The sequence below is a fragment of the Cellvibrio sp. genome (genome assembly GCF_039207905.1).
Lineage (GTDB): Bacteria > Pseudomonadota > Gammaproteobacteria > Pseudomonadales > Cellvibrionaceae > Cellvibrio.
In genome coordinates this window covers 29,112-73,590 of sequence record NZ_JBCECX010000022.1, presented here as the reverse complement: position 1 = coordinate 73,590, position 44,479 = coordinate 29,112, and the positions used below count along the sequence as shown (strand labels likewise).

Annotated in this window: 46 protein-coding genes; 12 read left to right on the top strand and 34 right to left on the bottom strand. The window is 53.2% G+C overall.

Annotation, left to right across the window (positions count from 1 at the left end; genetic code table 11):
• Positions 1–644: exodeoxyribonuclease III (locus AAGC78_RS14345; protein WP_435784780.1), on the top strand; the 644-nt coding region annotated here is incomplete at its 5' end.
• A 92-nt stretch (positions 645–736) separates the two neighbouring features.
• Here the strand turns inward: AAGC78_RS14345 and AAGC78_RS14340 are convergent.
• The 25 genes from AAGC78_RS14340 to AAGC78_RS14220 all read right to left on the bottom strand — a co-directional run bounded on the left by AAGC78_RS14340 (position 737) and on the right by AAGC78_RS14220 (position 23,029).
• Positions 737–1,153: a Dabb family protein gene (locus AAGC78_RS14340; protein WP_435784779.1), complete on the bottom strand. Its 417-nt coding sequence runs from the start codon at positions 1,151–1,153 to the stop codon at positions 737–739.
• 137 nt (positions 1,154–1,290) lie between these two features.
• Positions 1,291–2,505 carry a radical SAM family heme chaperone HemW gene (gene hemW, locus AAGC78_RS14335; RefSeq protein ID WP_435784778.1) on the bottom strand — a complete coding sequence of 405 codons (1,215 nt, stop codon included), beginning with the start codon at positions 2,503–2,505 and terminating at the stop codon, positions 1,291–1,293.
• Position 2,506: 1 nt separating this feature from the next.
• A complete protein-coding gene (locus AAGC78_RS14330; RefSeq protein WP_435784777.1) occupies positions 2,507–3,109 on the bottom strand; it encodes an XTP/dITP diphosphatase in 603 nt (200 codons plus the stop codon).
• 81 nt (positions 3,110–3,190) lie between these two features.
• Positions 3,191–3,649 carry a DUF4426 domain-containing protein gene (locus AAGC78_RS14325; protein ID WP_435784776.1) on the bottom strand — a complete coding sequence of 153 codons (459 nt, stop codon included), beginning with the start codon at positions 3,647–3,649 and terminating at the stop codon, positions 3,191–3,193.
• A gap of 58 nt (positions 3,650–3,707) precedes the next feature.
• A complete protein-coding gene (metW, locus tag AAGC78_RS14320) occupies positions 3,708–4,295 on the bottom strand; it encodes a methionine biosynthesis protein MetW (RefSeq protein WP_435784775.1) in 588 nt (195 codons plus the stop codon).
• On the bottom strand, positions 4,295–5,437 hold the full coding sequence (gene metX / locus AAGC78_RS14315) for a homoserine O-succinyltransferase MetX (RefSeq protein ID WP_435784774.1): 1,143 nt from the start codon (positions 5,435–5,437) through the stop codon (positions 4,295–4,297). The genes metW and metX overlap by 1 nt, the downstream gene beginning before the upstream one ends.
• Before the next feature lie 174 nt (positions 5,438–5,611).
• On the bottom strand, positions 5,612–6,355 hold the full coding sequence (locus tag AAGC78_RS14310) for a hypothetical protein (RefSeq protein ID WP_435784773.1): 744 nt from the start codon (positions 6,353–6,355) through the stop codon (positions 5,612–5,614).
• 69 nt (positions 6,356–6,424) lie between these two features.
• Positions 6,425–7,648 (bottom strand): beta-ketoacyl-ACP synthase, encoded by a 1,224-nt coding sequence (locus AAGC78_RS14305; protein ID WP_435784772.1) that lies wholly within the window; start codon positions 7,646–7,648, stop codon positions 6,425–6,427.
• Complete coding sequence (gene fabG, locus AAGC78_RS14300; protein WP_435784771.1) at positions 7,648–8,388, bottom strand: 3-oxoacyl-ACP reductase FabG; 741 nt, start codon at positions 8,386–8,388, stop codon at positions 7,648–7,650. The genes AAGC78_RS14305 and fabG overlap by 1 nt, the downstream gene beginning before the upstream one ends.
• An 11-nt stretch (positions 8,389–8,399) precedes the next feature.
• Positions 8,400–8,873, bottom strand: coding sequence for an ApeP family dehydratase (locus tag AAGC78_RS14295; protein ID WP_435784770.1), 474 nt, complete (start codon positions 8,871–8,873; stop codon positions 8,400–8,402).
• On the bottom strand, positions 8,866–10,032 hold the full coding sequence (locus tag AAGC78_RS14290) for a beta-ketoacyl-ACP synthase (protein ID WP_435784769.1): 1,167 nt from the start codon (positions 10,030–10,032) through the stop codon (positions 8,866–8,868). The genes AAGC78_RS14295 and AAGC78_RS14290 overlap by 8 nt, the downstream gene beginning before the upstream one ends.
• Positions 10,029–10,634 (bottom strand): DUF3261 domain-containing protein, encoded by a 606-nt coding sequence (locus AAGC78_RS14285; RefSeq protein ID WP_435784768.1) that lies wholly within the window; start codon positions 10,632–10,634, stop codon positions 10,029–10,031. The genes AAGC78_RS14290 and AAGC78_RS14285 overlap by 4 nt, the downstream gene beginning before the upstream one ends.
• The gene (locus AAGC78_RS14280) at positions 10,622–11,878 is read right to left on the bottom strand and encodes an NAD(P)/FAD-dependent oxidoreductase (RefSeq protein ID WP_435784767.1); all 1,257 of its coding nucleotides are present in this window, start codon (positions 11,876–11,878) and stop codon (positions 10,622–10,624) included. The genes AAGC78_RS14285 and AAGC78_RS14280 overlap by 13 nt, the downstream gene beginning before the upstream one ends.
• Positions 11,879–11,932: 54 nt before the next feature.
• Complete coding sequence (locus tag AAGC78_RS14275; RefSeq protein WP_435784766.1) at positions 11,933–14,263, bottom strand: MMPL family transporter; 2,331 nt, start codon at positions 14,261–14,263, stop codon at positions 11,933–11,935.
• Positions 14,263–14,889: a LolA family protein gene (locus AAGC78_RS14270; protein ID WP_435784765.1), complete on the bottom strand. Its 627-nt coding sequence runs from the start codon at positions 14,887–14,889 to the stop codon at positions 14,263–14,265. The genes AAGC78_RS14275 and AAGC78_RS14270 overlap by 1 nt, the downstream gene beginning before the upstream one ends.
• A complete protein-coding gene (locus tag AAGC78_RS14265) occupies positions 14,886–15,317 on the bottom strand; it encodes an acyl-CoA thioesterase (protein WP_435784764.1) in 432 nt (143 codons plus the stop codon). Before AAGC78_RS14265 ends, AAGC78_RS14270 begins: the two co-directional genes overlap by 4 nt.
• A 15-nt stretch (positions 15,318–15,332) precedes the next feature.
• Positions 15,333–16,874 (bottom strand): HAL/PAL/TAL family ammonia-lyase, encoded by a 1,542-nt coding sequence (locus AAGC78_RS14260; protein WP_435784763.1) that lies wholly within the window; start codon positions 16,872–16,874, stop codon positions 15,333–15,335.
• Positions 16,871–17,896 carry a hypothetical protein gene (locus tag AAGC78_RS14255; RefSeq protein ID WP_435784762.1) on the bottom strand — a complete coding sequence of 342 codons (1,026 nt, stop codon included), beginning with the start codon at positions 17,894–17,896 and terminating at the stop codon, positions 16,871–16,873. The genes AAGC78_RS14260 and AAGC78_RS14255 overlap by 4 nt, the downstream gene beginning before the upstream one ends.
• Positions 17,893–18,648, bottom strand: a complete 756-nt coding sequence (locus AAGC78_RS14250; protein WP_435784761.1) for a glycosyltransferase family 2 protein — start codon at positions 18,646–18,648, stop codon at positions 17,893–17,895. Before AAGC78_RS14250 ends, AAGC78_RS14255 begins: the two co-directional genes overlap by 4 nt.
• Positions 18,645–20,408, bottom strand: coding sequence for an AMP-binding protein (locus tag AAGC78_RS14245; protein ID WP_435784760.1), 1,764 nt, complete (start codon positions 20,406–20,408; stop codon positions 18,645–18,647). The genes AAGC78_RS14250 and AAGC78_RS14245 overlap by 4 nt, the downstream gene beginning before the upstream one ends.
• A 97-nt stretch (positions 20,409–20,505) precedes the next feature.
• On the bottom strand, positions 20,506–21,066 hold the full coding sequence (locus tag AAGC78_RS14240; protein ID WP_435784759.1) for a hypothetical protein: 561 nt from the start codon (positions 21,064–21,066) through the stop codon (positions 20,506–20,508).
• Positions 21,066–21,320, bottom strand: a complete 255-nt coding sequence (locus AAGC78_RS14235; RefSeq protein WP_435784758.1) for an acyl carrier protein — start codon at positions 21,318–21,320, stop codon at positions 21,066–21,068. The genes AAGC78_RS14240 and AAGC78_RS14235 overlap by 1 nt, the downstream gene beginning before the upstream one ends.
• 5 nt (positions 21,321–21,325) lie before the next feature.
• Positions 21,326–21,604, bottom strand: a complete 279-nt coding sequence (locus AAGC78_RS14230; RefSeq protein WP_435784757.1) for a phosphopantetheine-binding protein — start codon at positions 21,602–21,604, stop codon at positions 21,326–21,328.
• Positions 21,582–22,367 carry a lysophospholipid acyltransferase family protein gene (locus tag AAGC78_RS14225; RefSeq protein WP_435784756.1) on the bottom strand — a complete coding sequence of 262 codons (786 nt, stop codon included), beginning with the start codon at positions 22,365–22,367 and terminating at the stop codon, positions 21,582–21,584. Before AAGC78_RS14225 ends, AAGC78_RS14230 begins: the two co-directional genes overlap by 23 nt.
• Entirely contained in the window at positions 22,364–23,029 is a 666-nt protein-coding gene (locus tag AAGC78_RS14220; protein ID WP_435784755.1) for a beta-ketoacyl synthase chain length factor, read from the bottom strand. The genes AAGC78_RS14225 and AAGC78_RS14220 overlap by 4 nt, the downstream gene beginning before the upstream one ends.
• Before the next feature lie 238 nt (positions 23,030–23,267).
• Between AAGC78_RS14220 and AAGC78_RS14215 the strand changes: the two genes are divergently transcribed.
• Entirely contained in the window at positions 23,268–23,708 is a 441-nt protein-coding gene (locus AAGC78_RS14215) for an excinuclease ABC subunit A (RefSeq protein WP_435784754.1), read from the top strand.
• Between the two features lie 81 nt (positions 23,709–23,789).
• A complete protein-coding gene (locus AAGC78_RS14210) occupies positions 23,790–24,266 on the top strand; it encodes a hypothetical protein (protein ID WP_435784753.1) in 477 nt (158 codons plus the stop codon).
• 78 nt (positions 24,267–24,344) lie between these two features.
• Here AAGC78_RS14210 and AAGC78_RS14205 read toward each other — a convergent pair whose 3' ends face one another.
• Positions 24,345–26,372, bottom strand: coding sequence for a dynamin family protein (locus tag AAGC78_RS14205; RefSeq protein ID WP_435784752.1), 2,028 nt, complete (start codon positions 26,370–26,372; stop codon positions 24,345–24,347).
• 242 nt (positions 26,373–26,614) lie between these two features.
• On the bottom strand, positions 26,615–26,905 hold the full coding sequence (locus AAGC78_RS14200; RefSeq protein ID WP_435784751.1) for an antibiotic biosynthesis monooxygenase family protein: 291 nt from the start codon (positions 26,903–26,905) through the stop codon (positions 26,615–26,617).
• Positions 26,906–27,190: 285 nt separating this feature from the next.
• On the opposite strand from AAGC78_RS14200, the gene AAGC78_RS14195 reads away from it, so the two are divergent.
• Entirely contained in the window at positions 27,191–27,376 is a 186-nt protein-coding gene (locus AAGC78_RS14195) for a hypothetical protein (RefSeq protein ID WP_435784750.1), read from the top strand.
• Positions 27,377–27,501: 125 nt separating this feature from the next.
• Here the strand turns inward: AAGC78_RS14195 and AAGC78_RS14190 are convergent, their stop codons facing one another.
• The 3 genes from AAGC78_RS14190 to AAGC78_RS14180 form a co-directional block, all read right to left on the bottom strand.
• On the bottom strand, positions 27,502–28,095 hold the full coding sequence (locus tag AAGC78_RS14190; protein ID WP_435784749.1) for a YggT family protein: 594 nt from the start codon (positions 28,093–28,095) through the stop codon (positions 27,502–27,504).
• 73 nt (positions 28,096–28,168) lie between these two features.
• On the bottom strand, positions 28,169–28,990 hold the full coding sequence (proC, locus tag AAGC78_RS14185; protein WP_435784748.1) for a pyrroline-5-carboxylate reductase: 822 nt from the start codon (positions 28,988–28,990) through the stop codon (positions 28,169–28,171).
• Positions 28,991–29,013: 23 nt separating this feature from the next.
• Entirely contained in the window at positions 29,014–29,721 is a 708-nt protein-coding gene (locus AAGC78_RS14180) for a YggS family pyridoxal phosphate-dependent enzyme (protein WP_435784782.1), read from the bottom strand.
• A 76-nt stretch (positions 29,722–29,797) separates the two neighbouring features.
• Between AAGC78_RS14180 and AAGC78_RS14175 the strand changes: the two genes are divergently transcribed.
• Positions 29,798–30,832 (top strand): type IV pilus twitching motility protein PilT, encoded by a 1,035-nt coding sequence (locus AAGC78_RS14175; protein WP_435784747.1) that lies wholly within the window; start codon positions 29,798–29,800, stop codon positions 30,830–30,832.
• A 100-nt stretch (positions 30,833–30,932) separates the two neighbouring features.
• Complete coding sequence (locus tag AAGC78_RS14170) at positions 30,933–32,078, top strand: PilT/PilU family type 4a pilus ATPase (RefSeq protein ID WP_435784746.1); 1,146 nt, start codon at positions 30,933–30,935, stop codon at positions 32,076–32,078.
• Between the two features lie 64 nt (positions 32,079–32,142).
• Here AAGC78_RS14170 and ruvX read toward each other — a convergent pair whose 3' ends face one another.
• The 4 genes from ruvX to gshB form a co-directional block, all read right to left on the bottom strand.
• Positions 32,143–32,562, bottom strand: a complete 420-nt coding sequence (gene ruvX, locus AAGC78_RS14165) for a Holliday junction resolvase RuvX (RefSeq protein ID WP_435784745.1) — start codon at positions 32,560–32,562, stop codon at positions 32,143–32,145.
• A 40-nt stretch (positions 32,563–32,602) separates the two neighbouring features.
• A complete protein-coding gene (locus AAGC78_RS14160; RefSeq protein WP_435784744.1) occupies positions 32,603–33,199 on the bottom strand; it encodes a YqgE/AlgH family protein in 597 nt (198 codons plus the stop codon).
• 63 nt (positions 33,200–33,262) lie between these two features.
• Entirely contained in the window at positions 33,263–34,186 is a 924-nt protein-coding gene (locus AAGC78_RS14155; RefSeq protein WP_435784743.1) for a TonB family protein, read from the bottom strand.
• A 67-nt stretch (positions 34,187–34,253) separates the two neighbouring features.
• A complete protein-coding gene (gene gshB, locus AAGC78_RS14150; protein WP_435784742.1) occupies positions 34,254–35,207 on the bottom strand; it encodes a glutathione synthase in 954 nt (317 codons plus the stop codon).
• Positions 35,208–35,571: 364 nt separating this feature from the next.
• Here gshB and pilG point away from each other — a divergent pair, with 364 nt between their 5' ends.
• From pilG to AAGC78_RS14120, 6 genes are all read left to right on the top strand, one after another.
• Positions 35,572–35,967: a twitching motility response regulator PilG gene (gene pilG / locus AAGC78_RS14145; protein ID WP_007639219.1), complete on the top strand. Its 396-nt coding sequence runs from the start codon at positions 35,572–35,574 to the stop codon at positions 35,965–35,967.
• Between the two features lie 151 nt (positions 35,968–36,118).
• Positions 36,119–36,481, top strand: a complete 363-nt coding sequence (gene pilH / locus AAGC78_RS14140; protein ID WP_435784741.1) for a twitching motility response regulator PilH — start codon at positions 36,119–36,121, stop codon at positions 36,479–36,481.
• A gap of 129 nt (positions 36,482–36,610) precedes the next feature.
• Positions 36,611–37,153, top strand: a complete 543-nt coding sequence (locus tag AAGC78_RS14135) for a chemotaxis protein CheW (protein ID WP_435784740.1) — start codon at positions 36,611–36,613, stop codon at positions 37,151–37,153.
• A 125-nt stretch (positions 37,154–37,278) separates the two neighbouring features.
• A complete protein-coding gene (locus AAGC78_RS14130; RefSeq protein ID WP_435784739.1) occupies positions 37,279–39,435 on the top strand; it encodes a methyl-accepting chemotaxis protein in 2,157 nt (718 codons plus the stop codon).
• 42 nt (positions 39,436–39,477) lie between these two features.
• Complete coding sequence (locus AAGC78_RS14125; protein WP_435784738.1) at positions 39,478–40,335, top strand: CheR family methyltransferase; 858 nt, start codon at positions 39,478–39,480, stop codon at positions 40,333–40,335.
• Between the two features lie 29 nt (positions 40,336–40,364).
• The coding region (locus tag AAGC78_RS14120) for an Hpt domain-containing protein (protein WP_435784737.1) at positions 40,365–44,479 on the top strand (4,115 nt) is incomplete at its 3' end.

The following is a 44,479-nucleotide window of genomic DNA, read 5'->3' as shown; positions in this document are numbered from 1 at the left end:
TGGAAAAACCCGAGTTCGAACTCAAGGGCTATCACGCCTATTTTTTCGATTCAGGCACCAAACACTATAACGGGGTTGCCATTTACACCCGCCTGCAACCAAAAGCGCTTATCTACGGCTTGGGTTTTGCTTCGGGCGTAGATATGGAAGGCCGTTATCTGCAAGTGGATTTCGAGCAATTAAGCATTGGCTCGCTCCTCGCGCCCAGCGCAAGCTCCGAGATGGAATCGCAAGAAGTCAAAATCAAATTCTTTGATGATTTCCAGGCCCATCTGGACAAAATTACCCGCAAGCGCCGCGAGTATATTTTCTGTGGCAATTGGCAGATGGCCCACACACCTAAAGATGTGAGCAACAGCACCGCCAATCAGCATAATTCTGGTTTCTTGCCTCATGAGCGTCAATGGTTGAGCCAATTGTTTAACCAAATCGGCTACGTGGATGCATTCCGCAAAGTGAATAAAGACGGCGACGAATACAGCTGGTGGCCAAATGGCCTTAAAGATGACGGCGACGGCTGGCGGACTGATTTTCAGGTTGTCTCCAATAGCCTCGGCCCCAAAGTCGAATATGCAGCCATCTACAAAACCCAGCAGTTCTCCAGCCATATGCCGGTCATTATTGATTACGACATAGAGCTGTAAAACCTGGATCTTGTAGGTTTGGAATCATTAAAAAACCCGCTGCGGTAATCCGGAGCGGGTTTTTTTATTAGCGCGAATAAAGAACTCTGCGATTAATCCACTTTCAGCGCATCATAAACTACGACTTTGCTCCAAAGGTGTTGGTGCTCATCGACAAACTTTTTATGCAGCGGATGCACTTGATAGGCGTCCTGCCCCGCGACATCATCAAAACCCAGCAGCTCTGACACGTGGTAAGAGTTATCCACCACATCGCGTTTTTCCGTCGATGCAGGAACGCCCACATGGATGCTGCGCACAGTTTCAATCGCCGCGAGGGATCTAACACCCGCGATCAATTTAGCGCGGTCGGCTGCCGAATCCGGATTCTTGAGCCAGAAAAAAACATGGTGCAGTAATTTAGGCATGGCGTTGCTCGCTGTAGTAGGTGCCGCCAATGCGCCGGCGGATGCAAGCGCGGCGCCGGCAACGGCACTGGCGGTAAGGAATTCACGGCGTGTAGTAGTCATCTTCGCTCCTTTTTCACAGGTATTTTTTCGTCAGGAAGCAAACAATCGCCGCGATTCCTGACGCGCGCAATCATTTTTACGCAAGATTACCCAACCCTTACAAAACACTCGCGAATTATTTGCATTCCAGCAAATAACTATTCGGGATCTTGCATAAACTCCTGCAAGACGCGATTGAGGAAGCGACGCCCCAAGGCTGTGGGGCGGGCAAAGCTCTGTTCAATTTCCACCAGATTCTGCCGTGTTAATGACTGCCATATTTCATCTACCGCTTGCCAAGAAAGCCCCGTGCGCTCGGTGAAATAATTGACCGGCACACCGGCATGCAAACGCAGGGCATTCATCATAAATTCCAACGGCAGTGCATCGGGTAACAATAAATCGCTACCGCCGCCAAATACATTTTGATGCCCACCCAGATTGGTAGAAATTTTTTGCGAACTTGCCGCATCCAAATAATGTTTCGGCAAACGGGTTTTCCACAGGCGCAGAATTTTATTTTCTGCAGGCAAAGTAACCTTGCCATGCGCGCCTGCACCGGTTCCCAAATAATCGCCAAACTGCCAATAATTGAGATTGTGGCGCGCGCGTTTTTCATCGCGCGCGTAAGCCGATATTTCATATTGCTCGTAACCGGCGGACGCTAATAGTTCAATGCCATCGTCCTGAATATCCGCGAGGATTTCTTCCTCTGGCAACACTGGCGGTGCAGAATAAAATGCGGTGTTTTGTTCAATCGTCAATTGATACCAGGAGAGATGTTCCGGTGCCAGGTCAATCGCCTGCTGCAAATCGGCTTTGGCATCAGCGACCGATTGCTCGGGCAAGCCGTGCATTAAATCCAGATTGATATTATCGAAGCCCGCTGCGCGTGCAACGCCAACCGCGCGCAAAGCTTCAGCGCGTCCGTGCACACGACCAAGCAATTTTAATTGATGATCATTAAAACTTTGGATACCGATAGATAAACGGTTAACACCCGCTGCGCGGAAGCCGGAAAATTTTTCCTGCTCAAAGGTGCCCGGATTTGCTTCAAGAGTAATTTCGATATCCGACTCAAAACCAACAATGCGTTCTGCATCTTTTAATATCTGCCCAATCGCTTGCGCCGACAACATGCTCGGTGTACCACCGCCAAAAAAAATGCTGGTGAGCTTGCGTCCCTGTGCGAGAAGTTGGTCTTGTTGCAAATCAAAGCGCAATGCAGCGACGTAATCCGCCTCTGGAATATCATCATTTGCCTGATGGGAATTAAAATCGCAATAAGGGCATTTGCGAATGCACCAAGGCACGTGGACATAGAGCGATAGCGGTGGTAATTGTAGCGCTAGAGGTGGCAGATGCAGCGACATTTTATTTGTCCGCTAACACTGAAATTTTTTGCAACAATTCCTGCATAGCTTTACCGCGATGACTGATGCGATTTTTCTCCGCTTTATCCAATTCAGCCGACGCACAATTGTGGCTGGGCACAAAAAATAATGGATCGTAACCAAAACCGCCTTCACCACGCGGCTCACTGAGAATCACACCCTCCCACACGCCGTGGCATAAAATCGGAGTTGGATCTTCTGCATGACGCATAAACGCCAACACTGCATGGTAGCGGGCAGTGCGTTGTGATTCCGGAATACCAGCTAATTCTTGCAGTAATTTTTTATTGTTATCTGCATCTTTTGCACCTTCGCCTGCGTAGCGCGCAGAATAAATTCCAGGACGGCCATTGAGAGAATCAACTTCAATGCCAGAGTCATCAGCGATGGCAGGCAAGCCGGTTTTTGCGCAGGCATAGCGCGCTTTGATGATAGCGTTTTCCACAAAGGTTAAACCGGTTTCTTCTGCATTCTCGCTAAAAAAATCCGATTGCGGCACCACCTCAAAACCACAGCCGCTCAACAATTGCTGGAACTCGCGCAACTTTCCTGCGTTACCGCTGGCAAGGACAATTTTTTTCATGATAAAACCCAATTCATATTAACAATGCAGTGAAAGAAAAGGCGCCTCTTGGCGCCTTTGCGTGCAAACTCAAGCGTTGTTTTATTCAGTGTAAAGCGTGCGATTAAAATTAATCGTCATAGGTTTACTATTGGCATCAGCTTTCACCTGAACTGTAAAGTGCAAGACTTCTTCGTTATTAAAAACGAAAGGTGCTAAATAATAAGTTGCATCACCTTCACTTACCTCCATAAACGTCAAGCCTTGCGTCTGCTGCATCAGGTTTTTTGTGCTGCCACTAATAACCGCAGGCAAGCCCAGTGTGGTATTGCCATTTTCATTTTTGGTCAGGCTGATATTAACCAACGCGCGATCTTTACCGCGCACCAGCTTATAAGCCTCCGCCACTTTTGCAGGGATATTAGTGCTGTTGAATACGTTGTAATGCACAGTGTACTCACCAAATTGTTGCGTAGTGCTGATTTCTTTTGGTTGATCGATTTGTGCTTGCACCGTTACGGCAACAAGACTCAACAAAACTGCCTGTAGTAATTTTTTCATATCAACTCCGATAATCAATGGCTGAAGTGAATTCAGCAGCAGGCTATTTACTTACACACTATTTACTTAAATGATAAATCGCCGTCTCGCCAAACAGGTTGGGCATAAAATCTTTTAAGGTTTGGCCGGATTGTTCGTTGACTACTTGCCGGTGGATTACTTTGATATTGCGCTCACGGCACAGCACTTCAAAATCTTTGAAGGTACAGAAGTGAATGTTCGGCGTGTCGTACCATTCGTAAGGTAACAAATCGGATACAGGCATACGGCCGCGCGTGGCCAGATAAAAGCGCGCTTTCCAATGGCCAAAATTGGGAAAGGTGACTATGCATTCTTTACCGACGCGCAACATTTCATCCAGCACCAGATGCGGAAAATGCAAGGTTTGTAGCGCTTGCGTCATCAATACCGTATCAAAACTTTTATCGGCAAAATTACCCAGACCGCGATCGAGGTTTTGTTCGATTACGTTTAAACCTTTGTCGATGCAGGTATTGATTTGCTCTGCATCAATTTCCAAACCGTAACCTTGTACTTGTTTGGTATCGATCAAAAATTTCAGCAGTGTGCCATCGCCACAACCCAAATCGAGAATGCGGCTGTCTTGCTTAATCCAGTGTTGGATTTCATTGAGATCTATACGCATCAGATTTTCACTCCGGCAAGATAGCGACCGAAAACTTGCTCGTAGCGTTCATCGGGTAATAAAAAAGCATCGTGGCCGTGTTTGGATTCTATTTCCGCGTAGGTGACCGGGCGATTGGCGCCAACCAGTGCGTTGACGATTTCGTGCGAGCGCTCGGGCGCAAACCGCCAATCGGTACTGAACGAAACCACCAAAAATTTTGCATTAGTTTGTTTAAATGCAGTTACCGGATCGTCGCCGTATTCGCGTGCGAGATCAAAATAATCGAGCGCTTTGGTGATGCGAATATAAGAGTTCGCATCAAAGGTATTCGCGAAACTATCACCCTGGTAGCGCAGGTAACTTTCGATCTGGAATTCAACCGGCTCATCGCTGCCGAGTTCAAAACTGCCGCTGCGCAAATCGCGGCCGAATTTTTCGCCCATCGCAAAATCGGAGAGATAAGTGATGTGGCCGATCATGCGCGCAACCGCCAAGCCATTTTTTGGCAGGGTGTTGTGCTCAATGTAATCGCCATCGAAAAAATTCGGATCGCTGATAATCGCTTTGCGCGCGGCTTCATTGAACGCAATATTTTGCGCAGACAATTTCATCGCCGATGCAATCACTACCGCGTGGCGAATACGCTGCGGATAATCGAGCGCCCAGCGCATCACCTGCATGCCGCCAAGGCTGCCACCGATAATCGCGGCCCAAACATCAATACCCAATACATCAGCCAAACGCGCCTGACTTGCAACCCAGTCGCGCACGCGGATCATCGGGAAATCGGCGCCCCAGGCTTTGCCAGTTGCCGGATTGATTGAGCGCGGTCCGGTCGAGCCGTGGCAGCCGCCGAGGTTATTGAGTGCCACGACGAAAAATTTGTTGGTATCTATAGGTTTGCCGGGGCCGATATAGGCGTCCCACCAGCCGGGGCGTTTGTCGTCCATGCTGTGGTAGCCGGCCGCATGGTGATGGCCGGACAGCGCGTGGCAAATCAACACAGCATTGGATTTGGCTGCATTCAACTGGCCATAGGTTTCGTAGACCAGTTCGTACTCATCAAGCGTCCTGCCGCAGGCCAGCAACAGCGGCGCGGTGAAGTGATGGGTTTGGGGAGTGACAAGACCCACCGAATCGGCAGGTATCTGGTTTGGCATGGCTATCTCTTAAGTTTTGTGGCACTGCAGCTGGCGTGATTTTAAATGGCGCAAGTCTAAAGAGAGCGGCCTGTAGCTGCAAGGTTAGTCTGGTATTTAGGGCGACGCGAGAATTGTTCACGCACCAATAAAAAAGCCAGGCATCGCTGCCTGGCTTTTCCGTATCAATATTAATTACTTGCCGTAGTAGCCAAGATATTTGGTGGCGTACTTGCGCAGCTTCTTATCAGTGGCTTCGGCGGCGACCTTTTCAACCGTTGGTTTGTAGTCCAGGTTGCGGCTGCCCGCCAACGCACGCACTGTCCAGGCAATCGCATCCAGACGCTCGCGATCCAGTGTTTGCTGATAGTTTTTCTCGGCCGTGCTGTTCAGCAACACCAGCAATTCCGGTTGGTAATCCTGACTGTAGTGAATGCGCTTGGACGCGAGCAGGATCAGCTCACTGTTGTCGCTTTTCAGCATATTGGCAAAACGCTGGTTGAGCGTTGGATGAGTCGCAGCCGGCCAAGCTTTTGGCGCGATCAGCGGGTTCAACTTCGCGTAAACCGCCAGATTTGGCAGCGCTTGCTCGGCGTGTTTTCTCAATTTTTTGTGCGGCGCTTCGGCGATGATTTTCTCAATGGTCGCGCGGTATTTTTCGTTCCCTGAGTAACCCAAGGCTTTGGTCAAATGGGCGACGTAGTTGATGGTCACTTTATCGGTCGCGTTCGGCAGCGACTTGAGTGCATTGGCTTCGACCAGATCAAATAATTGTGGTGACGACAAACCAGCCCACTCCAACTCTTTAGCCGCTCTTTCCTGTTCCAGCTGGCTGCCGGATTGGAATACTTTGACAAACTCTTCCGGGGTCGACGGTTGTGCTTGCGCGAAACTGCTTACTACCAGTGCGGCAACCATTAACAATGCTCTTAACAACATAGGTCTATCTCCTTTTCATAACAATACACCGGCCATGAACGCGGCCGGCACTTAACACAAAGCTGGCGGTTACCAGCGTTTGAAAATCAGCGAAGTGTTGATCCCACCAAAGGCAAAGTTGTTGCTCATGATGATGTCGGTTTTAATCTCGCGTCCGGTGCCGGTGAGGTAATCGAGCGGTGCGCAGTTGGGGTCGATATCCTGCAAGTTGGCGGTGCCGTGAAACCAGTTGTCGTGCATCATCTTGATACTGGTCCAAGCCTCCAAGGCGCCGCAGGCACCGAGAGTATGGCCGGTAAAGCTCTTGAATGCACTGATCGGGGTATTGCTGCCAAACAGCGAGTGGGTCGCGTGACTTTCGGCGATATCGCCGCGATCGGTCGCGGTGCCGTGAGCGCTGATATAGCCGATGGCGTCCGGCGTAAGTCCAGCATCATCAAGTGCCATTTGCATGGCAATGCGCATGGTTTCGGATTGCGGTTGCGTGACGTGGGTGCCGTCGGAATTAGTGCCAAAACCGATCAGCTCAGCATAGATACGCGCACCGCGCGCTTGCGCATGCTCCAGTTCTTCTAGGATCAATGTGCCTGCACCCTCGCCAATCACCAAACCATCGCGGTCGCGATCAAACGGGCGCGGCGAGGTATGGGGGGCATCGTTGCGGGTACTGGTCGCAAACAGGGTGTCGAACACAGCTGCTTCGCTCGGGCACAGCTCTTCCGCGCCGCCCGCAACCATCAGCTTTTGTTTACCGTACTTAATGGCCTCGTAGGCGTAACCTATGCCCTGGCTGCCCGAGGTACAGGCACTGGACGTCGGGATGACGCGGCCTTTTAACTGGAAGAACACGCCAATATTGACTGCTGCGGTGTGGCTCATCATCTTCAGATAGGAGTTGGCGTTGATACCGGCAGCATCGCCCTCCAGCAACATATAGCCGAAATCCTTGATCGCATCGGGACTGCCGGTGGACGAGCCATAACTCACCCCCATGCGCCCGTCCTGGATACTTTCATCGCCCAGCAATCCGGCATCAGCCAGTGCCTGTTCAGTTACGGCGGTAGCCATAAGTGCAACGCGACCCATGCTGCGAGTCAGGCGACGGTTAAAGTGGGCGGGTTTTTCAAAATCGGTTACTGGCGCACCGAGGCGGGTATTGAATTCGCGGAACCTGTCCCACTCGGCCATGTGGCGAATGCCGGTTTTGCCTTCGAGCAAATTGGCTTTGACCTGCTCCCAGCTGGAACCGATAGGGGAAATACCGGCCATGCCAGTGACTACAACGCGCTTCATTAACACAGGCCTCCATTGACCGAAATCACCTGGCGGGTGATATAGGCCGCCGCGGGAGTCATTAAAAATTTCACCAGTGCCGCCACTTCTTCCGGCTTGCCGACCCGGCGCGCCGGGATCATTTTGAGCGCTTCTTCGAGCGGCACATCGTCGACCATCTCGGTCTCAATCAAACCGGGGGCGACGCAGTTGACGGTGATATCGCGCTTGGCCAATTCGATGGCGAGCGACTTGCTGGCGGCAATGATACCGGCTTTGGCGGCGGCATAGTTAGCCTGCCCGCGATTGCCGATCAAACCCGACACAGACGCGAGCGTGACAATACGGCCAGCTTGGCGACGGCGCACCATCGGCATAATAAGCGGGTTGAGCACATTGTAGAAACTGTCGAGATTGGTGTGGATCACCGAATCCCATTCCTCGCCAGTCATAGCGGGGAAGGCGTTGTCACGCGCGATACCGGCGTTGCATACCACACCGTAATAAGCGCCGTTGGCTTCGACATCAGCTTCCAAAACCGCTTTGGTCTGGGCGCGATCAGATACATCGAACTGCAGGACGCGCGCACGGCCGCCTGCTTGGGCTATCTCATTGGCAACTGCATCGGCTTGCTCGCGCTGGGAGCGGCAGTGCAGCACTATTTCATAACCGTCATCGGCCAATGACAGTGCGATTGCCTTGCCAATGCCGCGGCTGGAGCCGGTCACCAGAATGCTGAGATTGGAATTATTATTTGTCATGGTTTTGCCCCTTAACCCACTTGCCCGGATTGCAGGAACTGCTCCGGATCTTCTGGCTGAAAAACGTTGATATTGGCACTGGCGTTGATGTCGCCCGGCCCCTGCAAAGTACATTCGAACACGCTCAAACCCTGATCGCCGGTGACGATTTCTTTCACATTCACCTGCAATTGCGCACCAGTTGGAAAATACGCGTGGCTGACTGTGTAGCGACGGCTGCCGACTAGAAAACCGATCTTCACCGGTTGTCCGGCGCGGCGCGCGCGGCAGCCACCAAAAGCGGCGATGGTCTGCGCCATCAGCTCAATTCCCACCCAAGCCGGCATACCATTGGTATCGACAAAAGGTGCGTCGGCACGAATAGTCACCGAGGCTTGCAGCTCGACGTCATCCCAGTGCTCGATCTGGTCGAGCAGCACCATAGTGCCGGTGTGCGGCACGACTGATTCAAACGAATAGCACGGAAATTGGCTCGCCTCAGTCATGGCTGCGCTCCAAAATCAGGGAAATATTGTTGCCGCCAAAGGCGAAGGAATTGCTCATCGCGTAATTCAATGGCTGGTTTAACTGGCGCTCGCCCAAACCGGCAAGTGCAGCCAGTTGCGGATCATTTACCCCATCGCCCAGTTGCGGCGGGACTTGGCCATCATCGCGCACCAGGCTGAGATAACAAAACACTGCCTCCAGTGCGCCCGCTGCACCGAGGGTATGGCCGGTGAGCGATTTGGTCGAGCTGCAGGCGATAGTGGGGTTATCGCTAAAAACCCGCGCGACCGCAAGGCTTTCCATGCGGTCGTTTTGCTCAGTAGCAGTGCCGTGCAGGTTGATGTAGCCGATGTCTGTCGGCGCCAATCCGGCTTGCGCCAGCGCCGCGCGCATCGCCGCTTCTGCGCCGCGACCTTCGGGTTCAGGAGCGGATATATGATGCGCATCAGAAGTTTCGCCCACACCGCCCAAGCGCACCAAACCGGGTTCGCGGCTGAGGATTATCAAGGCCGCCGCCTCACCGATATTGATGCCTTTGCGGTTCAGGCTGAAGGGATTACATAGCTCATCGCTCACGGCAGCGAGCGACATAAACCCCTCCACCGTCAGCTTACACAAGCTATCGGCGCCGCCGACAATCACTGCATCGCACACACCCAACTGCAACAAGCGCGCGCCGCTGGCAATTGCCTTGGCGCCGGAAGTACAAGCGGTGGAGATAGTCCAAGCCGGACCTTGCAGCTGTAATTCAGTGGCGAGGTAAGTGGACGGCGCGGCTATTTCCTGCTGGCTGTAGTGGTAGGCCGCAGGCAGTTCGCCGTGGTGCAGATGATGGGCAACGGCAGCTTCGCCTTCAGCAATACCGGAGGTGCTACTGCCCAAAACAACACCAATGCGATGGGCGCCAAAGCGCTGTTTAAGCGCGTCGATCTCGCCACGAATAGGCGCAAGCGCCGCGTGCAGCAGCGAGTTATTGCGGGTATCGGCCTTAGGTGGCAAATCGGCGACCAGACCCAGCGGCAGCGGGCGACCGGCGCTGTAAGCGTCGGTCTTCACTAATGGCGAAGGCTCATCGCTAAACAAGCGCGCATTAATACTCTGGATATCATTACCCAACGCGCAAATGGCCGATGCGTGATGTAAGTAAATGGGTGTCATTGCACAGGCTCCAAGCGCTCGGTCGCAATGGTAATGGTCATAGGTTGGAGCTGATGCTGCAGCACAACCACCTCGGCCTGCCCGACCGATTTTTGCGTCATACCTTCTACTACCGAAACCGGCGCCGGGCCATAGCTGGCGCCGATAATCGGGCGACCGCGATGACTCAGTACCCGCGTCTTTGCCGTACTAGTGACCTGCCAATCGGGCGTCGCTCGCAGCGCTGTTTGCCAATCGGCCAGCGGCCACCAGACCAGCATGCTACTGGCGAGCAGGAAGCGCTCGGGCAAACCTTCCGGCAACTCGGGCGAGCGCCAGGTTTGCAGTGCATCGCCCTGCTTTTGTACCGATAACAAGCGGCGGCCAAGTGGGTCGAGCAACACCAAGGTAATGCCCGCGCGCGTTTGCGCCAGCGCGCCGGTGAGCTGGTAATTCTGCTGTTGGTAGTTGATATGCAACTGCTGCAGCGCCTGCCAGCAGCAGTTGCTCGCCGGAGTCGCGGGCAGCGGCAAGTCCGCCAGGGTTTGCACCTGACGGCTCACACAACCGCTAGTGATCAGCACCAGCAGGGCAATTGCACCGGAAACGATTAGTCGCGACAAAGTTCCACCAGCGTATTCAGGCGGCGACCGGGTTCGGCGACAAAGGGGTTGTTGGTGTCCCAGGCGTAACCGGCGAGGATCGAGCTGATCATGCCGCTGATTTTGGGCGAGGCCTTGTCTTGGCGGAAGAACACCACATCCTGGAAACGGCCGTCGTACCAGCCACTCACGTAATGGCGGAAAGTATCTACACCGCGCTTGAGCGGGATGGCGTACTCGTTTTCCCAATCGACAGTTTCGCCTTTGAGCTGACGATCTACCAAAGGCGCGGACAGGCTCGCGGATTTCATCGCGATAGTCACGCCCGAGGAGAATACCGGGTCGAGGAACTCGCCGGCGTTGCCGAGCAGGGCGAAATTTTTACCCCACAGGGATTTCACATTGCAGGCGTAACCGCCGAGTTTTTGCACTGGCGTATCGAATACGGCATTGCGCAACAGCGGGCCGAGATCGGTAGTCTCATTTACAAAGGTTTGCAGGCAGGCTTTCAGGTCATCCTTGCCCTCAAAGTAGTGGCTCTCGCCCACCACACCGAGCGAACAGCGGCCGCCGGCGAAAGGAATCAACCAGAACCAGACATCCTCGTGTTTGGGATGCACAGTGATCAGGATCTTGTTGCGGTCGTGCTCTGGCAGGCTGGGGTGGACAGCGCTGTCGATATTGTCCTGAATATGGGTGAACACGGCGGAGCGCAATGGAAAGTTTGAGGGCAATTCCAGATCCAGCAAGCGCGGCAATACACGGCCAAAACCCGAGGCATCGAGCACAAAACGGGCGTTGAGTTGGTAGGCATCGCCGTTGTCCGGCTGCACTTGCAGCTCGGCGCCATTGTCATTGAAGGCGAGCGAGGTCAGGGCGTGGCCGTAGCGGATTTCCACACCCTGCTTTTCTGCTTCCGAGGCAAGCAGATGATCAAAGGCCGCGCGCTGTACCTGAAAAGTAGTGCCGGGGCCGGGAGAAAACTTGTCGGTAAAATCGAAAAAGCTGTAGTTGCCGTTATGGGTAAAAGCGGCGCCGTTTTTGAATTGGAAACCGGCGTTGTTTACCGCATCAAGCATGCCCGCTTCGGCAATAAATTCCATGCACTGGGGCAGCAGGCTTTCGCCGATGGAAAAGCGCGGAAAATGCTGGCGTTCGATAACAACAACCTTGTGCCCCTGGCGATTGAGCAAGGCACTAACAATAGCACCGGAAGGACCGGCGCCAACAACTGCAACGTCAGCCGTGTGGATCTGGATACTCATCAGGGATTCCCTTTAAATGATTGTGTCTTCAGTGAATCTTGCATTAAACAAGGGTTACAACTCCGGCGCGGGCGCCGGACGGAAAAACAGTGGCGTAAGCAGCCAACAGCCCAATATTCCCACTAAAATAATCAGGCCGAATTGATGCAAAACAGGTACAGCGCTCAATGATAGCAAACCGAATGCGAGGATTGATGTGCCGCAGGCCAGACTTGAAGCAAGCCAGGATTCCGGCGTAAACCCGCCCTCGGTGTAAAACACCGCAGTATCTAATCCAATGCCAATCACTAGCAGCAGCGCCATCACATGGAACAGGGTGATGCCATCTACCGCCGCGCAACCCAGCGCGACCGTCATCGCCAACATCAGCGGTAACAACATGCGCCAGCTATGGTGGCGATAACGCAGCGCCAGACCTACCGCGAGCAGCACCAACGTCAGCGCCAGCAGTTCACTCACGCTGGTGCGATAGCGCCCGAGCAGCTGGGATAAATCCTCGGTTTGGTTTACCAGCGCCACACCTTCGACTTGCTTGGCAACCGCAGCCAATTCAGCGCCATAAACTTCACCGCTCACCGTCACCAGCGTGCGCCAACCGCTGCCTTGCGGCTGCATAGGGGGCAATAGTTCGGCAAAGGTGCTGGCATCCAAGGCGGTGGGAGTAAGCGACTGCTCACTCATTAATGGCGCTTGGCACTGGGTGCCGAGCTTCTCGCACAGCAATGTCAGAGCATCCTGCTCGCCGTAGAGTTTGTCTGCGACCAGTTGGCGATCTGCAGACTGCTGCGCGGCGGACGGCAAATACTGCGCGATGCTCTGCCAGCGCAGACCATCCTGCTTGAGTTCAGTTAGCCGCTCATTGAGCTGCTGGGTGCGCACCAGCAATTGCTCGGCGGAATCCGCTTCGATATAGAAAAATTGGCTCACCGATGCCTGCTGCAAAATCTGTTGCACCTGCTGCTCGGACTGCAACAGCGCCTTGGGCGAAGTATTGAGATTGATCACCGCATCGTTAACGCCGCCGCGCACTATGCCCAGCACTGCCATCACCAGAATGCCCACCAGCGCAATTCCCACCCACAGGCGATTGCGCCAGAGCGGTCGGTAAAACCATTGGCCGACTTGGAAAAATTTTCCAGCGGCGATCAGCGGCATATGTTGGGTTGCGGGTGTCACCTTGTAGTAAGGCGCCAGCGCGAGCACCGTCATCCAGGCACCAAAAATCCCCGCCGAACAGAAAATGGCCATCTGCTGCAAACCGGGAAAGGGTGTTGCAAATTGCAGCAAATAGGCGCCCATGCCGGTGATGGCGCCTATCGCCATGGCGTAGCGCAAATGATGGCGCGCCGCGAGGCCACTGCCCTCGCGCTGACTGCCGACCAAAAAGTGCAGCACATAATCGCCTGCCACACCGAGCAAGGTGCTGCCGAATGCGAGGGTAATAATATGGATGCGCCCGAACACCAGCAGGCTCACCGTCAGCGCCAGTATGTAGGCACTGGTCATGGTCAGCATCACCGCTACCAGCGGCGTAATGCGACGGAACACCAGCAGCACCAAGGCGATAATCCCGATAGTCGAACCCAAGCCGACGGTGTTGATCTCATTGGTCGCCTGCTCGGTGCCCGCCGCCGCGTGGAAGATCATGCCGGAGGTGAGCAATTGCGCTTCCGGCCATGCTTGACGGAAAGCCTGTACTGCGCCGGTCACATCCTGCTGCACATCGACATCGAAGGGACTGTCTTTGAGTTTGGCAGTCACCAGCAACCAGCTTTGTGCACTGCCTTCGCGCTCCACTTCTACCAGAGGAAAGCCCTGATACTCCTGCATCTTGAAGCCGGAAGCGAGGCCGGTCAGCCAGCGGCCGCCGAGATTGAAAGGATCTTCCGCAAAACCGAAGGGACGCGGTGCGGCAACCGGATTAAACAACTCGCGATAAGTCTGTTCCGCCAGTTCTGCCGGGCTCTGATTTTGCAGCCATTGGCGGGTTTGTGTATCCAGCAATTGCTGGCTGAAGGGACGATAAAGCACCAGTAATTCCTGCTGCAAGCCTGCGCCCGGTTGCTCGGGTGCGAGGCGTGCCGATGCCAGCAGCCGCGCCTGCAGATCCTGCGCTTGCGCCAGCCCTTGGGGACGGTCATCGCTTCTGACCAACACCAATAATTTGTCCTGGAAACGGCTCGCCAGCAGCACACTCAGGTCATGCAGCGCCGGATTGCGCTCATCGCGCGGTAGCAGTTCCAACAGGTTGCTGTGGAAGGGTTTGGCGGTAGTCACTTCGCGCGCGCAAAACACCGCGCAGGCACACAACACCAGCAACCAGACCAGGGCATAGATCCGGTTGAGCTGTTTATGCTCCTGAACGATGGTTGCAGCCTGAGTCATTAAGGTTTCGCCTGCACCGCTGGTTTGCGCACCACTTTATTGGTGGTGAAGACGATATAGGTCTTGTCGCCATTAGCTTCGGCGATATCCAGATGCTCGGTATATTCGCCGCCGCGCAGCTCGATACTGGCGATATAGGCAGACAGATTAGCCGAGCGCGGCACCAGGCGGATCTGCCAGTCAGTCGCTGTGCCGGTAGCCGCGAGGGTGAAGTAATCCTGCAAGCTGTCCAGCTCGCCGGCGATCACCCCCATAAAAATTTTGGCGACGATTTCCGCACCCGCTTGCTGTGCCTGTGCAGGCGTCTTCTGCTCCCCTTTTGCATCCGCAAAGCTGATGCCGCCGGGAGTCAGAGTGAGGCGGGACTGCACCGGCATCAAGGTTTCCCAGACAACTTCTTTCCCTTGTTCAAAGGAGAAGCGGCCATTGGAGCTGAGCGGTACGGGCAATACGGCGATGGTTTTCTGCTGCGCAAAAGTCCCTTCCAGCGATTGGATCTGCTGGCTGCGCTGCGCTAATTGCGCGAGCAGCGTATCGGCATTTTCCTTGGGTGAGCTTTCGCTATGGACCACACCCGCAAACAGCGACAAGGCAAACGCGACACCCATCATCATTTTGCTTTTCATGCCGTAATCCCTAACTTTTCCAGCAGGATCGCCGGTGTTGCCAGCATTAACTCGTTGGTTTTCATATTGATAGCAACTTGATCTGTGTGACCTTTGGTCAGGCGTTTGCCCTCGGTGTCGGTGATCAGATACTGCACGCGCAGGCGGTTTTCCCACTCGGCGATCCAGGCAGTCACGGTCACTTTTTGCTGGAAATGCAGCGGCTGCACATAGCGCACATGCAGGTCGATCACCGGCCAGGCGTAGCCGGAGTCACGCATCTGGCGGTAGTTGTAGTCCAGCTGGTCAAACAGCTTGCAACGGGCGATTTCAAAATAGCGTACGTAGTGACCGTGCCAGGCGATTTCCATCATGTCCACATCGTGGAAGGGCACGTCTATCTCGACGCTGGCGCTCCAGTTTTCCGGCAGTTTTTTAGATGAAGCCATAACAATACCCCAGCCTTAGTAAAGGCTTAAACCCTGTTGCTGGATGCGTGCAATCAGCTGGCGCAGCTCGCCTTCAAGGGCGCGATCCTCAGCCAAAAACGGATGCTGGGCGCGGATTTCTTCAAAGGTGGTTTTGATTCCGCCTTCGATTGAATGTTCACTAGTGCCCGCCTGTTGGCGCAGCTCCAAGCCCTGGCAAGCCGCGAGCAATACCGCTGCCGCTACCTGCTCGGTCAGCTGCAGCACGCGCAGGCAATCGCGCGCAGCAATGGTGCCCATGCTCACTTTGTCCTGGTTGTGGCATTCGGTGGAGCGCGAAAACACGCTCGCCGGCATAGTCAATTTAAGCGCTTCCGCAGTCCAGGCAGATACGCCGATCTGCACCGCTTTAAAACCGTGGTTGATCGCGCGGCGGCCTTCGGGTGCGCCCGACAGGTTGGCAGGCAAGCCGTGGTTGAACTTGGTATCCACCAACTGCGCCAGCTGGCGATCGAGCAAATCGGCGATATTGGCCACCGCATTTTTCATGGTATCCATGACAAACGCGATATGGCCGCCGTAGAAATGGCCGCCGTGCAATACGTGTTCGCCCGCGCCGTCGATGATCGGGTTGTCGTTGGCGCTGTTGAGTTCGTTCTCAATAAATTGGCGCCACCAAGGCAGACTGTCGGTGGTCACACCAATCACGTGCGGAGCACAGCGCAGCGAGTAACGGTCTTGCAGGCGGTTGGGATTGCGCGGCGGCTCACCGGCATGGAGGTCTTCACGCAGCCAGGCGGCAACTTGCTGCTGACCAGGATGGGGTTTGACCGCAAACAGCAGCTCATCAAAGTGATGGGCATTGCCTTGGGTGGCGATGGTGTTAAGCGCAGTAATACGGGTCGCCAACTGGGCGAGATAGGCAGTGCGCTCGTAAGCAAGGCAGGCGAGCGCGGTCATCACCGCCGTGCCGTTCATCAGCGCCAGGCCCTCTTTCGGGCGCAGCTTGAGCGGTTTGATATCCAGCTCGGCAAATACCTCAGCGGTCTTGCGACGCTCACCTTTGTAGTACACCTCGCGCTCGCCGCAGAGCACCGCCGCCACATAGGACAACGGAGTCAGATCGCCGCTGGCGCCGACCGAACCCTCTTCCGGAATAATCGGCACTATGTCTTGTTGCAGCAAGCGGGTGAGCTGTTGCAGCAGGGTGTAGCTCACGCCCGAGTAGCCGCGCGTGAGCGATGTCAGTCGCACAGCGAGCACTGCGCGACCGGCAGTCGGCGACAACTCGGCACCCAGACCACAGCCATGGAAGGTGTACAAATGCTGCGGCAGCTGCTCGACCAGATCGCGCGGGATATGGGTGGTACAGGAATCGCCATAGCCGGTGGTCACGCCGTAGATCACGCCGTCTTCCTGCAATAAGCGGTCGAGGAAACGCGCGCCCTGCTCGATGCGCTGGACAAAATCCGGCGCAGCGCTCAGCTCGCAGCTGCGGCGCTGATGGGCGATGGCGAGGACATCTTCAATCGACAAACGCTGCTCATCTAATAGCAGGGGTGTAGCGGACTGGCTCATGGGGTTCCCTTATCCTGTAATACAGAGTCTTGTTGCGGCACAGCCTCAGGCTGCGCGGGCAGCTGGGGCAAATGCCAAAAATCAAAAAAGTTAAACCACTGCAGCGGTTGGCGGCGGCAATGGTATTCCAACTGGGTAGCGTAGGCCTGCGCCAATTGCTGTAAATGCTGTTGCCGCTGGCGGCGTGGTACCGCTTGGTCGCCGCTCAATTGCTTGAAATAAATACCGAAACCCGCGCCTTCGCGCATGCAAAACAGCCCGATCATGGGTGCGCGCAAAATACTCGCGAGGGTAAAAGGCCCGAGCGGCAGCGGCGCTTTATCGCCGAGGAAATCCACCAGCAGGGAGTTTTCCGGATTACTGATCGGCACCCGGTCGCCCGCAATCGCCACAAACTCGCCCTGCTCGATGCGCTCACTCAGCAGCATCGCCGTCGCGGGAGTGATCTCGGTCACCTGCAGGATATCCAGCTGGCTCGCGCTCGCTTTTTCCTGCATCAGCTTGTTAAATTTTTGCGCGTGTTTGGTATGCATCAGCACTGTCAAACGCATACCCGGATGGCGCGCCGAAAGGCAGCGACAGATTTCAAAATTGCCCAAGTGGGAAATCACCAACACGCAGCCCTGCTTTTTAGCGCGCAGCTGGAAGATGATGTCGTCGCCGTGGATCTGCACTTGCTCGCGCGGAATCTGCCCCATCCACACCGCCAATTTATCGACCAGCGCGTTACCGAAACTCCAGAAATGCTTTGCGCTCAGCCACCACAGCGAACTGTTTTGCGCCACTGCGCCCGCGCGTTTAATACGGCGCAAATAATCCAGCGATGCCGCGCGCGCCTGTTTGCGGAACAGGAAAAAGTAAAAGATCACCGGCGCCAACATCAGCTTGAACAGCGGCCGCCCACCCAGTTTGAAACAGGCAAACAGAAAGCGCATGCCGGTCAGCGCGCCCGCTTCGGACACTTGCGACCAATGCGCAGGCTTGTCTTCTACTGGCTTGTTTGGTTCGGGCGGCTGGCTCACGCAACCTCCGCGCGGAACTTGTTAATCAGGATGCGCGGCAAACGCCAGAGCATGCCGAAGAACAGGCGGGTGTGCATCCAGGAAATCAACTTGTTATCGCGCCAGACGCGGAAGTGCGAAACACCCTGCTCCGGGTAAATCACGCGCGTGGAGATTTGCTTGATTGCCCAGTGGCGCCAGTGCCAGCGCACCATAAATTCAGTATCGAAATCCATGCGGTCGCCCATAGGCTCAGCGGCAATCAACGCATTGCTGCGCGCCACCGGATAGACGCGGAAGCCGCACATGGAATCGGTAATTCCCAGCGATAAGGTGTTAATCCACACCCACACGTGGGTGAGATAGCGACCATACAAACGCCCTTTAGGCACACTCGCATCGTACTCCGGCATACCGGCGATCAAAGTGCCGGGTGTAGCTTCGGCCAATTGCAGGAAGCGCGGGATATCGGCGCTGTTGTGCTGGCCGTCGGCATCGATCTGCAACGCATGACTAAAGCCTAATTCCGCCGCCGATTGCAGGCCGGTTTTAAGCGCTGCGCCTTTGCCACCATTAATGGGCCGTTCGATCAAATGGACATTGGCCGGATCAGCCGCCGCCAGTTCGCGCATCACGCTTTTGCACAGCTCGTTACTGCCATCATCGACCAAAATAATGGGCAAGCCGAACTGGCGGATATTCACCACCGTCTGCGCCAACACCTGTTGGTGGTTGTAGACCGGCACCAGAGCGCAGGGGATAAATTGGGTCATCGCGCCTGCCCCTTTTCAAATACCACCCGGCCGCTGGCATGGGCGATGGACTCGGCCGCGCTACCACTGGTGAAGGTACCCTTACTTGTGAAGGTAAAGTAAAGCTTGCCTTTATCGGGCTGGTATTCGAGGCGCAACAACAATGTCTGGTTGGCCGTCACCACTTGCTGGAACTTCACCGCTTCCAGCGCGGTAAATTGACCCAAGTCGCCCCAGTGCTCGCGCCCGTAATGTACCGCCCAATGGGTCTGGACGACACCGGGCAATACCGGACGACCGGGAAAATGGCCATCGAAATAATAGAGATTGGCGGGGATAAACAGGCTCAGCAAGAGCGCATCGCCCTGCTGCTCACTTGCGACCAATTCCGGCAAGCGCGGCAGTTCATCGGTGCTGAATAATTGCGCCAGATCAGCCTGCGTCGTTTTGCCCTGCCGGTTGCGCGGCAGCTCGCCGAGGTAGCGCCAGTAACGCGGAATAGCCACGCGATCCACGGTGTTTTCCAAGGCATTTTTAAACTGTTGGTTGATGCCGTTTTTGCCTTGGTCGACGAGGCGTTTGTTGCCGTCATTGTCCAATACCACCACCGCACCCAGTCGATCACCGCGCTCCGGCAGCATAATCACCCGCGCCTGCGCGACACCCTGTTGTTGCTCAAGGATGCGCTCAATCGCACTCAATGAAATGCGCTTGCCGCCCACTTTGGCGATACGGTCGGCGCGGCCGCAAAGACTGAAACGGCCATCTGCATCCAAACTGGCGCGGTCGGCGCTCGTGTACCAATTGTCGTCCGCGAGATGTTTGCTGCGCACCTGCAATAGTTGGTTTTCGTTGTTGGCGTCGTCGCTAGTGATCAGCGCGATCTGCACATCGGGCAAGCAAGTCCAGACGCTGCCTTGGTCTTGCTCGCGCCAGCCGATGCCGCCGGTTTCGGTACTACCGTAAACCTCGGTCACCGCATGGCCGAAACGGGCTTTGGCCGCCAAGGCGGCATCGATTGCGAGCGGCGCGCCAGAGGAAAAAATCGCGGCGATCTGCGTCTGTTCAGGCCAATCGAGCGGCGGGATGCGGCTTAAATGCGCCGGGCTACTGATGATCGCTATGCGCTGGAATTGGCGTGCATCTTCGGCCAATTCCTCCCAATAGTCGCGTTCGCGCGCAACCAGCGGCCGCCCACTGCAGAGCGGCCAAAACAAGCGGAATAGCAGGCCATAAATATGGTGATGAGAGACGCTGCTGGTGATGGTGGCATCACCGAGTTGACTGCCCCACTGGGTTTCAAGCGCGCTGAGTTCAGACTCCAGCTGCGCAAAGCTCTTGGCAACAGGTTCGGGATTGCCGGTGGAGCCGGAGGTAAACAGAATCAATGCGGGCGCGTGGATATCAGGCACAGCAATAGATGCTAGCGAGCACTCTGCAGAAGTCGGTGCGCTAATCACCTGATCATGCGGAAAATCACCGGCAAAATGCGGCGTTATTGCGGCCAATTGCGTGCAACTTGCCGGCAAGTTGTTAGCCGGCACCAGCGCCTTTTTACCCAAGCGCCAGAGCGCGGCCAAGGCGGCCATAAATTCAAAACTGTCGCGCTGGTAAAGCGCTATTAAGTCGCCATCGACCTCAGCCAATGCCTGTTCCCAAGCGGCAATTCGCATACACAGCTGCGCCCAGGTACGCACTTCAGCACCATCCAGGGCGACAATGCGGCTGCCCGCATAAGCATCGGCAGGCGCAGCAAAAAGGTGGCGAAGTGGAGTGATCATCTAATAAAGTAAGCCAATCTTGTTAAATATTGCGGCGATCTTGCAACAGCAGCACTGTTGTCTAATCGACTTCTCGTTAAATTTTTAGTGTGAGATATCAGGCTTTCTGCACCCGCAGGCGCACCAAATATTCCCCGCCCACTAACAGCCCAATCAGGACGTAGGACAGCAAGCCATTGTAGAGCGCCCAAATCTGGTCGCTGGCAAAGACTGTCGCCGTGGCAATAGCGCCGTTTATCGAAAAAAAACCGCACCACACCCAGGTCACTTTGCGCGTGTAGGGGATGGCGCGCTCGGGTAAATCCGGGTCCTGCAGGCGCGCAAAACGCTCGATCATAGTCGGCGGGCGCCAGAGGCTGTAGCCAAACACCACTAACAGCACCGCACTGACCAATACCGGGTAAAACTTAAGCCCGATGACCGAACCGGTCGCCAAGGTCAAACCGGTCGCGGCGGCGGCGGCCAGCAACAGCCAACTGCTATTACCCAGCGCCTGCCCTGTCACCTTGGCTGCCACTATCCTAAGCAGCGCGGCGGCGAGCAAAATAGCCGCCAATATCCGCGGTCCCAACTGCTGGATGCCGACATACACCAGCAGCGGATACAGCACCAGCAGTGCAGTTACCGCAACCGTCAGCAGGCGGCCAGCGGGTTTCATTAAGCGTCTTTGGCCATCAAATCCGCAACAGCGTTGACGATATCCTCAACGGTGCGCACCGATTTGAAATCCTCCGGGCTGATTTTCTTGCCCACGTATTTCTTCAGCTCTACTACCAGATCTATGGCATCGATACTGTCGATATCCAGATCTTCACCCAAGTGACTTTGCAGGGTGATGCTGGCGCGGTCGATATCAAACAATTCGGACAAGGTAGTGGCTACATGCTCGAAAATCGCATTTTTATCAGCCATGGCAATTACTCCTTGGTACGGCGGGCGGCGACCAGCGCGCACAGATTAGTGATATTGGCGAAATGCTTGCGCGTCTCTTCCGCTTCTGCATCCAGTTTTACGCCATAGCGCTTTTGCAAGGCGACACCCAATTCCAGCGCATCGATAGAATCCAGCCCCAAGCCTTCGACAAACAGCGGTGCGTTGTCATCGATCTCGTCCACGCTAATATCTTCCAGATCCAGGGTGTCGATAATGAGTTGCTTCAACTCCACTGCCAGATCAGCTGTAGATAGGTTTGTCATTTGCTCGTAATTCCTCGGTGAAGTAATCCTGCAGATCCTGTGTTAGTTGGCGCGCGGCCAATGCAGGTTGGTTTTGATCATAGGTGGATACGGGAATATCCGCGCCCACTAATAAAGTCATATGTACCTTACGCGGCGGGACATGATACCACCGGTGCTTTTTACTCAGGGTGATGGGTTGGCACAAAATGGTCACGGGTGTGACTGGCGTGTGCGTTCGTAACGCCACATTGGCCGCGCCGCGCTGAAATTGCAGCGGCTCACCGGGCATAGTGCGCGTGCCTTCGGGAAAGATAATCAAGGCACTGCCTGAAGCCAGCGATTCCCGCGCGCCTTCAATTAATTCGGCACCGCTGTCATTGCGCAAAAAACCGGTCAAGCGAAGATAGCCGCGCATTGCCGGATTCGCCAGCAGGCGACCTTTCACAATGCAATCCGGGTTGGGGATAAATGCGATCAGGAACACCACGTCGATCAAACAAGGATGGTTAGCCAGCACTAACAAACCCGGGCGACGCAGCAATTCCTCGCCCTTGATCTCCCAAGTCAGTACACCCAAAAAACGCATCATATGGATGTAAGCGCGAAAAGTCTGGTGGATAAACAGGCGCGCGCGCTCCTGCCGCTGTATCTGAGTCTTCGACGTCAGCGTAATCCAGGGTGTCGCAAGCAGCGGGATAAGCACCCCGCCGATACCAAAAATGGTAAAGCTCAGGCCAGTCGCGAATAATCGCCAGCCATGGTTGAGGCGCTGGGCAATCATGCCAGGCACCGGCGCAACTGCCAGCCGCTGCCGTTATGGGAGAGCGACAGCGATTCAACATCGCCCTGCAAGGCGCGCAATAATTGCAGCGCTTGGGGTTCGGTCGATAAATTCGCAGCACTCTGACCAAGCTGCTCAAGCTGCCAGTCCTGCCCAAGGCTGAGTATCAGCGCCACTGCATAAGTATGCGCGGGTTGATCGGCTTGATGCTGGTAAATGTCAGGCGTGGGCTCATCGCAAAAAACGCACAGCACTTGCGGGGTCTGCGCATTGCACAAGCCGAGGGATTCCAGCAGCGCGGGTATTAATTCCTGCGCGCCGCCACTGATCGCGGTGATGTTGCTGGTCAGCCCCTGCTGGATCGAAAACAAACCAGCAGTCGCATTGTGGACTGAGAGACTAAATGCAGTGGGAGATAGAGGTTCACTTTTCGCCATATCCTCCAGCAAACCCAGGGTGCGATTGAGATCGCCATGACGCGATACATACACCATTGGCATAGCGCCGTGAGTTTGGGCGAGCGGCATAATCACACTCAGGGCTGCACGCCCCATTGGGCTCAAGCGACGGCGCAACATGGCGGGAATAACCGATACATCCGGGGCATCATTCTGCGCCGGAGTCCAAGCTTTCCAATCGAGGATATTGAATGTGAGTGCCATGCTTATTGTTCTATCGCGAATCCATTACAGTTAACGTTGTCAGGGGTTTGGTCAGGCAGATTAGCCCACCCCAAGACGACGCGCGCCATTTTATACATGCAGGCGCCAAAAGTGTGAATTCTTACCCAAAGCCCAATAGAAAAATTTCACCTTAAGGTCGATAACTCAACATTAATAACTTAGTATTGGCGCTTATTCCATTTGTTTCCTTCTAAATTTAACCATCATGGAGTCAGGTATGAAATTGTTCACCCTCGGTATCAGCACCCTCGTCATCAGCCTGTGCGCGACCACTGCGTCTGCACGCGATGATATTGTCGAATATTCCATCGCCGACGCACTCGCGTCAGAGCAGGCGAAAAACATTCTGGGTACCGACGTCAAATTTTATTTTGGTGACCAATCACACCCAAAACCGACCCGCACCGTGAGCGAGTACAGCACCAACAAAAAAACCAATGGTGTGAACAAAACTGATAAAGAAGCGTGTGAGTGGGCATTTTTGTCGGCGATGAAATCCCTGCGTGAGCGCGCACAAAGCACCGGCGCCAATGCCGTGATCAACATCCGCTCCAACTATCGCAATAACACCACCTCCAGCGCTACCACGTTCAAATGCGGCTCAGGCGCATTGATGTCCGGTGTTGCCTTAAAAGGTGTTGTAGTCGAAATTAAATAAAATCGATTTCGCTATAATTCTACGCCGCAGCACTCCTGCGGCGTTTTACTGTGAGATTATTTACAACAAAAGGGATCTATTATGAAATACAAAACATTATTAGCGTTTGCTTGCCTGCTCGCTCCCACTGCATTTGCAGCGGATATCACGATTAATCAAACCGTCAAATACCACGACGAAAAAATCATCGCGACCAAAATTAAATCCGAGTGCGTAAATCTCGGCCCCAAACTTGTTGCATCAACTGAAGCGGCAGTGCAACAAAATGGCTGGTCAGTTATCAAGAAAGATGTTGTTGATGGAGCCGGCGGCGTAAGCCTGAAATTGACAATTGCCAACGCCCATAGCAGCGGAAACGCCTTTATCGGCCACCACAAATCGGTCGCTATCATCGCAGAATTATTTAAAGATGGAAAATTGGTCGACACCTATACGGGCGAAAGAAGCTCATCCGGTGGTTTTGGTGCAGGCTTCAAAGGTTCTTGTGCGGTGCTTGAGCGCTGTGTAAACACACTCGGCAAAGATGTGAGCGAGTGGCTGTCCAAACAAAAAATCTAACTACGTATTCAATGTAAATAAAAAAACCTGCCACCGAGCAATCGATGGCAGGTTTTTTTATTGGATAGCGTTTAAAAATTAATTGGCACGCAGCGATTGACGCACCTGATTAATCGATACTACTTGTGCGCTCGCTTCCGCCGCCGAACCTTTTACAGGCTCATCCATCATCGCCTCTGGCTCTAATGGCGTGTTCACCAACTCTTTATAAAGTGGCTCGATATTGCCCAGCGCTGTTTGCAGTTGATACAAATTCGTCTGCAAAATTTCCAGCTGCTCACTATGAGTATTGCGCTGGCTTTGCAATTGTGTGAGACGCAACATGTGATGCTCAAGCAATTGCTTCTGGTATTGGTTGTGATGGAACAGCGGCGCCAACGCCTCTTGCAACCATTGCTGGATATGCAAATTCAAATCGCTATACACCGCGCGCACTTCCTGCACCAGCGTATTAATAAAACGGCTAATCAGCGCACTTTTGTGGGTAAATACTGCACTGAGCGATTTACGGAAATCATTGGCGCGCGTGTGCAGTTGACGCAATTGACGGCGCTGCTTTTGGATTTTTAACAGATGGCGCATCACCAGATCGTCGCCCGTTGCAGTCTGTTCCGGGCGCTCATAGATAGAGGTGAGCACACGATTGCAACGCTCGATTTCACGCTCAAGATGACGCAAATTGCTATCGACATCATCAAAAAAGTTTCCAATCGCACGCGCCAAACCTACGGTGGTCCAACTCTCACTCAAACTGGTGTGCGCACTGGCGATCTGGCTCTCCAATAAACTACTGCTCACCGGGCCGAGCAAAGATAATTTTTGTGAATCCAACAACCGCTGGCTGGTGCGCAATGACAGCGCCTGCTTGTGATATTCGTGATGGGTACGACGAATCGTATCGCGCAACTCATTTAATTTTTCGCCCGCTGCCTCAGGTGCAACTGCGCGCAATTCTGACAATTCTTGTTCGGCGTCTTCGATGCGGCGCGCCAAACTATTGCGCGCGTTAATCACCATCGCATAACTGTCGCCAATTAGACGATGACCAACAATTTGTTGCTGGTTGCGAAGCACACATTCAGCGAGCATGCGCTCAAGTTGGTGAAAATTACTGCGCTGCAATTGCGCCTGGTTGCGCCCAACTTTACCGAGCAAACCCTGTTTGGCCGAGAGCGCGACCACATGCTCGGGTGCAAGATTTAATTGGTGCGCGGTGAGTTGGCGCAATTGGTTAATATTGGCTTCAACTTCCTGTGCCGGAGTGAGGTCATCCCATAGGCTATCAATTTTATTCAGCAGCGCGATCACCGCAGTGCAATTGTTATCGCGCAGCACCTGAATGTGTTCGCGCCAAATATCCATATCACTCGCCGTAACGCCAGCGTCAGCGCCGAGTAAAAATAAAATCGCCTGTGCATCCGGCAAGGTTTTTAAAGTGAGTTCGGGTTCGTTGCCGAGCGCGTTTAATCCGGGCGTATCGACAATGCGTAAACCCTGGCGCAATAGCGGATGATCGAGGCTGATCAGTGCGTGGCGCCATGCAGGCACAGAAACCATACCCTGCTCATCGCGCTCACCCAATTCATCCAGTGAAAAACCTAACTTCACCGCATCGGCAACACTGACTTGTTTGCTGGCCGATACCTGATTGATCGCCGCGCGGGTCTGCTCGTGATCCTGTGCATCAAAATGGATAGTCACCCAGTTCTGCGGGATGCGTTTGAAGTTTTGCAAACTGGTATTGGTGCGGCGGGTTTCGATCGGCAGCAAACGCACGCAATTAGCGGGTTGGCTGGCATCCCAAAAAATTTCAGTCGGACACATGGTGGTGCGACCGGGTTGCGACGGCAGCAAACGGCGACCGCCACCGGTATAAAGCAAGGCGTTGATTAATTCGGTTTTACCGCGCGAGAACTCTCCGACGCAGGCGATGGTGAAACTCTCCCCGCGCAGCAATTGGCGCGCACGCTGGAGGGTTTTGCCCATGGAGTCACCCGACATTCCATGTTGCCGGCTCCAATGCTCAAAGCGTTGCAGGCGCTCGTCCAACTGGCGCTTCCAACGATTGTAATGGGCCATCTGGCGATGCAGGGATCTCACGTCCATAGCGGGATTCTCGATATCAAGTTTGGCGTTATTTGCTTTGTTTAATAACTGACCGATATAACCAGCACAAATTTACATAATTGTTTTTAGTAGATGCATTAAAGCGGAAAATCACGCCAGTGGCTAGATCTTGAGCAGTGAGTGGTCACTTCAGGAGGGTAAAAGGCGGGGAACTGCTACTTTGTGAAACATTTGACGCCAAATCAGCGACTCACTCTGGTCTGGCGCTTGTACTGAAAGACTTATGGCTGGCTGTAGGAGCGCAGTACTTCTACCACTTCCACCTTATAAGATTTATACCAACTGACCCTGCCCTGCTGTTGTGCCTGCAAGTGCTCGGCGTTTTGCTTCCAACGCTGGATATGCTCAAGGCTCGGCCAATAGGAGATGGCAATCTCGCGCTCACCTTCGGTTCGAGCCACAAAATCGAGACAGCCATATTGCGTTATGGCCAACTCGCGCATCTGCTTTGCGGTCGCAAAATAGGCATCATCAAGCTGTGCAATTTCGGCATGGAAAATAACAGCGAACATTTAACAATCCTTCCCAAAAATAAAATAATTTGTAATTTCTCCAACAATCTTGCGCGACAGCGGAGATCAAATTTCTTTAAAAACAATAGGATAAAAACTGGCATTGGCTTTGCAAATGTCATAACCACACAAGGAAATCCAAATGATCTTGCCAGCGCTGCCCTTACAGTGACCAACAAGATTTCTGGTGATTCGCGATAAGGAACTGCATCGCACAGGAATAACCGCTCAAGGACGAGCCTGATTTTTTGTTAACTTATCCGTTAGATTTATGAGGGAATTAATATGAATCCTGCTACATCAAAATCCAAGTGGAAAAAGAATCTGTCTGCAAGCTTCTCTGCGCGTCGCGGTGCAGATGACGAATCCGGTTATGCGCATGAAGGCTTGCACCGCCCCAAAGAAAAAATGGGCAAACGCAAATTTAAAATGCAACGTGAAATCGACGAGTATTTGTTGGCCAGCTATTAAAGTAGCGTGATCTTCAGCCGCTGAGAGCACAGAATATTTTTTGGGAAACGAGTGGTTATGTTGATCAGCCTCTGCGATGACAGAGACTGAATAATCTATCCACCGGTCACTGCGCTAAGAATTTTTTACCAATAGCCAAGTACCAGACGTGGATCTACGCCAACCAGAAATGCAAGGCGACCAATCAACAGGTCAACCACTTTTAAACCCAATAAAATAATAATTGGTGAAATGTCCAGCATGCCACCTAAGGGTGGAATCACTTTGCGAATCGGGCGCGCCAGTGGATCAATAATTTGATTCGCGAGCAGCAGCAATGGATGATGGCTAAAAGGTGCAATAAAACTGCCGATAATGCTGATGATCATGCACCAGAAGAATATTCCGGAAATCATCGTCAGCGCGCCAACAAATCCCCACATGATAACCATCAATGGATTGGTCATTACGCCCGGCACACCAATAATCAGCGACAAAATAAAGGTTGCGAGTAATTGCACTAATAAGATCAGCACTACCGATGCAGTATCAATAGAAGCAATACTCGGAATAAAACGGCGCAGCGGTTTTAATAACGGCATAGTGATTTTCACAATCGCTTGCGATACCGGATTGTAAAAATCCGCGCGTACCAATTGCAATAAAAAACGCAAAATAACAATCACCAGAAACAGCGACATCAAGCTATAAGCAATCAAATGTAAAATACTGGCGAACATGAAAATCTCCGGTGATTTATTTCAAATAAAATGTCGACACGAAAACGATTAGCTAACTTTATCTACCCAATCTTTATTTGCCCAATAACTCCGACAACTCCACCGCGCGATTTGAACAAGCAGTCATTGCCTTTAATACAGTCGCACGCAATTCATCTTGCTCAAATGAAAGAATCGCCTGCTCGGTAGTGCCTTTAGGTGAAGTCACACGGCGGCGTAATTCCGCTACATCAAACTCACTCTCTTTGGCGAGCATGGCTGCACCCAGCGCCGTTTGCAAAGTCAGCTCGGCAGCACATTCGCGCTTTAAACCCAACTCAACACCCGCATCGATCATCGCTTCCATCATTAAAAAGAAATACGCAGGGCCGGAACCGGAAACGGCGGTGACCGGATTTAATAAGCTTTCATCATCCAACCACTGCACAATTCCCACTGCACCAAGAATCTCATTGGCAGCAGATTTTTGCGCATCGCTCACCAAAGCATTGGCAAACAAACCACTTGCACCTGCGCGCAATTGTGATGGAGTGTTGGGCATGCAGCGCACTATCGCCTGGTCTTCACCTAACCAACTCGCAATGCTGCTGGTCGTGATGCCCGCCGCAACCGAAATAATCAGCGGTTTGTGTTTAAGTGAATCGCGCAAGCCGAGCGCGACTTCTTTCAGCATCTGCGGTTTTACACCCAGCACAATGACATCTGCATTTGCAGCGGTCGCGGCGTTATCAGTGCTTACCGCAATGCCGTATTCATCGGCCACTTTATTCAGTGTTTCCAGGCGCGGACCGGAGGCACTGATTTGCGCCGCGCTAAATCCTTCCGCCAATAAACCACCGATAATCGCCTTGGCCATATTGCCCGCGCCGATAAATGCAATTTTGGATGTACTCACAATAAACCCTTAACGTTAACAATTTACTTTGTTGTTTCTGTCGCACTGCTACGCGAACCAAAAATATCCGTTCCCACACGCACAAAGGTTGCGCCTTCGGCGATGGCCGCCTCCATATCACCCGACATCCCCATAGAGAGGCAATCCAGCGCAAAACCCTGCGCATTCAAGTCGGTAAGCGCGTTGCGCAATTTAGCAAAAGCCGCGCGCTGTTGCGCGGGATTATTAGTTGCCGCCGGAATCGCCATCAGTCCACGCAACCGCAAGCGCGACAAAGGACGGAGCGCCGCCGTTAATTGCGGCAAATCGGCCAGCGATACCCCTGACTTGGTCGATTCATCGTCTATATTGACTTGCACACAGATATTTAATGGCGGCAGCCCATCAGGACGCTGCTCATTGAGGCGTTGGGCGATTTTCAAACGATCGACCGAATGCACCCAATTAAAGTGCGCCGCTATCGGGCGTGTTTTGTTGGATTGGATGGGGCCGATAAAGTGCCATTCAAGATCCGGCAATGCCTGCAAGGTGATTTGTTTGTCGAGCGCCTCTTGCAGGTAGTTTTCACCGAACGCGCGCTGCCCCCAGGCATAGGCTTCAGCCACCGCAGCGGTCGGTTGGGTTTTGCTAACCGCGATTAACTGCACAGTTTGCGGATCTCGTCCGGCAGCGATGGCGGCTTGGTGAATTCGCGCGGTGACTTTCGCGAGCTTGTCGTCTATCTTGTGCATATCGTCGTAACTGTTCACTAAAGTCCGCCGTACCGCCTTTCGCTGTACCGACTCATAAAAAAAGGTTGCCCTGCTGATGGATATCACCGAATTACTGGCTTTCAGTGCCAAACAAGGCGCGTCTGACTTGCACCTCTCGGCGGGTTTGCCGCCCATGATCCGTGTTGATGGCGATGTACGCCGTATCAACCTGCCACCAATGGAGCACAAGCAGGTACACGGCTTGATCTACGACATTATGAATGACAAGCAGCGCAAGGACTACGAAGAATTCCTGGAAACCGACTTTTCGTTTGAAGTCCCCGGCGTGGCGCGTTTCCGTGTTAACGCCTTTAACCAAAACCGCGGCGCCGGCGCCGTATTCCGTACCATTCCCTCCAAAGTACTGACGATGGAAGAATTGGGCATGGGCAACGTGTTCCGCGATATCTGCGCTGTACCGCGCGGCTTGGTGCTGGTAACCGGACCGACCGGCTCGGGAAAATCCACCACCCTTGCGGCGATGATCGACTACATCAACGATAACAAATACGAACACGTATTAACCATCGAAGACCCGATTGAATTCGTGCACGAATCGAAAAAATGTCTGGTAAACCAGCGTGAAGTTCACCGTGATACCCACGGCTTTAACGAAGCACTGCGCTCCGCACTGCGTGAAGACCCGGACATCATTCTGGTGGGTGAGATGCGCGATTTGGAAACTATCCGCCTCGCACTGACCGCCGCAGAAACCGGCCACTTGGTATTCGGCACCCTGCACACCACCTCCGCCGCAAAAACTATCGACCGTATCGTGGACGTATTCCCCGCGAACGAAAAATCCATGGTGCGCTCAATGTTGTCGGAATCGCTGCAAGCGGTAATTTCGCAAACATTGATGAAGAAAAACGGTGGCGGCCGTGTGGCGGCGCACGAAATTATGCGCGGTACGTCAGCGATCCGTAACCTGATCCGCGAAGACAAAGTTGCACAGATGTATTCTGCGATCCAAACCGGTGCTTCGCTCGGCATGCAGACCATGGACCAGTGTCTGGCCGATTTGGTGGCACGCCGTATCGTCAGCCGCGATGCAGCGAAATCGAAAGCCAAATTCCCAGAGAATTTCTAATTGAAAGGCCCTGAGAATTTCTAATTAAAGACTCAGAAAATTTTTAATCCTGTTTTATTTTTTCAGCACAACTTTTCAATAATTTTTAAGGTGCATTGTTATGGATTTTGATCGGTTATTATCCCTGATGGTAGAAAAGGGCGCGTCGGATTTGTTTATTACCGCCGGCGTGCCACCTTCGATCAAAGTCCACGGCAAGGTAGTGCCGGTCACTGCAACACCACTTGCACCGGAAAAAGCGCGCGAGCTGGTGTTGAGCGTGATGAATGAAAAACAGCGCACTGAGTTTATCGAAAAGAAAGAATTGAATTTCGCCGTGAGCGCGCGCGGTATTGGCCGCTTCCGTGCCAGCGCGTTTTATCAGCGCAATTTGGCGGGTATGGTATTGCGCCGTATTGAAACCAAAATTCCGCAGATTGATGAATTAGGCTTACCGGAAATCGTAAAAGAATTGGCGATGACCAAACGCGGCCTGATTATTTTTGTGGGCGCAACCGGTACCGGTAAATCCACATCGCTTGCCTCAATGATTGGCCACCGTAATCAGAATTCAAAAGGTCACATTATTTCTATCGAGGACCCAATTGAATTTATCCACCAACACCAGGGCTGCATTATTACCCAACGTGAAGTGGGTATTGATACCGAATCCTTTGAAGTTGCACTGAAAAATACTTTGCGTCAGGCACCCGACGTTATTTTGATCGGCGAGGTCCGCTCGCGCGAAACCATGGACCACGCTATCGCCTTTGCGGAAACCGGTCACCTGTGTCTGTGTACACTCCACGCCAACAACGCGAACCAGGCGCTCGACCGTATCATTCACTTTTTCCCGGCGGATCGCCATCGCCAACTCTGGATGGATTTATCGCTCAACCTGAAAGCGATTGTTGCGCAGCAATTGATTCCGACGCCCGATGGCAATGGTCGCCGCGCCTGTCTGGAAATTATGATCAACACCCCGCTGGCGCAGGATTTAATTCGCAAAGGTGAAGTGTCGGATTTGAAAGAATTGATGAAGCGCTCCACCGAATTGGGAATGCAGACATTCGACCAAGCACTCTATGCACTTTACGACAACGGCGAAATTACCTACGAAGATGCACTGCTACACGCCGACTCGCCCAACGATTTGCGCTTGATGATCAAACTCGGCTCCGAAACCGATGCAAATTATTTGTCGCATGCAGCGGATAGCTTATCGATCCAAAGCGAAGAGCATAACAATCGCGGTAAGATGTTCTAAAAAATTCAATATTGGATGAATAAAAAAATGCCGGGTAATCCCCGGCATTTTTTGATAAATTCCGTCAGATTGGATTGCGCTCCATCCAGCTTTCCAAAATCACCCGTGCCGCAATTGAATCCACTGGATTATTTTTATAATCGCGCGAGCCGCCGCGCTCGATCACTTCACCTTTTGCTTCAAAACTACTTAAGCGCTCATCCACCATTTCTACTTTTACGCCGAAGCGGCCATGCAAGCGATTGGCAAATTTGCGCGCGCGCGCGCTGAGTTCGCTTTCGCTTTCATCCATATTCAGCGGTAACCCAACCAATACTAAATCGGGTTGCCAGTCTTTCAATAATTTTTCAATTTGGTTCCAATCGGGAATGCCATCTTTTGCTTTTAGCGCGGGTTGAGAATTGGCCGAGCGGGTAATAGTTTGGCCGGAAGCGACACCAATATTCTTGGTGCCGTAGTCAAAGGCGAGCAGGGTTTTAATCATAATGAATTACAGAAATAATGATGCGCGGAAGTGAATTGACTCAGGCGTGTCCGGCGGTGCTGGAAATTAAATTTACATCAATGCCCAATGCTTGTGCAGCACTGGTCCAACGCTCTTCAAACGGTGTATTAAAAATAATGTCTTTGCTTGCCGGTACCGTCAGCCAACTGTTCGCCGCAATTTCTGCTTCGAGCTGACCCTCGCCCCACCCGGCATAACCGAGCGCTATTAAACACTGCTTGGGACCGCGACCTTCAGCCAAAGCGGCAATGATATCGCGTGAGGCAGTGAGGCAAATGTCAGATGACACTTCAAGTGTGGACTGCCATTTGGTTTCGTTGGAATGCAATACAAAGCCGCGCTCCGGTTGCACCGGGCCGCCGCTCATAACGATTTGTTCGCCTTGGTTGGCAACATCACTCAGATCCATTTGCATAAAAATTTCTTTGAGCAACATGGGCGTCGCAGAGTTGATAACCACCCCCATAGCGCCCTTGTCACTGTGCTCACAAATGTAAGTCACGGTGTGCGCGAAAGATGAATCGTTCAAAGCCGGCATGGCGATAAGAAAATGATCGCGCAAACTGCCCGGGATAAGCTCATCGTAATCTGTAGGGATAGTGTTGTTATCAGTCATCAACTCAGTATGAGGCCAAATGGGCCTAAAACAAGCAAGCGCGGCAAATTAATTGATAACTTTTTAGTTAGCGGAGGTGGTGATAAAGGAATTGTTGCCGGTAATTTCAAAATTCCAGGTGCGGATAATTTGTAAGCGATCCGCCTGTTTGCGGATCTCGGCCGGAAAACTGGCGAAAGGTGCCGATAAGCGCACAATCTGGCGCGCCGCATCATCAAGCAGACGCTGCCCTGAGGATTGCAAAACCTTTATCTCATAGATGGTGCCATCGGGATTGATCACTACCGATAAGCGCAAATGGCCGGTGATATGGCGGGTCAACGCCTCTTTGGGATAATTGCGATTGCCCACCTGCTCAATTTTGCTGCTCCATTCATGTAGATATTGCGCATCGAAAGACTCTTTTGTGGACACAGAAGTGAGTGTGCGCACACGCGGGCGCTTGGCGTATTCCTGCCGCTGTTTATCTAGCTTGGCCTGCAGGCTGGCAATCTCTGCCGATATCAGCGGCTGGTCTTTGGCCACACCTTCTTGCGGGGCGCGCTCCGCTCGCTCATCCGGCGTCAACTTCGCTTGCGCCATCTGCGTGCTTCTGACTGTTGTTGTCAGCACCTGCTGCTCTTTGACTTGCTCGGTGGACGCCGACTGTTGCTGCGGCACCGGATTGACGTCGCGCACCTGGGTATCAGCAAACTCGGACTGACGCTCGGTGGTGAGTTGTTTGGCTTCATCGAGGGTGCCGCTCGCCTCTTGATTATGCTGGGCGAGAAAATCAGCATTTTCCGGTGCGTGCAGCGACTTATGTGTCGCCAGGGTGATTTCAATCGTCTGCGACGTATTGGTGTGGTCGGGCAGTTTGAAAGTAACGCCGAGGATTAATAATGCATGTACGACAATCGCCAAAAAAAAGGTAAAGCTCAGACGATCCCCAGTATCCACTGGCGGCTTGGCGAGATTCTCTTCTTCAAAGGCAACTGCCTGATTCATTACATCAACTCGACTTTAACTCTGCTTTTTACCTGCTACCAAAACCCGACCCACTTTTGCGGGTGGATTATTGCGCCGCTAATTTACGCTCAATGGCGTCAATTAGCCGTGACCCAATTCCCGTGCCGTAGGCTTTGTCGATTTCGCGCGCACAGGTCGGACTGGTGACATTGATTTCGGTCAGGTATTCGCCGATTACATCCAAGCCAACAAACATAAGGCCTTTGGCTTTCAGTGTCGGTGCCACTTGTTCGACAATCCAGTAATCCTGATCAGTCAGCGGTTGCGCCACACCGGTGCCGCCCGCAGCCAGATTACCGCGCGTCTCGCCCTGCGCCGGAATACGCGCAAGACAATAAGGTACCGGCTCGCCGTCAATAACCAGAATACGCTTGTCGCCTTCAGTAATTGCGGGAATATAGCGTTGCGCCATAATCAGCTGCTGGCCGAATTCGGTCAGGGTTTCGAGGATTACGCCAACATTGGGATCATCTTGCCGGCAGCGAAAAATTCGGCTGCCGCCCATGCCATCGAGCGGCTTGAAAATAACATCACCATGTTCGCGGTGAAACTCGCGTAAGCGCGGCATATCGCGGCTGACCAATACCGGCGGACAGCATTGCGGAAATTGAGTGGCGAAGATTTTTTCATTGCAGTCGCGCAGGCTGCGCGGATCGTTAACCACTAGCGCGCCTTGATTTTGAGCAGCCTCAAGGATGTAGGTGCTGTAGATATATTCGTTATCGAACGGCGGGTCTTTGCGCATCAGGATGACATCCAGATCACCCAATTTTTTATCTTCATGCAGGCCAAGCTCATACCAATTGTCACCATTATCGGCTACAAATAGATTCCGGGTATTGGCGCGCGCTTCACCTTGCAGCAGATATAGATCTTTTTGCTCCATGTAGTGCAGATCCCAGCCGCGCTCTTGCGCCGCCAAGAGCAATGCCAACGTGGTGTCCTTGTAGTATTTAATGTCTGCAATGGGATCCATAACCACGCCGAGAGAGATAGCCATATAATTCACTCTAATAAGTAATACAGATCGACTACTATATAAGTCGCTAAAAAAATTGCCGGACTGGCAAGGGCGGGCTAAAGTTAAGTCCTGATGGCAATTAAAGCAAGAATATTGCAGACAGATTAAAGCGATCTAAAAAACCTGAAAATGGTATGGATTGCTCATATATTCAACTAGTTATGGCACAACGTTAAAAACTGTGTTAAAAGTTCGCTTTTCATTGGTGGCGTTATTTTGACGCTCATTTTAATGAGTGATACCGCACCAACGCTCCACGTGTTACCGACGTTTCAACCAATCAACGTGTATATCTGGCAGCTGCGGCAATATCTGCGGCAATAACAAAAGGCAAGGTCAGAGTATGGAAGTAACTTACGAAAGCCTCAAAGTGATGGTTATTGACGACAGCAAGACCATCCGTCGCACGGCTGAAACACTGCTTAAAAAAGCAGGCTGTATGGTCATTACCGCCACCGATGGCTTTGATGCCCTGGCGAAAATTGCCGATACCCGCCCCGATATTATTTTTGTGGACATTATGATGCCGCGTCTCGATGGCTATCAAACCTGTGCACTGATCAAGAATAACAGCGAGTTCAAGACCACCCCGGTCATCATGCTGTCGAGCAAAGATGGCCTGTTCGACAAAGCCAAAGGGCGTATTGTCGGCTCTGACCAATACCTCACCAAACCCTTTAGTAAAAGCGAGTTGCTCGGCGCGATTGAAGCGCACGTCAAGCATCTCAAAGCCTCTTAAACAGGCTCGCACCCGCTGGGGGGTCGACTATTACTGGTGCGCGGCTAGCGCACGGCTACACTCAGGTAATAGTTCCGGATTAAGTTCCAAAGGACTGTCTAAACAATTCACCGCACTCTCTGCGGAACACTTATTTGTTTTTGGAGCATTTATGGCCAGAGTATTGATTATCGACGACTCACCAACCGAGACCTACAAACTCACCAGCATGTTGGAAAAAAACGGCCACGTCGTATTGACTGCCGACAATGGTGAAGCCGGTATCGTGATGGCGCAGAAAGAATTGCCCGATGTAGTCCTGATGGATGTAGTGATGCCTGGCCTCAATGGCTTTCAGGCCACTCGCCAGCTGACTAAAACACCGGAAACTGCCCACATTCCCGTGATTATCGTCACCACCAAAGATCAGCAAACTGACCGCGTTTGGGGTATGCGTCAGGGCGCCAAAGCTTATCTGTCCAAACCCATCACCCAGGATGTACTGATGGCAGCGATGGCCGAGGTTTTGCGCTAACCGAAGGATACAATCACCAGCAGCAAGGATGATCGAGAGACAATAACAACAAGCATCATCACCGACCATTGAATCCATCGGCATAGGTGTCGACCGATGTGGTGATGCACGACAGTTACGGATAGATCTATGTCAGAACCACAGGCCGCTTTCCAGGCTCTGCTTACATTAGCCCAGCGCAGTCGCGCTGCCGCGCGCGGTCTGCCTGCACAGGCGGATATACGCCCCCATTGGAGCGGCATCGGCTTTTCGCTCATGGGCAGCTATTTCGTGGTGCCAATCGGTGAGATATCAGAGATGTTGGAAGTCCCCAACCACACCCACTTACCCGGTGTACAACCCTGGGTAAAAGGCGTGGCCAACGTGCGCGGTAGATTGCTTCCCCTATTTGATCTGGCGATGTTTTTCGGCGACCGCCTCAGCGGCTCACGCAAACACCGTCGAGTACTAATACTTGAAACCGAAACCCTGTATTCCGGCCTTATTGTCGATCAGGTATTCGGCATGCAACATTTCCCCATGGATGAATACAGCGAGCAAGCCGGCGCTGTAGCGAGCAGTATTTTACCCTTTGTAACCGGCAGCTATCCGCAGGGCGGAGAGCGCTGGTCGTTATTCCGCCCAGCGTTGCTGGCGGAAGACCCGCGTTTCACCAACGCGGCAAAAACCTAGGGTTAGATACACAAAAACGGTAAGACCAACGCGATATTGTGCGAAAAAAAGTGACGCCTAATGTCTTGTACAAAAGGTGCAGTGGATAGAAAAAATAAAACCGAACGCTGGTTAGGAGTGCTTAGATGAAAACTGATTCAAAGATTGCCGCCTTCAAGGCAAAACCGGGGATGGTATTCGCCTCGGTCTTGTTGGTGGTTTCATTTGTGGCGGCAGTGGTGTTTTTGTACCTGATCGACCAGGGCAAAACCAATGACCAACGCGGTTTGCAACAAGTCGCGGACTTGCGTGCACAAGCCTATCGTTTGACATCGTTATCGCGCGATGCGACCTCCGGCGACGAAAAAGCGTTCGGCGAGTTGTCCGCCGTGGTAGCAAGCATGGGATCTACCTGGACATCGCTCCAGGCAAGTGACCCTAACACCCGTCAGGCATTGGCTGCAGAATTTGCCGCATTCGACAAAATCTGGAATGGCGTTAAGAACAATGCCCAAACCATTGCAACCAACAAAGACTTGATCGTATCGCTCAACAGTATTGGTAAAGAGCTGAACGACAACCTGCCAACCCTGCAGGGCGCGCACAACAACATCGTGGAAAGTCTGCTCGATGCTGAGGCACCCGGCGATCAGGTTTCTGAAGCACAAATGCAATCCTGGCGTGCCGAGCGTATCGGACGTAACGTGGATAAGATGCTCCGCGGTGACGCCGATGCAAGTGCGGCGGCTGACCAGTTCAATACCGACGCCAACCTCTACGGCCGTATTTTGAAAGGCATGAAAGACGGCGACGCGACCATGCGTGTGAGCCGCGTTACCGACTCGGGCGCACGCGCTTCACTTGACCGTATCACCCAATTGTTCGAAGGCGTTAACGCGTCCATCCAGAAGATGTTTGAAGGTTCGACCATCTTGTTCCGCGCGCGTCAAGCAAGTGATGGATTGCTCAACGAAACACCACAACTGCTGCAAGCACTTGCTACCATTTCGGACAAAATTTCCGTGCAAGCCGATACCCGCCCAATCAACAATACCGTAGTTATTGTACTTGCGGCCATCACCCTGATTTCCCTGTTCTACCTCGGCTTCAACCAGTACATGGGCGCACGTAAACGCGCTGACGAAACTGCCGATACCAACGAGCGTAACCAAACAGCGATTTTGCGTCTCCTCGACGAACTGGCCGACCTCGCAGACGGTGACCTGACGACTACCGCAACCGTAACCGAGGACTTCACCGGTGCGATCGCGGACTCTATTAACTTCACCATCGACCAGCTGCGTATTCTGGTAGCGCGAATCAACGAAACTGCGGTAAACGTATCCGCCGCTGCACAAGAAACCCAGCAAACTGCACTGCATCTTGCAGAAGCATCTGAACACCAGGCGCAAGAAATTGCCGGTGCATCTGCCGCGGTAAACGAAATGGCGGTCACCATTGACCAGGTATCTGCGAACGCCGCCGAATCGGCAGCGGTAGCGGAGCGCGCGGTATCGATCGCGGGTAACGGTGCGAAAGTGGTACAGAACACTATCAACGGGATGGATACCATCCGTGAGCAGATTCAAGATACTTCAAAACGTATTAAGCGCCTCGGTGAATCGTCACAAGAGATCGGTGACATCGTAAGCTTGATTAACGACATTGCGGACCAAACCAACATCCTCGCACTTAACGCAGCAATTCAGGCATCGATGGCCGGTGACGCAGGCCGCGGATTCGCGGTGGTAGCGGACGAAGTTCAACGCCTTGCGGAACGTTCCGCAGCAGCAACCAAGCAGATCGAAGCACTGGTAAAAACCATTCAGAACGACACCAACGAAGCGGTAATTTCGATGGAACAAACCACCTCTGAAGTGGTTCGCGGTGCGCGCCTTGCACAGGATGCGGGTGTGGCACTGGAAGAAATTGAAAACGTATCGTCAAGCTTGGCGGAATTGATCCAGAACATTTCCAACGCCGCGCGCCAACAAGCATCGTCTGCGGGTCACATCTCCAACACGATGAATGTTATTCAAGAGATTACTACCCAAACCTCTGCCGGTACTTCTGCTACCGCACAGTCGATTGGTAACCTCGCCGAGATGGCACTCGACCTGCGTGAATCCGTAGCCGGTTTCAAACTGCCGGAAGAAGATATGTCGGAAGGTCGTGCCAACGCGGCGCGCAAAGCTATGGCCAATACCCCGGCGATGGATTTTGACAGTAACGCAGAAGTGATCGATTTGGACGACGAATTGTTGCCCGATGATGACCTTTATTCCCAGACATCAAAAGCTTGATAAAGAGGCAATGCCAGCGCTGCTGGCATTGCCGGTGTAATTATGGCCTGGTCGCTACGTACATTACCCACGCTCACCGAAGACCAGTTTCTCCAATGGGGCAAACTGCTGGAGGAGCGTACGGGTATACAGCTGGTTTTCCAGCAAAAAGCCTGGTTGGAATCGCAAATGTCATCGCGCATGCGCGAGCAGGGCTACGAGGATTACAACGCATACTTTGACTTGATCTCCGAGGAAAGTATCGAAGCAAAACTCGAGTGGTCACGCTTGATTGATCGTATCGCGGTTAAGGAAACCAGCTTTTTCCGCCACCGCGAATCTATCGAATACGTGCGTAATTACCTCCAGCAAAAAATTAACAACCAGGCACTGCACAACAGTTTTGATATCTGGAGCATGGGCTGCGCCACCGGGGAAGAAGCCTACTCCCTGGCGATGGTAGTGAATGATTGTTTCGAGCTTGCGGCGCTAAGCCCTTATTACGGTATTACCGCGATGGATATCAGCTCGTCGGCACTGGCTGCCGGTCGTAAAGGCCGCTATAGCAAGCGCCGGGTCGAGCAGGTAAAACCGGACGAAGCAAAACGCTATCTGCAGCTGTGCACCGATGGCAGTTATGAAGTGGTGAATAAACTGCGCGACCGCGTCTGTTTTACCCACACCAATATTATCCACGCGCGCCAGTTACCCCAGGTGCAAGTGGATGTGATTTTTTGCCAAAACCTGCTGGTGTATTTCCGCCGCTGGTTGCGTCGCGATGTATTGAATGCCCTGGTCGAGCGCCTCAAACCAGGTGGTTTGTTGATTGTCGGTCTGGGTGAAGTGGTTGATTGGGAACACCCGGAAATGCAGCGCACTGACGATGATCAAGTGCAGGCTTACGTTCGTGAAGAACGATAAAAACGAGAACAATTAGAGGAAAGTTCTGCATGGCAGATAATCGCAATTTTGCCGCGTTGGATTGGTTGATCCATGAGATCAGTGAGACGCTGAAAGAAGCGCGCCAAGCCCTCGAAAGCTATGTCGAAAATCCCAAAGATGCTGCGCGTATCCGCTTCTGCCTGACCCACATCCATCAGGTACACGGCAGCCTGCAAATGGTGGAGTTCTATGGCGCCGCCATGCTCGCCAGCGAAATGGAACAATTGACCCAGGCGATGATCTCCGAGCGCGTCGCTAACAGCAGCGAAGCGCAAGAAGTTCTGATGCGCGCCATCCTGCAATTCCCGCTCTATCTCGATCAAGTAAAAGCCACACGCAAAGACAACCCGCTCGTCGTACTGCCACTATTGAACGACCTGCGCGCCGTGCGCGGCGAAAGTTTACTGACCGACACCAAACTCTTTGTACCCAACCTGACGCCCGCTAAAAAGGTATACGGCGCACGCCTGCCAGTAACCAACGACAACGTGCAGTTCCAGGCGATGGTGCTCAAGCTGCGTCAGATGTACCAATACGCCGCCTCAGGATTTATCCGCGGTGTAAATCCGGACGAAAATCTCGCCTATCTGCAAAAAGCCTTTTCGCGCCTGCAAAAGCTGACCCACGGTACCGCGCGTTTTGCGCTTTGGGATATCTGTCTTGCACTGGTTGAAGCAATTGAAATCGATGCGATTGAAATCAGCGTCGCGGTTAAAAACCTGCTGCGCCAGCTAGATAAAGAAATCAAAGTACTCGCCGTTCACGGCAATAAAGCGCTCAACAGTTTCACCAATGACGAGCTGATCAAAAACCTGCTGTATTACGTGGCACGCGCGGGCAAACACGCCCCCGGCTTCCCGCCCAACTCGCAGTTACAGCGCGTTTACGATACCTATCATCTGGAAGAAGCCCTGCTGGAAGGTAAAGAAGGTGGCGACGATACCCAGAACATGCTCTCGGTGCCCGATGCTGACGCTATGCGTTCAGTGGTAGGTGCATTGAAAGAAGAATTGAATCTGATCAAAGACAGTCTGGATATCTGCCTTGCAGGTGGTGATACCCACGCCGCTTTGTCCGATGCCTTGCCTATCGTGAAACGTGTTGCCGATACCATGGCCGTGCTCGGCCTGGGCGATCTGCGCAAACAAGTGCTTGAGCAAGGTGCGGCGCTGGATCTGGTGGTTGAATCCAGCAGCGAACTCTCTGACGAACAATTGCTCGCTGTTGCCAGCCAGCTAATTGCGGTAGAAAACGCACTCGATAGCCTGACCGAATCCGGCGGCAAAGACGTCAATAGCGGCGAAGATTCCGACATCACCCTGTCGCGCGCTAAAGAATCAGTGCTGCGCGAATCGCGCAACGGCCTTGAACACGCCAAAGACGCGATCATCGAATACATCGCCTCCCAGTGGAACCGCCAACACCTGCAAACTGTGCCAACCACCCTGCGCGAAATTCGCGGCGGTTTGGAAATTATGCCGCTGCCGCGCCCGGCACGGATTCTTGGCGCCTGTGCCCGTTTCATTGAAGAGCAGCTGCTGGAACAGGACACCACTCCGCAGTGGACCACTCTGGATACCCTCGCGGATGCCATTACCAGCGTTGAGTACTACCTCGAACGCCTGAGCAGTGGCGGCCGCAAAGAAGAAAATGACCTGCTGTTAAGCGTGGCCGAAGAGAGCGTTGCCAGCCTTGGTTACGCCGTGGCCAAGATCAGTAAATCAGTGGGTGACGACAGTACAGCCGAGACTGAAGTTGAACGCGAGGAAGTAGCCGCGCAAGCACAACTCAGCGCCGCTTACCAAGGTGCCATCGGCGAGCAAGAATCACTGCCAAACGAATCAACGGCCGACGAATCTGCAGCGGACGACTCCGCGCAACTCTCTGCACTTTATACCGAAGCACAAGAAGCGCCTGCCGATGATGTCGCGCAGGAATTAGCCTCCGCTTACAGCCAGGCATTTGCCGACCCAGCTGCAACGGCGCCGATGGATGCGGTGGAAGAAATCACCGTTGAAGATGTAGTCGCCGAACTTGGCGGACAGGAAGCAGATGCCGCTGAAGAACCAGAACAAACGCTGGTCGCCACTTCCAACGCTCCGGTTATCCAGCGCGATGACGAAGATATCGACGACGAAATCATCGATATCTTTATCGAAGAAGCGACCGAAGTTACCGAGACTATCGGCGAATACTTCCCGCGTTGGGCGCACAATTTCGACGATAACAACGCCCTTACCGAATTCCGCCGCGCCTTCCACACCTTGAAAGGTAGCGGGCGCATGGTCGGCGCCAATGAAATCGGCGAGCTGGCCTGGTCGATTGAGAACATGCTCAACCGCGTAATTGACCGCACGATTGTGGCCGGTGCTGTGCACGTGCACATCATCGAAAAAGTGCGCCAGTTACTGCCGGATATGATCGCCGCCTTCCGCGACAATCAACCCAATCCCCATGCCGAGCTGGCAGAAACCTATCGCCAGCAAGCCCATGACCTCTCCAAAGGCGAAACGCCCGCGGCACTGCTCGAAGAACTTGGTCAGGGCAGCATGCCTACGGTTGCGGACATCGCCAGCACTGAACCGGAACCAGTTGAGCTGGAACTGGACGATGAAGACGACTATGCCGAAGCGGAAGAGCTGGAAACAGACGCTCTGGAGATAGAGCTTGAAGCTGTCAGCGAGCCAGTGCTTGCTGAGGAAGAAGAACTTACCCTGCCCGAGCTTGAACTCGAATACGACGCGCCACTGCTGGAGGAAAGCGAACCGCTTGCCAGCAACGATGAGCTGGTGCTGGATATTGCCGACCTGCCGGTTGCTGAAATCGACGAAGACGAAGTCCTCGATCTCGATCTGGTTGCAGAAGATGAAGAGCTGCCGCCGCTGATGTCGCTGGAAGACCAGGTTGAACTGGTCGACGAAGACGAAGTTGCCCAACTGGCGCAGCTTTACAGCGAGCATCAGGCCACCGGTTTCAACTACAGCGAAGCCACCAACGACGATATTGATATCGACGATCCGGATGCCCAGTTGTGGGATATTTTCGGCGCCGAAGCCCTCACCCACTTGCAAGTGGTGCAGGACTATATCGCGCGTATGGAAGCCGAAGCCCCGATTTACGAGCCGCCGAGTGAAGGCATGCAACGCGCCCTGCACACGCTCAAAGGCAGCGCGCATATGGCGGAGGTGACCCAAGTCGCCGAGCTGGCCACGCCGCTGGAACGCTTCGCCAAAGAGTTGCGCTCATATCATGTCAATATCAACGACGATATCCTCCAATTGCTGCGCGATGCCGTCAGTTACACCCAAATCGCCCTGCATCAAATTGAGTCGGGCGAAGCGGTCGATATCCCGCGCCTGCAACAATTTATCGCCCGCGTAAATGAATTGCGCGAGATCCACGTTGCGCCGCTGGTCAGCCAGCAAGAACTGGATGAAAACGGCAAACGCCCGGTTGATCCAGAATTGCTCGCCATCTTTATGGCCGAGGAAATGAACCTGCTGCTCGACGCGGACAAGATCATTGCCCAATGGCAAGCCGATCCTGCCGACGCTGCGCAACTGATTCCGGTAATGGACGAGCTGGGTAAGCTCACCAAAGCCGCCGCCCACGCCTATTTGCCGGCGATGGCGGAATTGAGCGAGAAGATCCACAGCGTTTACGAAACCGTGATCGCCGACCAACTCAGCTGCTCGCCTTCTGTGTGCGAGACGCTCAATGCAGCACATGTCGCACTGCTCGATATGGTCGATGCCATAGCCGCTGGCCAAAACCTGAATGGTATTCCGGACGCAGTAAACGATGCGCTCGATGATCTGCTGAGCACCGAAGCGGTGACTATCAGCACACTGGTTAACGACGAAATTCCTGCGTTGACCGATGAAGCCTTTGTACTAGCTGATGAAGTCCCTGTATTGGCCGATGATATTCCTGACTTGGTCGATGAGATTCCGGCATTGTCAGACGAAATCCCGCTCGCCGAACTGGATGAAGTGATCGAACTCGATGATGTAGTCAGCTACGCCACACCTGCGGAAGCAGACGATGACGTTATCGAGCTGATCGACGAAGACTACAGCTACGGCAGCGACTACACCGAATTACCGGAATTTGTGGCGCTCGA

Coding starts and splice junctions, on each gene's coding strand:
- AAGC78_RS14160 (WP_435784744.1), bottom strand. CDS start 33,199: ATGACTGATAACAACACTATCCCTACAGATTACGATGAGCTTATCCCG.
- pilH (WP_435784741.1), top strand. CDS start 36,119: ATGGCCAGAGTATTGATTATCGACGACTCACCAACCGAGACCTACAAA.
- AAGC78_RS14305 (WP_435784772.1), bottom strand. CDS start 7,648: ATGAAGCGCGTTGTAGTCACTGGCATGGCCGGTATTTCCCCTATCGGT.
- AAGC78_RS14220 (WP_435784755.1), bottom strand. CDS start 23,029: ATGGCACTCACATTCAATATCCTCGATTGGAAAGCTTGGACTCCGGCG.
- AAGC78_RS14330 (WP_435784777.1), bottom strand. CDS start 3,109: ATGAAAAAAATTGTCCTTGCCAGCGGTAACGCAGGAAAGTTGCGCGAG.
- AAGC78_RS14210 (WP_435784753.1), top strand. CDS start 23,790: ATGAAATACAAAACATTATTAGCGTTTGCTTGCCTGCTCGCTCCCACT.
- AAGC78_RS14175 (WP_435784747.1), top strand. CDS start 29,798: ATGGATATCACCGAATTACTGGCTTTCAGTGCCAAACAAGGCGCGTCT.
- AAGC78_RS14280 (WP_435784767.1), bottom strand. CDS start 11,878: ATGAGTATCCAGATCCACACGGCTGACGTTGCAGTTGTTGGCGCCGGT.
- AAGC78_RS14240 (WP_435784759.1), bottom strand. CDS start 21,066: ATGAAACCCGCTGGCCGCCTGCTGACGGTTGCGGTAACTGCACTGCTG.
- AAGC78_RS14230 (WP_435784757.1), bottom strand. CDS start 21,604: ATGACAAACCTATCTACAGCTGATCTGGCAGTGGAGTTGAAGCAACTC.
- AAGC78_RS14180 (WP_435784782.1), bottom strand. CDS start 29,721: ATGCACAAGATAGACGACAAGCTCGCGAAAGTCACCGCGCGAATTCAC.
- AAGC78_RS14225 (WP_435784756.1), bottom strand. CDS start 22,367: ATGATTGCCCAGCGCCTCAACCATGGCTGGCGATTATTCGCGACTGGC.
- pilG (WP_007639219.1), top strand. CDS start 35,572: ATGGAAGTAACTTACGAAAGCCTCAAAGTGATGGTTATTGACGACAGC.
- AAGC78_RS14295 (WP_435784770.1), bottom strand. CDS start 8,873: ATGACTGAGGCGAGCCAATTTCCGTGCTATTCGTTTGAATCAGTCGTG.
- AAGC78_RS14200 (WP_435784751.1), bottom strand. CDS start 26,905: ATGTTCGCTGTTATTTTCCATGCCGAAATTGCACAGCTTGATGATGCC.
- AAGC78_RS14155 (WP_435784743.1), bottom strand. CDS start 34,186: ATGAATCAGGCAGTTGCCTTTGAAGAAGAGAATCTCGCCAAGCCGCCA.
- fabG (WP_435784771.1), bottom strand. CDS start 8,388: ATGACAAATAATAATTCCAATCTCAGCATTCTGGTGACCGGCTCCAGC.
- AAGC78_RS14250 (WP_435784761.1), bottom strand. CDS start 18,648: ATGACCCAATTTATCCCCTGCGCTCTGGTGCCGGTCTACAACCACCAA.
- hemW (WP_435784778.1), bottom strand. CDS start 2,505: ATGTCGCTGCATCTGCCACCTCTAGCGCTACAATTACCACCGCTATCG.
- AAGC78_RS14170 (WP_435784746.1), top strand. CDS start 30,933: ATGGATTTTGATCGGTTATTATCCCTGATGGTAGAAAAGGGCGCGTCG.
- AAGC78_RS14190 (WP_435784749.1), bottom strand. CDS start 28,095: ATGTTCGCCAGTATTTTACATTTGATTGCTTATAGCTTGATGTCGCTG.
- AAGC78_RS14265 (WP_435784764.1), bottom strand. CDS start 15,317: ATGGCTTCATCTAAAAAACTGCCGGAAAACTGGAGCGCCAGCGTCGAG.
- AAGC78_RS14275 (WP_435784766.1), bottom strand. CDS start 14,263: ATGACTCAGGCTGCAACCATCGTTCAGGAGCATAAACAGCTCAACCGG.
- AAGC78_RS14195 (WP_435784750.1), top strand. CDS start 27,191: ATGAATCCTGCTACATCAAAATCCAAGTGGAAAAAGAATCTGTCTGCA.
- AAGC78_RS14340 (WP_435784779.1), bottom strand. CDS start 1,153: ATGACTACTACACGCCGTGAATTCCTTACCGCCAGTGCCGTTGCCGGC.
- AAGC78_RS14130 (WP_435784739.1), top strand. CDS start 37,279: ATGAAAACTGATTCAAAGATTGCCGCCTTCAAGGCAAAACCGGGGATG.
- AAGC78_RS14310 (WP_435784773.1), bottom strand. CDS start 6,355: ATGTTGTTAAGAGCATTGTTAATGGTTGCCGCACTGGTAGTAAGCAGT.
- metW (WP_435784775.1), bottom strand. CDS start 4,295: ATGCGTATAGATCTCAATGAAATCCAACACTGGATTAAGCAAGACAGC.
- AAGC78_RS14270 (WP_435784765.1), bottom strand. CDS start 14,889: ATGAAAAGCAAAATGATGATGGGTGTCGCGTTTGCCTTGTCGCTGTTT.
- AAGC78_RS14325 (WP_435784776.1), bottom strand. CDS start 3,649: ATGAAAAAATTACTACAGGCAGTTTTGTTGAGTCTTGTTGCCGTAACG.
- AAGC78_RS14125 (WP_435784738.1), top strand. CDS start 39,478: ATGGCCTGGTCGCTACGTACATTACCCACGCTCACCGAAGACCAGTTT.
- metX (WP_435784774.1), bottom strand. CDS start 5,437: ATGCCAAACCAGATACCTGCCGATTCGGTGGGTCTTGTCACTCCCCAA.
- AAGC78_RS14290 (WP_435784769.1), bottom strand. CDS start 10,032: ATGACACCCATTTACTTACATCACGCATCGGCCATTTGCGCGTTGGGT.
- AAGC78_RS14260 (WP_435784763.1), bottom strand. CDS start 16,874: ATGAGCCAGTCCGCTACACCCCTGCTATTAGATGAGCAGCGTTTGTCG.
- AAGC78_RS14205 (WP_435784752.1), bottom strand. CDS start 26,372: ATGGACGTGAGATCCCTGCATCGCCAGATGGCCCATTACAATCGTTGG.
- AAGC78_RS14215 (WP_435784754.1), top strand. CDS start 23,268: ATGAAATTGTTCACCCTCGGTATCAGCACCCTCGTCATCAGCCTGTGC.
- ruvX (WP_435784745.1), bottom strand. CDS start 32,562: ATGATTAAAACCCTGCTCGCCTTTGACTACGGCACCAAGAATATTGGT.
- AAGC78_RS14245 (WP_435784760.1), bottom strand. CDS start 20,408: ATGATCACTCCACTTCGCCACCTTTTTGCTGCGCCTGCCGATGCTTAT.
- gshB (WP_435784742.1), bottom strand. CDS start 35,207: ATGGCTATCTCTCTCGGCGTGGTTATGGATCCCATTGCAGACATTAAA.
- AAGC78_RS14135 (WP_435784740.1), top strand. CDS start 36,611: ATGTCAGAACCACAGGCCGCTTTCCAGGCTCTGCTTACATTAGCCCAG.
- AAGC78_RS14235 (WP_435784758.1), bottom strand. CDS start 21,320: ATGGCTGATAAAAATGCGATTTTCGAGCATGTAGCCACTACCTTGTCC.